Source organism: Aeromonas sp. Marseille-Q7275 (assembly GCF_965119515.1).
Genome location: NZ_CBCPLW010000005.1, coordinates 172327 through 229997, shown reverse-complemented (window position 1 = coordinate 229997; position 57671 = coordinate 172327). Strand labels below are relative to the sequence as shown.

Sequence of the window (57671 nt, the reverse complement as noted above, 5' to 3'; positions counted from 1 at the left end):
CGCTGGAGGCCGTGCCGAGCCAGCTGCTGACCTTGACCCTGCTCGACGGCGTGGCGCGGACCGTTTTCTGGCGCCGCCCCGGCGTGGTAGTGACGGCCCTGATCGAGATGGCCGACCCCGAAGCGGGCGAGCCCTATGCCCTGACCCTTAACCTGACCGAGGTAACTGCATGACAACCGGGATTTTATCAGGCGACATCAAACTGATGGCCAGCCAGCGGCTGACTGACACGCCCGATGGTGGTGGCAGGGTTACCGGTCACGAGATCGTGAGCGGGGAACATAACAGCGTCTTTCCCGACATTTCCGATCTGGATCGCGCCTATGGCGTGGTCAACCTGCGCAAGGTGTTTCTGGCGGTGCAGACCGACGACACAGCCACCTACTATGGCGCCAATGCCACCGTGCTGTTGCCGCCGGCCGATCCCAATGTCGGCCTGTGCCTGATGAGCAGCAAGGATCACCACGACACTCGCACCGAGGCCCGCGACCTGCTGGAGCGCTATCTGGCGCGGGGGCCAAAGTGGCGCGGATTCCTCTACGACACCCAGTTGCAGGGCCAGCGGGCGATCCGCTTCTTCCAGCGGGTCGAGGTGCGCCTGCCGGAGATCGGCGAGACCCTGGTACTGGTCGGCAACGAGGGCAAGGTGGGGGAGTTCGAGCAGTACGTCAGGGTGCTGGACGTAGGCCAGCAGTTGGCCAAGTTCCAGATCCCAGGGGTGCCGGAGTTCACCCGCAACGTGGTGACCTGCACCCTGGCCGATCCCCTGCGCTACACCTTCGAGGGGGAGCAGCCCACCCCCTATGACGTGGTGACCAACCCCAAGACCGCCCTGCGCGAGACGGTGGTGGCCGATGCGGCCAACTACTTCGCCACCACCAAGCTGGCCGAGGATGCCCACTTTGGCGCGCTCCAGGTGAAGGCCAAAACCATCTTTACCCAGCTGGTGCCGGCGGCCCGCTCTGAAACCCCGGCCGTGGATCTGACCGCTGCCGGCGAGCTGGCCAGCCTGGTGGATTCGGGCAAGGGGCAGGTGTCGTTCAGTACCGTGGCCAGCATCGCCCCCAGCCGGGGCCTGTTCCTCGGCACGGGCGCGCTACCCGGCACGGTGAGTATCACCATAGGCGCGGCGCTGATCACCGACCGGGGCGGCTCCCTGGTGGTGGGTGGGTCCGTGATAGGCGCCATCGACTACGGCCGGGGGCAGTGTGAGTTCAACGCCCAGTGCCCGAACTACGGCACCCAGAGCAAAACCGTCAGCTTCTGGCCGGCGGCCCGCCCGGCCCGCATCGCCGATACCGCCAGCATCGAGATCAAGGCCAACAACCGGGGCTATGCGTTCACCATCACCCTGCACCCGACCCCCGCGCCAGGCAGCTTGACCGTCAGCTTTATGGCGCAAGGCAAATGGTACGACTTGAAGGACAACGGCAAGGGCGAACTGCTGGGGCAAGACAGCGCCTATGGGACTGGTCTGCTGAACTTCGCCACCGGCTCGGTGCTGTTGACCCTGGGCGCCTTGCCGGACGTGGACACCAGCATCATGTTCAGCTGGGCCACCCCGGTGAGCTACACCAACCGGTCAGGCCAGCCGATCAGCATCGGCAAGAGTGCCTGGCAGCTGCCCCACACCGGCATCACGCCCAAGAGCCTGGTCCTGACCTGGGGGGTGGGCAAGACCGCCAACGACTCGGTGGGGGATGGCAAGATCCGGGGCGACATTACCGGCATCATCAACTATGCCGAGGGCATCATCGATCTGGAGCACATCACCCTGCCCGCCCTGGGCCAGGAGTACGTGGCCCAGTATCAGTACGGTAAGCCGGTGACCGAGCATCACGTCGAGCCGGGCCGCCTGAGTACGCCCGGCATGGTGGGGCACCTCTCCATCACGCTGGACGGCTTGGACGGCGGAGGAGCCCACAACCTCACCCCCGGCAGTCTGCGGGTGAAGTTCAACGCGCTCTATCACGCCTTTGATGTGGACGATCAGGAGCTGGTGATCCAGACCCGTGACCCCATCATCACCTTGCAGGATGACGGGCTGGGCAAGTTGCGCGATGCCAGCGGCAATGAGCTGGGGGCCATCGACTACGCCGCCGGCACCCTGCATTTCATGCCGGACGGCAGCGCCCCCTTGCCCAAGCCGACCTATGCCTGGGTCACCGTGGGCACCCGCTGGGAGGGCAACCAACAGCTCGCGGTGCAGCGCTGGACCATGACCGGGATCCAGTACCACAACACCGCCTACACCTTCCCCGATGGTCAGCAGGGGTGGGTGGATGTGACCTACCGCAACAACAACTCGGCCCAGGCGCAAAACGCCACCCTGACCGCCCAGGCGCTGCGCATCGACGTGACCCCCGGCTTTGCCGAGGCGATCCTGGAGGGCTCGCTGCGCTTCACCCTGGGGGGCAGCACCTACGTTGACCGCCAAGGCCTTATCTACCGCAACCCCGACCCGGAGACCGGCGCCGGCATTCAGGCGGGCACCATCGACTACTCCAACGGGGTGGCGGTGCTGGCCGACTGGTCGGCGGGGCAGACCGCCCAGCCGCAGCTGCACTCCCTGGCCACCTCGTTCAGCGCCCAGTCGGTGGATGCGGTGACGTTCAGGACGCCGGGCGCCCCGTTGGCCCCCGGCAGCCTCTACATCAGCGCCAACACCGCCAGCGGCCGCCGCATCGAGGCCACGGCCGACGGCGACGGCTACTTTACCACCCTCGACATGGACGGGCGGGTGGACTACCAGACCGGCATCGTCTCGGTGCGCTTTGGCCGCAAGGTCACGGCCGCCGGCAACGAGGCCCAACCCTGGTACGACGCCGAGCAGGTGGGGGAGGATGGCAAGATCTGGCGCCCTGTCAGCGTGGTGGCCGACACCATCCGCTTTAGTTGCGTGGTGTTCAGCTACCTGCCGCTGGATGCGGATCTCATCGGGCTGGATCCGGTGCGGCTGCCGTCTGACGGGCGGGTGCCGTTCATCCGCAAGGGCAACATCGTGGTGGTGCATAGCACCCAGCGCAGCGCCTTCCCGATGGGGGTCACTGCGGGGCAGCAGCTCAACACCACCCGCCAGCGGCTGGCGTATGCCCATGTGGAGGACAAGAACGGCAAGCAACTCGCCCCGGCGCTCTACAGCGTCAACCTGGACAGCGGGATCGTCACCTTGGCCAGCCCGCTGAACCTGACCGGTTACGTGGAGCCCTTGGTGGCGGTGCATCGCATCGAGGACATGAGCCTGGTCTCTGACGTGGAGATCTCGGGCCGCCTGGTGCTGGCGCGGCCGCTGTCTCATGAGTACGACGCCGCCGACACCCTGGTATCGAGCGCGCTGATCATGGGGGATCTGTGGGCGCGCTATACCGGGTTGTTCGATCAGAGGGTCTGGACCAACACCTGGTCTGATTTCCTCATCGGCGACCCCTGCACGGCGCAGTACAACGACACCGCTTACCCGCTGCTGGTGACCAACCGGGCCACCCTGCAAGAGCGCTGGGCCATCATCTTCCAGTCCAGCACCAGCTTTGTGCTGGTCGGGGAGCATGTGGGCCAGATTGCGGTGGGGGACATCAACAGCGACTTTGCGCCGCTCAACCCCAACAGCAACCAGCCCTACTTCTTCATCGACAAACGAGGCTGGGGGGCGGGCTGGTCCTCGGGCAACGTGCTGCGCTTCACCACTCAGGCGGCCAGTTACCCGGTATGGGCGATCCGGACCATCTTGCAGTCGGTGGCAGTGATGGAGTCGGACAGGTTCGAGCTGCAACTGCGCGGCAACGTCAACCGCTGATAGGTAGCAGTGCAGGAAAGTTACAGCGCAGAGGGCCTGCACCCCGTTGACGCGCCAGCCACTTAACCGGGTGGGGCAGATTGCCCCACCCAAACCGATCAGGAGAACACCATGACTTTTCCGGTGAAATGGTACGCGAGTCAGATGCAGGGGGCGCCGAGCCTGGGGGATACCACTGCCGGCGCGCTGACGGCGCTGCTCAAGGCGGTGCTGGTGACCGGCTTTGGCAACCTGACCATCAACGCCCTGGTGTGGGATGCGACCGAGGGCGCCGCCAAGGCCACCTTCTCGGGGGGCCATGCCTATCTGCCAGACTCGGTGATCGAGGTGACCGGCGTCAGCCCAGGCGGCTATAACGGCGAGCACCGCATCAAGAAGGTGAGCAGTACCGAGGTCTGGTTCGAGCTGGACGCCGGCAACCCCGGCATGGCTGGCAGCGGCGCGGCCATGACCATGAAGGTGGCCCCGCTCGGCTGGACCCTGACCCACGAGAGTGGGGACGGCATGGTGGCCATCTACCGGCCGACCAACGTCAGCGAGTCGGGAAACGTGAGCCTTCGCATCGACAACACGGCGTTTTCCGGTTGGACAGGGGCCACCATGATGGCTTGCCTGGCCAAAGTGGCCCTGGTTGAGGATGTAGTGGACATCAACACCTACACCCTGATCCAAGAGCATCGCTGGCCAGCGACCGGCCGTTATAGCGACAAGCGCTGGGACCTCATCGGCGATAGCCAGCTGTTCTACTTCCTGCCGGCCTATGCCGCAGCAAACTATCAGTCGCTGTTTGCCTTTGGCTATATCAAGTCGGTGCGGCCAGGGGATCGTTACCACGCTGTGTTAATGCACTATGGCGTGGTCTCTGCCGACGATACAAACCGCCGGTGGAACATTGGCGCCGGGGGCAGTTTTACCAACTACGGCACCCAAGCGTTGGCTTTCGACGACACCAGCTACCGTGCCCTGGCCCGCCCCTACAGCCAACTATTTGGTACTGCGACATGGTGGTTAAAGGGGGTCTTTGCCCGCTTTGGCACTGGGCTGAATGTGCCTAATGCGCCAGATAACGCTTTTTATATGAGCACCGACCCCATCATGCTCATGGAGGGCGGCAACCAACTGCGTGGTTACCTGCCGGGGCTCATCTGCCCCTTTGCCACTATCCCCTCTTGGTATCGAAAAAACTTTTCCAACATGCCCGCGCTCCCCAACAAAATCGTGCGTTTTATCGGGGCAACTTTCACCGAATCCACCGTGAACGGTGGACCCACCATGGCGGGCTTCGATCTGACCGGCCCCTGGAGGTAAGTCATGGCGACAGACCAAGCACTGAGGGATCTTATTCTGGCCAGCGCCCCGGTGGGTTACTACCCACTGGATACCCTCGCCAGTCTGGGCAATGACATATCCCCCTACGCCAACCATGGCAGCCAGAGTGGCACTTTCCGGCAGGCGGCTGCCGTCGTGGCCGGCATGGATATTTTGATGACCCAGGGCATCAGCTCGCCCCTCGTGGCCATCCCGGATCGGACCGAGTACAAGGGCCGTACCTTCACCCTGGAATGCATCATCAGCCATAGCGAGAATGCCAACCTGGTGATCGCCGAACGGGGCGGCGACAACAAGAACTGGTCGTTGCAGAGCATAGGGTTGGCGGATGGTGCTACACCCCCCTCATACCAGTTCATTCTTGGCGACCAAGCAATTGCCCCAAGCAATGGCCGAGCGGGTCCGAGCATGATGGGGCATATGATTTTCACCAGCGCCTTGGGCTTCACCAAGATCTATTTGAACGGTGTGCCGCTCAAGGAGTGGACCGTCGCCACCGGCAACGGCACACAAGCTAACCAGGGCACTCTGCCCATTCACCTGTTTTCCCGTGGGGGCAGCTACAACACATCGGCTGGGCTGGCTCATGTGGCGTTCTACAACCGTGAGTTGACGCTGGCCGAACGGCAGGCCAGGGCGGCCATGTTCGATAAGCCTTTTGAAATGAAGCCGCATCGACTTACCGCCACCCCTGCCAATCAGGAGCCCCGTAGCCAGTTCCAGCCGCAGGATGTGGCCTGGCGTGGTAGTCCCGGCTTTATCTACGCTGGCCCTGTGCTGGCTCAGGAGTTGATCCAGTTCCCGATGATCAAGGGGCGGGACTATTTCTGGCTGCGGGATGGGGTGCGCAATGTGGAGCAGGGCTACATCGAGAGCACGGTGACCATCGACGGCGAGGGGGTGGCCCGGCGGGTGCTCTGCTTCACCCAGTCCGGCGAGCTGGTAGCCGAGACCACGAGCCGCGCCAGCGATGGCAAGTACCGCTTCGATCTGCTGTGGCTGAACCGCCGTTACATGCTGGTCGCCCAGGACGATCCGGCGTTCGGCCCCGCCGATTACAACGCGGTGGCCGCCGACTTCCAGCTGCCCAAACCCTATGCCCCCGGCGAGGGGGTCGGCCTGACAGGAGCATGACATGCTGACATTTTCGGACCCCTTGCGCACCAGTCGCGTCCAGCTGTTGGCCACGGCCATCGACGCCGGCAACACCGGCCCGGCGACCCTCAAGATCTACGTTGGCCCCCGGCCTGCCCCAGGTGCTGCCATCACCGGCCCGTTGCTGGCGACCCTCCAGTTTGCCCACCCCTGCGCCCAGACCGTCACCGGGGGCATGCTGACGCTCAAACCCCTGGCCGAGCAGCTGGTTACCGGCAACGGGATCCCGAGCTGGGGGCGCATCAGCGACCGGGACGGCAGCTTTGTGGCGGATCTCGACGTGGGCCCGCCCGGCAGCGGCGCCGACATAGAGATCCCCGCCGATGAGTTGTTTACCGGTGCCATGCTGCGCATCAACAGCGCCACCATCACCGAGCCCTAATCCACCCCTGACCCACCGAGGCAAGCATGGCCAGAACCGATCCCGCCCTGGAGCTGCGCAAGGCCCGCCAGAACACCGGCGCGATGGAGCTGAACCCCAGCGCCATCCAGCGTTATGCGGCGGTGCTGCGCGGCACCAGCCTGCCGCCGGTGCTCGCCAGCTCGCCGGGGTTGGTGCTGCCTGCGGCGCTGCACCCGGTGTTGGCCAACCCGCAGGCCGAGGTGGTGGTGGGGCTCATCCACCAGGGCAGCCTTGCCAGCACCCCGGCGGCGCCGGTTGCCGACCTGGTGGCGACCGTCCTGATCGAGTGCGCCTGGTCCAGTACCGCTCAGCCGGTGAGCCATCACCTGCAAGCGGCCTATGACATCAACGTATTTCGGGGGCCGAGCCACACCAGCCAGGACGACTGGCAGCGCGCCGCCCTGCTCACCGAGGCCGTGGCCAGTGACTGGCAGACGCCCGCCGTGATGGCGGTGACGAGGGGGAACGACTGGCAGGAGGGGGCCGCGCTGACCGATGGGGTCACCGAGCACAGCGGCATCATGCCCAAGCGCTACCAGGTGCATCAGGGCCGCTTTGACGAGGGGCAGCCCCTCGGTGCCCAGGCTGGCCACTCGTTCGACAGCCTGCCCCCTGGCCATGCCGTGGTGGGCACCCTCTGGGTGGAGGCGGCCAAGGCCGACAGCTGGCACCTGTCGGGCTACCGCTACCCGCCGAGGCTGGACCGGGCATGGCAGGCCGACACCTGGCAGCAAGGCGCCCCGCTGGGCCAGGTGCTGGAAAGCGACTGGCAGCTCGGTGACCCGCTTCACAAGGGCTGGCGGGATGGCTGGGATGAGGCAATCCAACCACCGCCCGGCACCAGCCCCTACCCCGAGAAGCCGGTGGAGCCCGCCAAGCCGGAACGGCGCAAGCTCCAGCTGGCCTTTAACCGCCTGCGCGGTGACGCCAGCCTTGAGTTCGTTTGGTACGGGCAAGACGCCCAGATCGTGATTCCGACCCGGAGGGTTTACCTGGTGAGTAACACAGCAAGCATTGTACGGGTGCGCGATGGCCTCGACATTCCGGCCACCTCGTTAAGCATCGAGCTCGATACCGACTCCTGGGCCTGGCAGTTCAGTGCCCAGATCCCGCGCATCGCGGCCGCCGCCCTGACCGATGAGGAGGAGGTGAGCATCCACATCAATGGCCAGCAGTGGGAGTGCGTCTGCGATGGCTGGCAGTCGAGCCAGAGCTTTGCCCGCGAATCCGCCACCCTGTCAGGCCGCTCTCGCGCCGCCTACCTGTCGCCGACCCATGTCTTGCCACACGCGGTGAGCGAGAGTGCGGCGGCCACCATGGCCCAGCTGGCTGCGGCTCTACTGCCGTTTGGCTGGACACTGGACTGGCAGGCGCCGGATTGGCTGGTACCGGCCGGGTTTTTCAGCCTGGACAGCCAGACCCCGATTGAGGCGATCAAGTATCTGGCCGAGGCGGCAGGGGGCTTTGTGCTGCCGCACCAGCGCAGTCAGCACCTGGTCATCAAGCCGCGTTATCCGACCGTGCCCTGGCAGCTCGATACCGCCCTGGCCGATGTGGCCATCCCTCGGGCCATCATCACGACGCTGGGCAGCGACTTCCAACCGGGGCAGGCAGCCAACGGGATATGGGTCAGTGGTGGCCATCAGGGCATCAGTGCGCGGGTGCTGCGTCAGGGTACGGCGGGCGAGCGGCAGGCACCGACCATCACCCACCCGCTGGTGTGCGATGTGCTGGCGGCCCGTGCTCAAGGCGTGGTGGCCCTGGCCAAGACCCTGCCGAGGCGCACCCAGACCATCGAGCTGCCACTGTCGGCAGATGCGGGTCTCATCCTGCCGGGGGCACTGCTCGCGGTGGATGGCTGGAAGGGCTATAACCGGGGCGTCAGGGTCTCTGCTGCGCTGCAGAACAGGGCCATGACGGTACGCCAGCAACTGAGCGTGGAGCGTTTTGTATGAACCTGTTTAAGCGATTCATGGAGCTGGTGCCCGGCGCCGATCCATTGCTGGTCGGTACCGTCACGGCAACGAACGGCACTAGCACCACGTTGGAGGCGCTGGGTGGTGGCGTGGTGGTGGTGCGAGGGGGAGGGTGGCCATCGGCCAGAAGGCATTTTACCGGCCGGTGCTATCATAGGGCCCGCCCCTGATTTACCAACCTATGAAATCGAGGTTTAACCCTCTGTTAAACGTCTATCAAACTCGGTGATTCTGAATCCGCCAAGTTTGATAAATGTGACCTGAGCTCTGTTTGTCGTTTTACCCGGAATGGTTTTTCATTTTTCGCGGCGGGCTACACCTCGACCCCGGGCTTCGTGGCAGCGGTGAACCCGGATGTCGTCATCCACAGCGCCGGCGACAGGAACCAGTGGCAGTTTCCCCGCCCCGAGGTGGTGGCGAGATACGAGGGGGCCCGCCAATGGGTGACGGGGCAGGATGGTGCCATCCTGATCGAGGCGGGGGAGGCCGGGCTCGAGATCCGGGCCGAGCGCGAGCAGGGCCCCTGGTACAGGCGCAATGGCCACTGGTGGCGGCCCAGGCTATGGCGCCAGGGAGCCCATGTTTCCCTGTACAGGGAGGAAAAGAAGCCGGAAAGAGGCTAGGCGTGGGTGGACATCCGGGCTCTGGCCTTGGGAGTCAGCCGTCATTTCTCTTTGGGATGGGGCAACGCCCGATGGATGCCCAAGCGTTGGCCAGGGCAATAATCCGTCATTTCCCGTTAAGTAAGAGGGAGGGAGATGGCCAGGCGATGGCAACGCTTGGTGTAATCCTGCGCTTTGGCTAGAATACCCCGTCATTTCCCTTATTAACGGCTATTCATGCAACAAGAAACCTCACAAGAGAGCTGGCCCGTCTTCAAGCGCCTGCTCGGTTATGTCCGGGATCGCAAACTGGGGCTGGTGGGCGGCATCATCGGCATGCTGGGTTATGCGGCCGTGGATACCACCTTCGTCTACTCCATCAAGCCGCTCATCGATCAGGGCCTCAACGGCAACGACAGCAGCGTGCTCAAGTGGATGCCCTTCTTCGTGCTCGGCATCGTCGCCCTGCGCGGTTGCGCCGCCTTCCTCTCCAACTACTGCATGGCCTGGGTCGGCAACCATGTGGTGATGCGGCTGCAGCAGCAGGTGTTCAGCCACCTGATGGCCATGCCCATGAGCTTCTTCGACCGCCAGAATACCGGCAACCTGCTCTCCAAGGTGACCTATGACGCCGGTCAGGTGTCGTCCGCCGCGAGCTCCACCCTGGTCTCCCTGGTGCGGGAAGGGGCCACCGTCATCGGCCTGCTCGGCCTGATGTTCTGGCACTCCTGGCAGCTGTCGGTGATCTTCCTGGTGGTCGGCCCCGTGGTGGGCATACTGATCGGCCTCATCAGCCGTCGTTTCCGCAAGATCAGCCGCCACATCCAGCAGGCGGTGGGTGACATCACCACCTCCACCGAGCAGATGCTCAAGGGCCATAAAGAGGTGCTGATGTTCGGCGGCCAGCAGGTGGAGGACAAGCGCTTCTATCAGGTCAGCAACCGGATGCGTCAGCAGACCATGAAGATGGTGGCGGCCGATGCCATCGGCAGCCCCATAGTCCAGATGGTGGCCTCGGTCGCCCTGGCTGTCTTCCTCTATGTGGCGACCATAGACTCGGTCAAGGCAACCCTGACCGCGGGCACCTTCACCGTCATGGTCACCTCCATGATGATGCTGCTCAAGCCGCTGAAAAGTCTGACCGACGTGAACAACCAGTTCCAGCGCGGCATCACCGCCTGCCAGAGCCTGTTCGGTCTGCTGGACTCCACCCCGGAGCAGGACACCGGCACTCGCACCCTGGAGCGGGCCCGTGGGGAGATCGAGTTTCGCAACGTCACCTTCACCTACCCGACCAAGGATACCCCGGCGCTGCACAACATCAGCTTCAAGGTGGAGGCGGGCAAGTCCGTGGCCCTGGTGGGTCGCTCCGGCTCCGGCAAGAGCACCATCGCCAGCCTCTTGACCCGCTTCTATGACATAGAGCAGGGGGAGATCCTGCTGGACGGCGTCAACATCCGCGAATACAAGTTGAGCGAGCTGCGCAAGCAGTACGCCCTGGTCTCCCAGCATGTCCACCTGTTCAACGACTCCGTGGCCAACAACATCGCCTACGCGGCAGAAGACAAGTACAGCCGGGAAGAGATCCAGCATGCCGCCCGCATCGCCCATGCCGACGAGTTCGTGCGCAAGATGCCGGAGGGCTATGACACCGTCATCGGCGAGAATGGCGCCTCCTTGTCCGGTGGCCAGCGCCAGCGCATCGCCATCGCCCGCGCCCTGCTGCGGGACTCCCCGGTCCTGCTGCTGGACGAGGCCACCTCGGCCCTGGATACCGAGTCCGAGCGCCACATCCAGGCGGCCATCGACGAGCTGTGCAAGGCGCGCACCTCCCTGGTGATCGCCCACCGTCTCTCCACCATAGAGAAGGCGGACGAGATCCTGGTGATCGACGAGGGTCATATCGTCGAGCGCGGCAACCATGGCGAGCTGATGAGCCAGCAGGGCACCTATGCCCAGCTGCGCGCCATCCAGTTCGGCGGCACCGTGAGTCATTCGGCCTGATGCTGGAGCGTCTCTGGTACGGCAAGAGTGGCTGGCGCTGGTGGCTGGCCCCCTTGGCACTGCTGTTTGCCCTCGTCAGCGGCGGGCGCCGTTTCGCCTACCGGCGCGGCTGGTTCAGCGCCTATCGCGCCAGCCTGCCGGTGATAGTGGTGGGCAATATCTCGGTCGGTGGCAACGGCAAGACCCCTGTGGTGGTCTGGCTGGTGGAACAGCTTCAAGCCCGTGGCTATCGCCCCGGCGTGGTCAGCCGGGGTTACGGCGGCAAGGCACCCCATTACCCTTACCGACTCGATGCCACCAGCACCACGGCCCAGGCGGGGGATGAGCCTGTGCTCATCGCAAGGCGCTGCGGCTGCCCCGTGGTGGTGGCGCCCAGGCGCGCCGATGCGGTGCGTCTGCTGGAGCAAAGCGGCGAGGTGGACATCGTCATCACTGACGACGGTCTGCAGCACTACGCCCTGGACCGGGACATAGAGCTGGTGGTGGTGGATGGGGCCCGGCGCTTCGGCAATGGCTGCCTGCTCCCCATGGGGCCGCTGCGGGAACCCATGACCCGCCTCAAGCGGGTCGATGCCATCATCTGCAACGGCGGCACCCCGGCCCAGGGGGAATACCCCATGGCGCTGGTGGCGGCCGCGCCGCGCCGCGTGTGCGACGATGCGCCTCTCGAGGCTCCCCTTGCCGGACCTGTGGATGCACTGGCGGGCATCGGCCATCCTCCTCGCTTCTTTGCCACCCTGGCCGGACTCGGTTATGAGTTGGCAGAGCGTGTCGGTTATGCGGATCATCAGGCCTTTGATCGGGATGAGCTGCTCGCCCGCTTCGGCGAGCGCCCCCTGCTGATGACGGAGAAGGATGCGGTCAAGTGCCGGGCCTTCGCGCCAGCGCACTGGTGGTATCTGCCGGTGAGCGCCGAGTTGCCCGCCTCCCTGCTCGATACCCTGCTGCAGCGGTTGACCCCGCCGCAGGCGTCCGGCCCTGACCATGCACACTGAATGGTGCAAGATCATCGCCTGCACGGCATAGCCCGTGCGGCGCCGTTGCAAGGAGCCGGGTGCCGGCTCCGGCGATGGACCATTAAACTGCTCGGCAGCCTAGCCCGCCCGAGATCGTCGCTTGCTCGACATCGTTGAAGGAGTTTCGTTTTGGCACTGGATATCAAATTGCTCGACATCATCGCCTGCCCGGTTTGCAAGGGGAAGCTGCACTATCAACCGCAATCGGACAAGGCCGCCCATGAGCTCATCTGCCGCTTCGACAGACTGGCCTATCCGCTGGAGGAGGGGATCCCCGTCCTCCTGGAGAACCGGGCGCGTCATCTGCCCCTGGAAGAGCTGAAGCCATGAGTTTCGTCGTCGTCATTCCGGCCCGTTACGCCTCGACCCGCTTGCCGGGCAAGCCGCTGGCGGACATCCATGGCAAGCCCATGGTGCAGCACGTGGTGGAGAAGGCCCTGCAATCGGGCGCCGATCGGGTGATAGTCGCCACCGACGATGAGCGGGTGCAGCAGGCGCTGCAGGCAACCGGCGTCGAGGTGTGCATGACCTCACCGGATCACCAGTCCGGCACCGAGCGTCTGGCCGAGGTGTGCCGTCACTACGGCTTTGCCGCCGATACCATCATCGTCAACGTGCAGGGGGATGAGCCGCTCATTCCGCCCGCCATCATCCGTCAGGTGGCGGACAACCTGGCCGCTGCCACGGCGCCGATGGCGACCCTGTCGGTGCCGATCCAGGATGCTGAAGAGGCGTTCAACCCCAATGCGGTCAAGGTGGTGACAGACAAGGATGGTTACGCCCTCTACTTCAGCCGGGCCAGCATCCCCTGGGATCGGGACCGCTTTGCCAAGAGTCACGAGCAGATTGGCGATCACTACCAGCGCCACATCGGCATCTACGCCTATCGCGCCGGCTTCATTCAGCGTTACGTGGACTGGGCGCCGAGCGTGCTCGAGCAAGTAGAGGCGCTGGAGCAGTTGCGGGTGCTCTGGTACGGGGAGAAGATCCATGTGGCCCAGGCGCTGGAGGCCCCCCCGGTCGGGGTGGATACCCAGTCCGATCTGGACAAGGTGCGTGCCCTGCTGGCCAACTGAGGCTGGCGGCACGAAAGTTGACCGATACGGCGCCTTCAGGCGCCGTTTTTTCGTTGATTATTTATATAATAATTTGATTTAAAACGGCTTTTACGAGCACTTTCAAACTTTTCCCGGCCATGGTTTGCCAAATCATCGAGTTTGGTTATGATGCAAGACGCCGTGTTAACCCTAACTGGCATATAACGAGATAAAAAACGGGGTGTTTGGGTGATTAATGTATTCCTGGTCGATGATCATGAGTTGGTGCGTACAGGGATAAGACGCATTTTGGAAGATGTCCGCGGGATCAAGGTGGTGGGCGAGGCGCAGAGCGGGGAAACCGCCGTGGCCTTCTGTCGGCAGCATCACCCCGACGTGATTTTGATGGACATGAACATGCCGGGTATCGGCGGTCTGGAAGCGACCCGCAAGATCCTGCGGCTGCGCCCCGATGTGCGCATCATAGTGCTGACCATTCATTCCGAGAATCCGTTCCCCACCAAGGTGATGCAGGCGGGCGCCGCCGGATACCTCACCAAGGGGGCCGCGCCGGACGAGATGATCCACGCCATTCGCCTGGTGCACTCCGGCCAGCGTTACATCTCCCCCGAGATCGCCCAGCAGATGGCCCTGAGCCAGTTTGCCTCGGCGGACGAGAACCCCTTCAAGTCCCTCTCCGAGCGCGAGCTTCAGATCATGATGATGATCACCAAGGGACAGAAGGTGACCGACATCTCGGAGCAGCTCAACCTGAGCCCTAAGACGGTCAACAGCTATCGCTACCGCCTGTTCAGCAAGCTGGGGATCAATGGCGACGTGGAGCTGACCCATCTGGCCATTCGCTATGGCATGCTGGATGCCGACACCCTGTAAGGGATGCCTGTGCCCACCCAAGGCGGCGAGTGCCGCCTTTTTGCTTTTTGCAGGCCCGGCGCAGTATGCTCTCCCCGTCTTTTTGCATTCATCCGTTGAGTCGAGTTGCCGATGACCCTCTCTCCCGAGCCCCATTTTGACAGCAAGGCATTTTTGAGCGCCGTCACCCACCAGAGCGGCGTCTACCGCATGTATGACGGCGGCGGCACCGTCATCTATGTGGGTAAGGCCAAGGATCTGAAGAAGCGGCTCGCCTCCTACTTTCGCACCAATGTGGACAGCATCAAGACCCGCACCCTGGTGCGCCAGATCGCCGACATCCAGGTCACGGTCACCCACACAGAGACAGAGGCGCTGATCCTCGAGCACAACCTCATCAAGCAGTACCAGCCGCGCTACAACGTGCTGCTGCGGGATGACAAGTCCTACCCCTGGATCATCATCACCGCGCACCAGCACCCTCGCATCGGCGTGCATCGCGGCGCCCGCAAGGTGAAGGGGGAGTACTTCGGCCCTTACCCCTCCGGCGGCGCCGTGCGCGAGAGCCTGCACCTGATGCAGAAGATCTTCCCGGTGCGCCAGTGCGAGGACGCCGTCTATGCCAACCGCACCCGCCCGTGCCTGCTCTATCAGCTCAAGCGCTGCGCCGGCCCCTGCGTGGCCGGGCTGGTGAGCGAGGCCGAGTATGCCCAGCAGGTGGAGCTGGCCAAGCTGTTCCTGGCGGGCAAGAACCAGCAGGTGATAGGCGAGCTGGTGGGCAAGATGGAGTCCGCCAGTGGCGATCTGCGCTTTGAAGAGGCGGCCCGCTACCGGGATCAGATCCAGGCCCTGCGCCGGGTCACCGAGCAGCAGTCGGTGAGCGGCAACGTGCTGGACGAGCTGGACGTGGTGGGGGTGGCCTTCGATCAGGGGGCGGCCTGCATCCATGTGCTCTTCATCCGTCAGGGCAAGGTGCTGGGCTCGCGCAGCTACTTCCCGAAAGTGCCGGCCGATACCCAGCTCGACGAGGTGGTGCAATCCTTCCTGCTGCAGTTCTACCTGTCTGGGCAGGGGGGACGACAGATCCCGAGCGAGGTGCTGCTGGACGTGGCGCTGGAAGACGAGGCGGTGATCGCCGAGACCCTGAGCCAGACCGCCGGTTACAAGGTGCGGGTGCAGAGCCGCACCCGGGCCGAGCGGGCACGATTTATCAAGCTCGCCTCCATCAACGCCCAGACCGCGCTGCGCTCGCGGCTGGCCCACAAGAGCACCATTACCGCCCGCTACGACCAGCTGGAGGAGCTGCTGGAGCTGGAGCGCCCCATCGCCCGCATGGAGTGCTTCGACATCTCCCACACCATGGGGGAGCGCACCGTCGCCTCCTGTGTGGTGTTCAACCGGGAGGGGCCGCTCTCATCGGAATACAGGCGCTTCAACATCGACGGCATCACGGGGGGCGATGACTACGCCGCCATGGAGCAGGCGCTGGAGCGGCGCTTTGGCAAGCAGCAGGAGCCGGACAAGGTGCCGGACGTGCTCTTCATCGACGGCGGCCTCGGCCAGTTGCGCCGCGCTGAGGAGATCCTGGCCCGTCAGCTGGAGTTTCTGGGGGGCAAATACCCGCTGCTGGTGGGCATCGCCAAGGGGGTGACCCGCAAGGCCGGGCTGGAGACCCTGATCATGGGGGAGAGCCACGAAGAGCTGCACTTGCCGGCAGATATGCCCGCTTTGCACCTTATTCAGCACATTCGCGATGAATCTCACCGTTTTGCCATCACAGGCCACCGCGCGAGACGGGCGAAAGCCCGTACCACCAGTACCCTGGAGGACATCCCGGGGGTGGGGCCCAAGCGGCGGCAGGCCCTGCTCAAGTACCTGGGGGGCCTGCAGGAGGTGAAGAAGGCGGGGGTGGACGAGCTCGCCAAGGTGCCCGGTATCAGCCAGGAGCTGGCCCAGTCCATCCACGACGCCCTGCACTCGCTCTGACCCTGGATAAACGTTGCTGTTCTGGGGAGGCGATACCCAGGAGCCGGCTGGCTCACCCCATTCAGGGGCCTTGCATTCGTTCCCGCCTGGGTAGGCGTTGTTGTTCAGGACAGGGGATGCCTGGTATCCGTCAGGAGCGGGTCCGACCCAGGCCACCTTGAGTGGGGGGCATTTGATGTGGATCCCGCAAACCGGCCCCGGCAGCACAAGAGCCGTGACGCAGGGGGCCCGCAAATGCCATAATGGCATGCATCCTGAGGTTATTGATGGATTAATGGACCAAGGCGGGCGCCTGTCCGGTTGCAACGGTGATCGGCTTGGGGCTACCATCTAGCGGCATACAAGAAGTGGCTGAAAATAATGACAAATATTCCTAACCTGCTGACGTTTTTTCGGATTTTGCTCATCCCCGTCTTCGTCATCCTGTTCTACCTTCCCTATCAGTGGTCCTACCTGGCGGCTGCGCTTGTCTTCATCCTGGCGGCCGCGACCGACTGGTTTGATGGCTATCTCGCCCGCAAGCTGAACCAGTCCACCGCCTTCGGTGCCTTCCTCGATCCCGTTGCCGACAAGATCATGGTGGCGGCCGCCCTGGTGGTCATCGTCGAACACTACAACACCATCTGGGTCACCATACCGGCCATGACCATGATTGGCCGCGAGATCATCATCTCCGCCCTGCGGGAGTGGATGGCAGAGCTCGGCAAGCGCTCCTCGGTGGCGGTCAGCTGGATCGGCAAGTGGAAGACCATGATCCAGATGGTGTCGCTCACCGGCCTCATCTGGCAATACGACATCTGGATGGTGTGGCTCGCCTACGTGCTGCTCTATGTCGCCACAGTGCTCACCTTCTGGTCCATGTTCCAGTACATGAAGGCGGCCTGGGGCGATCTGACCTATCACTCCCGCTTCTAGTCCACCTATGGGCAAATGGCCGTTTCCTTGCCGTTGGCGCAGAGAAACGGCCATGAGTGGCAAAAGTGTGGGAGAAGGGCAAAAAATGCCCGAACGATCAGCGTATTAATTGTTTTTGGTTGACTGGACGAGGAACATCGCTAGAATGCGTTCTCGTAGTCAGGCAGTCAGCCAGACCGATGCGGGAATAGCTCAGTTGGTAGAGCACGACCTTGCCAAGGTCGGGGTCGCGAGTTCGAGTCTCGTTTCCCGCTCCAAATTCAGACAATCGAGAGCCAACTCTCTTTTGCATGGCGCGTTAGCAAAGCGGTTATGCAGCGGATTGCAAATCCGTTTAGTCCGGTTCGACTCCGGAACGTGCCTCCATATTGACAAGCCCGCGGCGCGGACTTGATACCGATTGCGGTGCCCGAGTGGTGAAATCGGTAGACACAAGGGATTTAAAATCCCTCGACGTTCGCGTCGTGCCGGTTCGATTCCGGCCTCGGGCACCATTAATACTTCCAAAGCATTCCGAAAAAGTTTAAAAAACCCAGTAGATTCAATGTCTCTGGGTTTTTTTACGTCCAGAGCATTCCGAGTCATTCCTAACACATCCGCTAGAAATTGGTATACGCTTAGGTATACATCGATTCGATAAAGGAGTCGTATACCAATGCCGCGAACTACCAAACCCCTGTCTGATACCGAGTGTCGCAATGCCCGCCCGCGAGAAAAAGACTATTCCCTGTTCGATGGGAATGGCTTGCACTTATTGGTCAAAAAGAACGGTACCCGTTCATGGCGCTTCAAGTTTACCAAGCCAGATGGTAAGGCAGGGCTGATGGCGTTTGGCGACTACCCAACCCTTTCTTTGACTGACGCGCGTAAAAGGCGCGAAGAGGTTCGAAACCAGTTAGCCAAAGGTATCGATCCTGTCGCTCATAAGCGGCAGTTGCGAAACGAGATCACCAGTAAACAGGCGAATAGTTTTGAGGCTGTTGCCCGTGAATGGCATTCAAGGAGTGCTGGCAAGTGGTCCCCGGATCATGCTTCACGCATCTTGACCCGGCTTGAAACAGATGTGTTTCCGTCGATTGGCCATTGCCCTGTGGATGAACTCAAGACCCGTGACCTGCTTGTTCCATTGCGCATGATAGAGCAGCGAGATGCGCTTGATTTGGCAGGACGAGTGCGGCAACACATCAACGGCATCATGCGTTATGCAGTGCAAACGGGCTTGATTGATAGCAATCCTGCCGCTGATTTGACGGGAGCATTGTCGGTTCGCAAAGGCAAGCACCATCCCGCGCTGCCGCTGCAGGATATTCCCGATCTGCAGTGTCGCCTTGAGAGTTATCCGGGGCGTCTGCTGACCAAGATGGCGGTGAAATTGAGCTTGTTAACCTTTGTCCGTTCGAGTGAATTACGCTTCATGCGTTGGGATGAACTCGATATCGAGCGAGCAAGCTGGACAATCCCGGCGTCCCGTGACCTCATTGAGGGGGTCAAATACTCGCATCGTGGTGCCAAGATGCGAGAACCGCATATTGTGCCGTTGTCACGCCAGGCACTGGCCATCATTGAGGCGATCCGCCCTTTGACCGGGCGCTTCGATCTGGTTTTTGCCGGTGACCATGATGTATCAAAACCCATGAGTGAAAACACCGTGAATAGTGCCTTGCGCCGACTGGGTTATGACACCAAGGTTGAGGTATGCGGTCATGGCTTCCGGGCTATGGCATGCAGCGCTCTGCTTGAATCAGGCCAATGGAGTGAGGATGCCATTGAACGGCAGATGAGCCATAAGGAGCGCAACGGTGTGCGGGCGGCTTACATTCATCGGGCCGAATTCATCACCCAGCGCCAGCAGATGATGCAATGGTGGGCTGACTGGCTGGACAGTTGCAAACATCACTATGTGCCACCCCATGAATTTACCGGGATGGAGAGCAATGTGATTCACTTGCCAAATAGTCTGTCTGCATAGGTGGATCGGGTTGTCAATCAGCGTCCAAAATTGACCAGGGTTAGCTGGCTGATTTCATCCTCTATTTGACGCGGTAGGAATCGTTTCCTGTCTCGATGATCTCGCAGTGATGGGTGATCCTATCCAGCATGGCCGTCGTCATCTTCTTATCCGTAAATACCTTGCTCCATTCACTGAAGGCCAGATTGGTGGTCAGGAGCAGGCTAGGCTGTGTTCTTAAAGTGATGAAGATATAATCTCACATCTTCTCAACAGCTTAAGACCTATGTAGTGTCCCGTCGCTATCAGTTAACCGATGCACAATGGGGGCTTATCGAGCCCCTGTTTCCACATCACCGCATAAGCGGACGCCCTACTCGTGAGCCACGCCAAGTGCTTGATGGCATTCTCTGGATACTTCACACCGGTGCACCTTGGCGAGATCTGCCAGAACGTTTCGGCCCATGGAACTCGGTCTACAACTCCTTTCGACGTTGGCAAAGCACAGGCCGCATCGATGCCATCCTTGCGGCACTGCAACTGCATCTCAATGAAGAAGGGCTTATCGACTTCGACCTGTGGTGCATTGACGGCTCCAATGTCAGGGCATCCAAAGATGCTGCCGGAGCGCGTAAAAAAACACTCCGGTGAATCAAGCTCTTGGTCGCTCTCGTGGTGGTTTTGGCAGCAAAATTCACTTGGTCACTGATGGTAATGGTTTACCGCTGGGGTTCTGCCTTTCGCCGGGGCAATCAGCGGAAATCAGATATGCGACAAGTGCGTTGGCCATGGCAAGGATCCCGACTTCATCAGGCCGTTATCGCACGCGGCCAACGCATCTTGCCGCAGATAAGGCCTATAGCAGCAGGGCTCTGCGGGCAGAACTCCGGCGCAGAAAGATAAAAGCGGTTATCCCGCAACGCAGCGACCAGCAACGGCACCATAAGGGACGTCCACTGGTGTTAGACAAAGCTCGTTATCGTAGGAGAAATGTGGTCGAACGGTGCTTCGGATGGCTGAAGAAGTTTCGCCGATTCTCAACGAGGTATGAAAAGCTGGCGGGAAGTTTTGCAGCCTTTATCAAGCTGGCTTTCTGCCTTCGTTACTTACGGGAACTATTGGTGGAGAGAAAACCAGCATTTTGAGAACACAGCCTAGTCTGGGAACCCTGGCCATCAATGCCGACACGAGCCTGGTGTACCGTTACACCGGCAGCCTGTGGGAGTCGATGCCGGATGCGGTGCTTGCGCGCCGTATGACTGCAATGTTTAAGCAGCAAGGCGCCAAATACTATAGTGCCCGGGTAATCAACACTGCTGTGGATACCATGAAACTGGGCCTTGATGAGATACCACGCCCGGCACTCAACCTGATTGGTTTTGCCAATGGGGTCTATGACCTAGTGCTCCGCACGTTTCGCCCGCATTCCCCCGGCGATGGCTTGCTGACTCACAATGAGATCGAGTACAGCGAGCCGCTGGCAGGGGAGTTGCTGGAGCAGGGTGCCCCTCACTTCATGAAGTGGCTGAGCTACGCGACAGACAGTGACATAGCCAAGATGGAGCGCATTAAGGCGGCGCTGTTCATGGTGCTGGCGAATCGCTACGACTGGCAACTGTTCCTGGAGGTAACGGGGGAAGGCGGCAGTGGCAAATTGGTCATGGCGGCACTGTGCGAACTGCTGGTTGGCCAAGAAAACGTGGGTAGTAGCTCGATGAAGCTGCTCGAGAGCAGCTTTGGTCTGGAGAACGTCTGGGACAAACGCCTGATCTTGTTGCCGGACCAACCTTCGTACGTTGGCGATGGCCACGTGCTCAAGGCGATCACTGGTGGCGATAAAGTATCGGTCAACCCTAAAGGTAAGGCGATTTTCAGCACCCGGATCCCAGCTGTGTTGCTGGCCACCAACAACGTACCGATGGTGTTTAACGAGCGCAACGGGGGGATCGCTCGTCGCCGGGTGATCTTCCACTTCGGACGAGTGGTGGCATCCGCTGATCGGGATGGGGCCCTTGGCGACAAGATTGCCGCTGAGTTACCGGTGATCATTCGCCATCTGCTGACCCGGTTTGCCGACCCTGACCAGGCCAAGCGTCTGCTGGAGGAGCAACGGGATGGTGCTGATGCGCTGGCTGAGCCGAAGGGGCTCTATATGGGGGGAAATGTCGCCTTGAAGGATGAGCCGAGGAAATTCCTTTATCACCTCTACCTGGCTTACCTGGAGTACCACGGCTTGAACCGCCCACTCTCGCTTAATTCATTCAGCAAAGCCGTCAGACAGGCTGCAAAGGAGCTGGGCGCGGAGTACAAGACGCGCAAGACCAATGGTCAAACTCAAACCAATGTTGCACTCACCGAGCAGGCAGAGGAGTACCTTCCGCGAGCCCTGTAGGCCGATATGACTTAATGAGACCAAACGGCGGTGACAAGAAGGCTCCTTGTGGGGCCTTTTTTTTCTAACTTGAGGGGAGGGGGCATACCCCATTTCATAGTCACTGAGTCACTTTACTGTGTGAATGCCTTGTCCTGCCCGGGTTGGGATGCAGTGACCAACATTGATTCATGGTCACTGTTTGTCACTGGGTCACTGCCCTGATGCTTCTTGATGGATGACAGATGGGAGATGACGCAATGAGTGGATCAGTGAAAGCAGTGCTCAAAAGAGTGATGTGAGTGACTCCCAGAGACCATGAAAAATCAAGGTCACTTGCTGCTAGCACAATGATGGCGGGATGTTTATCAAAACAGTGACCAAGTGACTATCACAGACAACTTCTTGCCACACACAGCTGCGTTTGCACTGACGGGACTCCCCCTGTAGGGCTGGATACCTACCTGCCTCCTCGTAAATACTGGTCGCCTATGATCTATTCCCCTATGCATTCAACAGATTCCCCAGACTGGCACGGTATCGAACTCGCGTACTGTGCTGGCCGCCAGAGTGTGCGCCAGATAGCGCTAGATCACGGCATTTCACATACCGCCATTAACAAGCGGGCCAAGACGCACAAATGGTCAAGAGTCACAACACCTGTTAACGCTGCCTCATCTTCAGGTATGCCTACGGCTCCTATCAGTGGAGCTGAACACGTGGATTCAACAACTCAAGTTATGATCCCAGTTGTCACTCCTCAGGTTTCCACAGTGGAAACCAATACGTCGAATCCCAAGACGGTAACAAGAGGCCGTCGGAGCGCATACACAAACGAGTTGGGGGAGGCCATATGTAGCGCCATTGCTGATGGGGTGAGTCTACGCGCAGTGTTGGCTCGTCCGGGTATGCCGTCCAAATCCATGGTGATGCGCTGGTTGGCTGATGAACGCTACGTAGAATTTAGGGACCAGTACGCGTGCGTGCGCGAGGATCTGGCCGACAAACTGGCCGACGAGATCCTCCAGATTGCCGATGACAGCAGCAATGACACCTTCCTCGACGCCAACGGGAACGTGAAAATTAACCATGATGTGATTGCTCGTGCCCGCCTGCAGATCGATGCTCGTAAATGGCTGGCCGCAAAGCTGGCTCCCAAGAAGTACGGCGATGGGGGGCAGCGAGAAAATTCGGGCGTAAACCACGGGAGTATGCAGGTGAAATCGACAGTCACGTTTGTGAATCCACCCAACAGGGATGAAGACTGCGAGGTATCTACAGATTACTGAATCGAATCGCCCACCGACAAGCGAGCCGAATAGCGTGTGAACTCTCATTCGTCGCAATAACACCGCTCCAAAAGCATCCATAACAGTTTATTGAATCCGAGCAAGGCGGTAGAATTGCCGCCAGCTTAAGCCATTAGCTACAAGTATCATCTGTGACCGGCGCTTGTGTTCATGCTTTATTCGGATGCCTTTTATGTTTGATCAAGTCTTCAAGAATATCGACTCTGCCTTGCACAACTGAGTCGAGATGCAGCTCTGCACTGGATTACACCGATCAGCATGTTCCTCAAATACTTCGATGCGCAGGATCAGGGCAAAGAGAGCGAACGCCTGTTGAAAGGCCTGACCGTATGTACGCCTGATGGACTGTTTGCCAAGTTGACCTCCAAAGCGCTGATGGCTGACCAGATGGAGATACATGAAGTTGGCGCTGAAGGCGCAGGGCCGGGATGGAGCTAAGCGGATCTGGCCATGGACGCAGTGGGTGCAGAGCGCAGGCCCAACAACCGCCCAACAACCGCACAAGGTAACGCTACCACCTCTTGTAATACCGAGCGGGAGCTGGCCGGGGGCGCGAGCCGGATAGGTTGCATCGTGAGATCCTGCAGGACTGCGAAAATTAACCTGTTAACCTAGGTCAATTTTGAAAGCTGCTCGCTGTTCATTTCGTTACTGATTGACAGAAACTCTTTATGTTAACATCGCCATCTCTTTGATTTGTCAGGTGATCCACTTTAACGCTTCAGGTACAAAATATTCTTGAACGCTAGAATGTGTAAGGGTTTCTCTTGAATCTTTTAGTGCAAAGGGCCCAGTCTGGGCGATACAACTGCAACTTATAGCAGTTCCGTCTAGTGGCACCGTTGAAAATCGATATAGGATCTTTGATGAATACCATCGCAAAAACAATCGCAGAACTACGGGTTCTGGTTGGCTACCTAGGGGAGCAGGGCCAAGCTAATTGGTGGGGCAGCCAATTCTTTGGCGCTACAGCGGCTGCTTTCTTGGCTCCAATATTCAACCGTTCTCTGTTTCTTGCCCAATACCAGGGGTCAACTGCGGCGGCAGCTAAGGTTCACGACGAAGTCATTGGTGTAGGCCGTATCTATCACCTTTTCCGCTTGCCGATCGGGCTAGAGCAAGCATCGGCAGATGCGCTTAGCGACGCTGCGTTTGTTCAAACAGTGCAAGCCAAATTGGCGAATCGTGAGTTGGCGCTGGCGCGTCTGGCTGAGCTGGCGGGAAAAGCAGAATCCGCATCGCCGGGCCCTGTGTCACTGGGGCAGATCAGTCAAGACATCAGTGCCGAATTACAACGTGCTGCGGGCTTTTATTGTGCCGCCTTCACCTCCGGAATTCAGACGTTCCCCTACGTTCGGGAGGTTGAGTGAGTCAGCACCGCTACTACACCACTCAGCTACAAGCCGGGCTGGGTCTCCTAGAAGAAACAAGGCAACTGCTCCAGGTTTATCAGCCTGGTATGGGTACGTCACAGCTCTATGAAGCGGCGCTGGCATCGGGTCGCTTCCCTTTGGTAACGGCAAGACGCCTACGCAATATTGTTGCCGAGTGCTTTGCCCCACGCTACATGCGCGATCCGCACCTTACCGCGCGCCTCAAGTCCCTGGTTGATCGTTTCACGACCGCCGAGCTCAATCAGCTGCTCTTTATCTATACGGCTCGCGCCAATCTTGTGTTGGCAGACTTTGTCCGAGAGGTTTACTGGGTGCGCTATTCAGCCGGGCGAAATGACCTTCAATTGGAAGACGCACGCACATTTGTTGCCAACAGCGTGCGCGAAGGAAAAACGCAAAAGCCATGGTCTGAGACCACGATCAAGCGTATCTCATCGTATTTAATGGGATGCTGTGCCGACTATGGATTGCTCATTACCACAGGCCGCAACCAGCGCTCGATTGCTGCATATCGCATCTTGCCAAAGGTCGCCGCCTATTTGGCCTACGACTTGAAGTTCAGTGGTCTTGGCGACAACCAAATTGTTTCAAGCGCCGACTGGAATCTATTTGGGTTGGAGCGTGCCGACGTCCGTGATCAATTCAAGCGTCTGTCATTACAAGGCCTGCTCATATTCCAGGCCGCCTCCGATGTCGTGCATATCGGGTGGACCTATAAAAGCATGGAGGAACTGATCGATGTCATCGCTCAAAGCTGAATTCAATGAGTTGATGGAGCGAATCAAGCAAGGTCGCGAGTTTGGCCATGCCAGCTTTGAGCCCATTTTCTACTTGGTTTTCCCGCCCAATCAGATCCTCAATGTAAAGCGTGAAACTCCCGCGTGGGTGCATAGGCTGCGCAATGAAGGTTGGGAAGTAGAGACCTTTTCGATCGCCGAACATGTTGCTGACATTATCGAGAAGGCTCCACTTCGCAAGATCTGGCTTGCGGCCGATCAGAAGGCACCATTGGCATGGAGTAAGACCAATGCGTCGCTCGCCAATGCCATCAGCAACGGCGCATTACAGGCACGCATCGAAGCCAAGCTGGCCACGCTTGAGGGAAAGCCTAAGGCCATTTTGCTAGTCACCGATCTTGAGGCGCTGCATCCCTACACGCGCATCGGTGTCATCGAAGGCAAGCTGCAAGGCAAGTTCCATGTTCCCACGGTGTTTTTCTACCCTGGTGTGCGCACCGGCAAGACCCGACTCAAATTTCTGGGGTTCTACCCCGACGATGGCAACTACCGCTCTGTCCACGTCGGCGGCTAATCATTGAGGTAAAACATGACGATCAAAAAACTCTTCGACCCCAGCAAGAACATCAATCGCAGCATTGAAAAGGTAATTACCTATGGCGTGTCACAAGAGGCGCGCCTGAAATCGGAAATCTCCGAATATGTGGTCACCGACAGCATCGACCAGCAGTTCGAGAATCTCCTGCTCAAAATGGAAGCCGCCATGGATATTGGTGGCGAAAATGAAGTCGGCGTCTGGGTGTCAGGCTTCTATGGCTCCGGTAAGAGCTCGTTTACCAAGTATCTGGGGTTGGCATTTGATGACAGCATCACTATTGATGGTGTTCCATTTATTCAGCATCTCCAAGATCGCCTGAAGCGTCAGCAAACCAAATCATTGCTGTCGAACGTAGCCAAGCGCTTTCCAGCTGCAGTGCTGATGTTGGACCTGGCCAGCGAACAGGTCGCTGGTGCGACCATGGAAGAGGTGTCAACGGTTCTGTTCTACAAGGTCCTGCAATGGGCGGGCTACTCGCGCAATCTAAAGGTTGCTGCGCTGGAACGCAGACTTAAGAAGGAAGGCCGCTACAACGAATTCCTTGACGCATTCAAAGAAGCTGCGGGCGGTGAAGACTGGAACAACTACCGCAATGACGAGTTGGTGGTCGATAGCCTCATCCCTGAGATCGCGCATAAGCTGTACCCCACGCTTTTCAAGACGCCCACCTCGTTCACCACCGAATCCAGTGAGATCGTCGTCTTCGAAAACGACCGTGTGCGTGAAATGCTGGAGATTGCCCGCGAGGCATCGGGCAAGGAATACATCATCTTCATCATCGATGAAGTCGGTCAGTACGTTGGCCCACGGCCCAACCTGATCCTGAACCTCGATGGTCTGGCGAAGAACCTGAAAAACATCGGTGACGGCAAGGTCTGGATCGTCGGTACGGCGCAGCAAACGCTCACGGCGGATGACGCGAAGGCCGCCCTCAATTCGCCGGAGCTCTTCAAGCTCAATGACCGTTTTCCAATTCAAATTGCTCTTGAATCCAACGACATCAAGGAAATTTGCTACACGCGACTGTTGGGCAAGTCGTCAGCAGCTGAAAGCCAATTGGGCGGGTTGTTTGATCAGTATGGCCAGCAGCTGCGCCAGAACACCAAGCTTGTCGATGCGCGCGTCTATGGCGTCGATTTCGATCGCAAGACCTTTGTCGATCTCTACCCCTTCCTGCCTGCGCACTTCGACATCCTGCTCCACTTGCTGGGCGCCCTGGCTAAGTCTACTGGCGGCATCGGCCTGCGCTCGGCGATCAAGGTGGTGCAAGATATTCTGATTGACGGCTCTGAAGGCAAGCCCGCTGTGGCAGAACAAGCCGTTGGATGGTTGGCGACCACGGTCACGCTGTTTGATGCGCTGGATAAAGACATCAAGCGAGCCTTCGCCTCTTTGCACGCATCGGTCGAGAAAGCCACCAAAATCCGCTTTTCGCATTCCGAGCTGCATCAAAACATCGCCAAGACCGTCGCTGTTCTGCAAATCTTGGGCAACCTGCCTATCACCCGGCAAAACGTCACCAGCCTTATGCATGCCAGTATTTCTGGGGCCTCTCAAACAGACGCTGTGGCCAAGGCGGTCGAAGACCTGATCAACGACCCCATCGTTCCCTTTGGCGAACAAGACGGCAACCTTTGCTTCTTCAGCGAAAAGCTTAACGACATTGAGCAAGAACGCAGCCAAGTTGCCCTTCGCGGTGTTGAGCTGCGGCGCATCGTCAATGAAGCATTAACCAGTGTTTATGCACCACTGCCGGCTACCCAGTTGCACGGCTCCTACGCCGTCTCTACCGGGCTCAAGGCGCAATCGGCTGGCAACGTGCCCGCATCGTTGGCGGGTGAGCGCAATCAGATCCAAACCATTGTAGAGCTGGTCGACCCCAAAGAAATCGACAACGCACGTACCCGTCTCACTGACGAATCGCGTCACAACTCGTCCAAGTTCAACATCTATCTGGTGGGTCGCACCACGCCGGAAATGGATGAACTGACGGCCGACATCCACCGCTGCCGAGAAATCGCCAACCGCTACCGCAGCGATCCGGATCAAGAGATCCGCGAATACTGCAACGGCCAAGCCGACCGGGCCGAGCACCTCAGCACCAAACTTCGGGCGCAGATCCAGCGCAGCCTGCTGCAAGGCTCTTTCATCTTCCGAGGCCAGGTGGTTGCGGTTGATACGCTGGCGACCGAATTGCTGGACGCCGCTCGTAAGCACCTAAGCGAAGTAGCCGAACAAGTGTTCGATCGCTACGCTGAAGCGCCTGTGCGTGCAGGAACCGAACTCGCTGAGAAATTCCTCCGGGTCGGCAATTTGTCGGGCATAACCAGCGCGCTCGATCCGCTAAACCTTGTGCAAACCCAAAGCGGGCGGCACAGCATTCGCACCGACCACCTGGCCATGGTCAGCATTCGTGACTACATTGACCGCAATGGCACCGTGGATGGCAAACGCCTGACCGACGTCTTTGCAGATGCGCCCTTTGGTTGGTCGGCAGACACCCTGCGCTATCTGGTGGCTGCCATGCTGCTGGCTGGTGAAATCAAGCTCAAGGTGGCGGGACGCGAAGTCACCGTCAACGGCCAGCAAGCCATCGACGCCATCAAGACCAACAACACGTTTAAGAGTATCGGCATTTCGCTTCGCGGCGGCGACCGTCCGTCAAACGACGTACTCGCACGTGCTGCAATCCGGTTGACCGAACTCACGGGCGACACCGTCGTGCCGTTGGAAGACGATATCAGCAAGGTCACCACCAAGCTCTTCCCACAACTGCAGCACCAATATGGCCCGCTCACCGAGAAGTTGCGCAGCCTCAACCTGCCAGGTGTAAATCGACTGCAAAACCTCACGCACGAGATTAACGACGTCCTGCTCACCGACGCGTCGGATGCGCCGCGCCGCTTGGGCAACGAGCAGTCCGAGCTGTTCGAAAGTCTCAAATGGGCGGCCGAAGTCAAACTCAAGTTGGAGCAAGGCCTGGAGCAAACGCTGCGCGATCTGCGTCAGCACTGCACGGTCATTGCCACCCTGCCGAACGTGGCCTTGCTGGCCAAGCTAAAAGAAGAGTTGGCGGAGGCGCTCAGCCTGATTGAGGAGCGCCTGCAGCAGGCCGATTTCTATCGTTTTGCTGCCGATTTCAGCACCAGCCTCACCACGATTCGGGCCCGCATTCGCGATACGGTGATTGCGATGCAAGACCTGCTCAAAACACGCATCAAAGAGGCCGAGGTTGACCTCAAGCGCGTGCCGGAATGGATCAAGCTCACCCAGCAAGAACAAACCGAACTGCTGGGCAACCTTGAGCGCCTGATTGTAGATGTGGCCCCCGACCTGGCGGGCCTCACCACCATGCTCAACAAGGACTATGAACTGCAGTCGCAGGTGCAATCGCTCAAGCACCGCATTGAACGCCTAGGGCAGCAGCGCATCAGGGAAGAGTTAGAAGCAGAAACGACACAGCCGGAAGAGGCGCATGAGCCAAAACCTATTGTGCAGCGTCAATTCAAAGCGAAGACAAAGATTACTTCATTGAATGATCTAGATGCCCTGATCTCGCAACTGCAACAACTGCGTGGTGAACTGAGATATGCCCATGAGTTTGCGCTCAAGCTCGAATTGCAGGAAGAGGGGGACGCATAAGCATGGCTTTTGATCAATCTACCCGTGGGCGTTTGCAAAAGCTGGTTAACAGTTGCCGCGCCCTGCTATCTGACGAATTCAGTATCCAGCTTCAGCAAACCTACGGCCTGGACCCGAAGACCGGTGAAGTGACGCCCATGGCCCGACTCAGCCATCTGGACGACCGCCAGCGCCACACGGCAGAAGTCCTACGCCAAACCCTGGCGCACTATCTGGGCGCGGATGCCGATGATGTCGATCACCGCATCGCGGTGCTCGACCGTATGGTGCGCGAGCAAGCCTTTACCGTGCTCAACCGACTGGCTGCGCTGTTGATGATGGAAGCGCGTGGACAGCTAATCGAGTCGATCAGCAAAGGCTACCAATCGCGTGGCTACCAGCTCTATAGTCGCATTGCCGGTACGGCGCTGGGTGAAACCGGTCAGTCATATCAGGTGTATCTGTTCAGCGTGTTCGATGAACTGGCGCAAGAGCTGCCCGCTCTATTTGATCGTTATGCCGCTAACGGTTTGCTGTTCCCACGCGAGACAGCCCTGCGTGCGCTGCTGGATGAGCTCAACCACTTTGAGATTGAACCGCTCTGGGCTGCAGACGAAACCATCGGCTGGATCTACCAGTATTTCAACTCCAAAGAAGAGCGCAAGGCCATGCGTAAAGCCAGTAAGGCTCCACGCGATAGCCGCGAATTAGCTGTGCGCAACCAGTTCTTTACCCCACGCTATGTAGTGGAGTATTTGATAGATAACACGCTCGGGCGTCTGTGGTTTAGAGCCACCGGTGGCCAGACAGAACTGCGCGACCGTTGCGAATATTTACTCGTTAAGCCAGATGAGCAACCGCACGCTTCAAGCAAGGTACGCGACCCGCGCACCCTAAAGCTGCTGGACCCAGCCTGCGGCTCCATGCACTTTGGTCTGTATGCATTCGATCTATTTCTTGAAATCTATCGCGAAGCCTGGGCTTGGGAGCATCAATACGGCCCGGGTTCTCTTGATGTGTCAACGCAGCCAAATGCTAGCTTAAAGCCGCTTTGCCAGACTTATTCTGACCAAGAAGCATTCTTGCGTGACGTGCCGCGTCTCATCATCGAATACAACATTTACGGCGTGGATATCGATCCGCGCGCAGCACAGATTGCCAGCCTTGCACTATGGCTTCGCGCTCAACGCGCATGGCACGAAAGTGGCGTAAAAGCCAAGGACCGGCCTCTGGTTGGTCGTGGGAACGTGGTGTCAGCCATCTCTCCCCCGGCCGAGCGAGAGCTTCGTCAACAGTTTGTGGATAGCCTCGACGAACTCGATGGGGAGCTGTTCGAGAAGACATTGCAATTACTAAAGGGGCTGCCTGAATTAGGTGTGCTCCTCCAGATCGAATGCGAGCTACCGAATCTTGTTCGTCAAGTCTACGCAGGGAAAGGCACTGGCCTGTTTGCTCAACAAGAACAAGAAACTTGGGGATTGGCTGAGGCTCGCCTTCGTGCTGCATTAATTGAATTTGGCAGTTCCGCTAATTCGACGTACCAAGGGCGACTATTTACCGATGATGCATTGGAGGGGATGCGACTGATAGATCTTTGTCGCGAAAAGTTTGATGTTGTAGTAATGAATCCACCATTCGGAGATCCGTCGCGTGGGGCAAAACAGTATATTGACAATAACTATCCATCTTCTAAAGGAAATTTACTAGCAAACTTCATCGAAAGAGCGGCAACGCTACTTGCAAGCGACGGAAAGCTGGGGGCAATTGTTAGCCGAACCTGTTTCTTCCTGAAGAGTTTTTCCGATTTTAGAAACGGTGTATTAAGAAATGAACTTCAAGTCGATACATTCGCCGACCTAGGGCACGGCGTCCTAGATGCCATGGTCGAGACCGCTGCCTTTGTTTGCACCAAATCATCAACCAATAACGATAAGTCAGTTTTCTTTCGCCACCTGGTTTCGAACCAGAAAAACATTGATTTAAAGGCATCTATTGATTCGTTGCGTGCAAATAATGTCGATGCACAAACTTTTGAGATTAATCCCAGACAATTCTCCTTATTTTCTGATTCTCCATATATTTATTGGATTGATGAGTCGGTTGCTGCCAAGCTTGCATCTCTGGTCAGCATTGAACCAGCGGCTTGTGAGATCAAGGTCGGATTGCAAACGGGTGATGATTTTAGATTTTTGAGACTTTGGTATGAGCTGGATAGCAAAAAAATAATATCGCCAGAAGGTGGTGTTGCTTATTCGAAAATTCAAAGCGAATCAATTGAGCAATCAAATGCCGATAAAAAGTGGGCGTGGTATTCAAAAACTGAATCTGCAGTACCTTTAATTTCGTCAATTCATCTCTGTGTTAATTGGGAGAGGAATGGGGCTGAGATAAAAGCATTCCATACTCAAAACGGCGACACGCCTTCGCGCTATGTGCGCAGCGAGGAAAAATATTTTCTTCCAGGCATCAGCTACATGCTTCGTTCCATTCGACTTGTACCTTACGTAGTTCCTGCAGGTGTAATTCCGACAGCAGGTCGGTCACAGGTGTATCCGAATGAAGGCGAAGGAGATTGGGTTCTGATGTTGCTTTCGTCTAATTTGGCCACATGCATATCAAGATTTCGTGGTGAAAATTTTTCGGGACCAAAATTTCAAAACTCAATGGTGGGGTCGATCCCATATGTTGGCGTGAGCAATGATTTACTTGATGTTGGGAAATCTCAACTGATGTCTCTTCGCACAGTTATGGCGAAAAATATTGTGTCAGACGATTCTGAAATATTATTCGCAGTCCCGTCTATTGATAGGTCAGATGCAGGAGTTACATCTTATAGCCGAGCAAGTTTGCTTGGAGATAATATTGAGCAATTGATCGCATCTCATTTCAGTCTTTCTAGTGCCGAATTTTCCCAGCTAACACGAGACCTTTTTGAGGCCCTTGGAGATGGGGCTGCACATACAGATCCTGATGAAGATGAGGTAGATGAAGCTAAGGATGAGGAGGTAGCTCCAACGTGTATTGACCCTGCTCTTGCATGGAAATCGTATGGTGTTGGCGTGGCCTTTGGTCGGTTTGACATTCGCTTGGCAACTGGGGAGCGACAAGCTCCACCGGCACAAGATCCCTTCGAGCCGTTGCCTATCCAAAGCCCTGGCATGTTGTCAAATGGGGCAACTCCCTTCCACGCTCACGTTGGCATTTTGGTTGACGACAAGGGGCATCCGCACGATTTGGCTCGCTTGGTTGAAGAAGTGCTTACCCGCGTAGATGTTGCTGTGCCGGACGATGTGCGCCGCTGGCTGCGCAAGGATTTCTTCGCCTTCCATTTGCAACGCTATTCCAAGAGTCGCCGCAAGGCGCCCATCTACTGGCCGCTGAGCACGGCGTCCGGCAGTTATACGCTGTGGGTCTATTACCCATCCTTGAATAATCAGACGCTGTTTACAGCGGTGAATGATTTCCTCGACGGCCCCAACGGCAAGCTGACACAAGTCAGCCGTGAGTGCGCAGAGTTGCGTATCAAGGGCAGCGGTCGTTCACGTGATGAGGAAAAGCAATTTGAGGCGCTGCAAACCTTTGAGCAAGAGCTCACCGACCTGCGCGACACCTTGCTCAAGCTCGCACCGACCTACCAACCCAACCACGACGACGGTGTGCAAATCACCGCTGCGCCGCTCTGGTCGCTATTCCGCCATAAGCCCTGGCAAAAAGTGTTGAAAGACACCTGGGCCAAGCTGGAGAAAGGCAACTACGACTGGGCGCACCAGGCCATGACCTACTGGCCAGATCGCGTGCGCGAGAAGTGCAAGACCGACAAATCCCTTGCCATCACCCATGGGCTGGAAGATCTGTACATCGAGCCAGAGAAGGCTCCCAAGAAAACGCGTGGAAAAAAGAAAGCGGGAGCTAACGCATGAGTATTGCTGAATTTATCCAGGACAAAATATTGCGGCCTCGGTTGCAGAAAGCCGGTAGCCTCGTTGTATATGACCCCGCAGGCTATTACCAAGGCGTCTGTAACGGTTTAGCCGACGAAAAGCTGCTGGTTGTAGATGCATCAAAGAGCAGTATTGAGAGTCGGGTTGCTGCCATGCAGGGTCTGCGTGAGGTGATCGATCGGCAGCTCGCAGGGATCTTGGTTTATGTGCCAGCAAAAGCGCCCGAAAGCGATGAAGAACGGCAAACTGATCCATTCGCTCCCATCGCTGCAGCGGGAGCAATTTTCCCTGAAGGGGATGGTGACAGCTTTCAAAGCCTTTGCCTGAAGGCGAAGCCAGATCACACCACGGCGATACGGGCTATCTTCGAGCAGGATGCTTCACCTAGTTTTGCAGTGGTGGATGCGATTGGCGGCGGCTTGGGCTGGCCCAACTTGCGTGCGCTACTGGCAGTCGAGTCCGCCCGGGACATTCTGTTTGCGCTGCTTGTGCCAAACGATGCGCAGCAGGCCGCATTGAAAGGCAGCGATAGCTGGGTGACAGAGGCGCGTGATTTGCTCCGCAATAGCATGGGGCTGACATTGAAGACCCGGGGCAAGACATGGGACTCTGTGGCCAATGAGTTGTGGCGTTTTGTCTTGTTCAGCGAGTTTGTATTTGATCTGCCTGGTAACTTGCCTGCCAACTTGAATGATGTGCCGCGAGCCGAGGTACATGCCAAACCTTTGATTGAAGACTTGTGCGAGCGGTTGCGTAATGATCGCCGTACCCAGACTACCTATATTGAACGCGCAGAGGAAATTGAGAGGGATTTCAATCTGGTCAGCCATTTTGATGGTTGGTCTGATTTGGGGAATCGAGATACGTTCCCGTTTGAAGAGCGCACATTTTTGAGCCGCGCTATCAACGGTATTTTACGCGATGACATTGACCTGGTAATGAGTATCTCAGAACACCGACAGCAGTCGGTGTGGACAGGCAAAGGCGAGAGCCGTGCCCAGTGGGATTTGATTCGATCTGCTGCTGAGTTGCTGCAAACCTGTGATGACATGGAGCGGCAACTTTCTGATAACGCTCGTAATCTTGATATGCTGGTGGCCTTCTATGTGAGCAACCTGCGTGAGGTTGATCGCTTACATCGCGAGTTCGAGCAGGCTGTGGGTGATTTCGACTGGCAAGATACGCAAAGCATCATGACGCCGGTCAAACAGCAAGTGCGCAAGCTGTATGGCAAACTGGCCGAGAAGGTGCAGCTGATCTTTACCCGGAATGTGCAGCAAAGCGGCTGGCCGCTAGCTGGACAGCTATCGAATGCTGATGTGTTCGACTGCATCGTCGCGCCCAAGTTGCAAAAGAACGGCCACAAGGTGGCGTACTTCATGATCGATGCGCTGCGCTACGAATTAGGTGTGGCGCTAGAGCGACAACTGTTGGAAGACGGACAAGTTGAAATTCAAGCTGCCATGGCGCAGCTACCGAGTATCACGCCTGTCGGCATGGCGAGTTTGTTGCCAGGTGCTGGGCAGCAACTTCGTATCAAGAACGATGAACATTGTCTGCTACCAATGTTGGGTGATCAGGCGGTGGGCACAGTCGCTCAGCGTATGGATGTGCTTAATAAAAAGTACGGCCAACGTTTCGAAGAGGGGCGCCTAGAAGACTTTGTTCGCGGACGTTTCGATATTTCCCCTGAAACCGACTTGCTAGTGTTGCGCGCGGTTGAGATAGATAGCCACTTTGAAAATCACCCCGACACTGCGCCTGCTGAGATTACCAATGCGCTGAAGCGTATTCGGGTCGCTATCCATAAGTTGAAAGAGCGAGGTTTTAACGAGGTAGTGATTGCGACCGATCACGGCTTCTTCATGAACACCCACGCGGGTGCGGGCGATGTTTGCAGCAAGCCAGCTGGCAACTGGATTGGCATTCATGACCGGTGCGCACTGGGTGACGGTGCTGGCGATGGGAACCACTTGGTTATCTCAGCTGAGAAGATGGGTATACGGGGCGATTTTGCCAAGTTAGCAGCGCCATATTCACTGGCGGCTTACCGTAGTAGCTTGCTCTATTATCACGGCGGTATTTCGCTTCAAGAGTGCGTTGTGCCAGTGATAACGATGCAGTTAAAAGCATCCAATCAGCCTGCTCTTCAGAAAGCCTCAGTAGCGATGAGCTACAAAAACGGTGCCAAGGCAATTACTACTCGTATGCCCGTCATCGATCTTGCAATTGAAACAACAGATATGTTTTCGATTGAAAACAATTTTGAAATTTTGCTGGAAGCCCACAATAAAAAGGGTGATGTAGTGGGCGAGGCTAAAGCGGGTGGCGTTGTCAACCCGGCCACAGGAACATTATCTTTGACGCCCGGTGACAAGGTTCAAGTCACACTCAGGATGCACATGGATTTCGAAGGTAAATTCAAGGTAAAGGCTTTGCATCCAACAACTTATGCAGTGTATTGCCAACTTGACCTAGAAACGGACTATGCGGTGTAAAAATGATGAATGAACTTGACCAAAAGCTGACTGATACCTTTGATGGCAAGGTGTTGCGCAAGGATCTACTCCATCGAATCAAGAAGGGAACTAACGTTCCGACATTTGTGTTGGAGTTCCTGCTTGCGCGCTTTTGTGCGAGTGACGATCAAGCAGAAATGGATGCAGGTATGGAGGCGGTACTAGCCAGCTTGCAAGAGAATTATGTAAAACCTGACGAGGCCAATGCCGCGCAGTCAAAGGTAGCAACCAAGGGCAAGCATCGCTTTATCGACAAGGTTCATGTGCGGTATGTCGAGAAAGAAAAGCGCCATTGGGCCTCATTGGAAAACTTCAACTCACAGCGTATCGCTATCGGTGATAAATTTTATCGAGACAATGACCGTTTGCTGGAAGGGGGGATTTGGGCTGAAGTAACGTTGGCACATAACGCCATCGAGGAAGACGACTACGCGTTTTACATTGAGGACTTACGTCCCATCCAGATCAGCCGCTTTGATTTTGACCGATATTGTGAAGGTCGAATGAAGTTCACCCGTGATGAATGGATCGCGGTGATCCTGCGTACCGTTGGCCTAGAGCCGACAAAGCTCTCAAAGCGCGTTTGCATGCACTTTATTGCGCGCCTAGCTGCACTCGTTGAGCCCAATTATAACTACATTGAGCTTGGGCCACGAGGCACTGGAAAGTCGTATTTCTTCAGTGAATTTTCCCCCTATGCCACGCTTATTTCTGGTGGACAGGCGACTAAGTCGGCACTGTTCTACAACAACGCACGTCGTAAGGTTGGGTTAGTAGGTTTCTGGGACACGGTAGCGTTTGATGAGGTTGGCGGCATCAAAGTCAAAGATCCAGACACTATTCAGATCATGAAGGATTTCATGGCGAATGGACGTTTTTCACGCGGCGCAGAAGTGATCGCTGATGCCAGTCTTAGCTTTGTCGGTAACTTCGACCTTTCTATCAGCCAAGTAGTTAACTCGGCCGAACATGATCTTTTCCAGCCATTACCTGCAGAGTTTGACCTCGCCATCATGGATCGATTTGCAGCCTATATACCTGGCTGGGAAATGCCCAAGAACAGTAGTGATTTTCTAACCAACAGCTACGGGTTTATTACCGACTACCTGGCGGAAGCATTCCACTACCAGTTCAAGCATACCAATCGATATGAAGAGGTCAGCAAGCGGATCCGCCTAGGCAAGAGTGTTGAAGGCCGTGATGAAAAAGGCATCAAAAAAACCGTCTGTGCCTTCCTGAAAATTCTGCACCCGATTGGTTCTCCGACCGATGAGGAATTCGAAGAATATGTTTCCTACGCGGTCGAGTGCCGTCGACGCGTGAAAGAACAGATGAATAAACGCAAACCTGATGATGAGTTTGCGCGCATCGATCTCTCATTCCTTAATGCGCAGGGGCAAGAGGTGATTATCTATTGCCCAGAGTCGAAAGATGCTTCAGCAACACAGCAGCCTTTGCGGCGGCAGCTCAACGACAAGAGTGCACATGAACGTAACGTGGCGACAGAGGTTAGACAAGAGTTACCTGCAATCCAAGATGAACCAATATCCTCTGTCGTTGTGCCAGATGAATTGATCGAACGCCATTTCACAATCATGTATGGGGATATTGGATACAGTTATGAGTCGATCATTGGCCCTTATCTACAAGGGGCTAAGGCTGTCGTCATTGAAGAACCCTATGTTCGGCTTCAGCACCAGATCCAGAATTTCGTTCGCTTTTGTGAATGTATTTTGAAAGCTGGGACAGTGAAGAAAATCAACCTTGTTACCGGATACGATGACAATACGCAGCTGGTCGATATCCAACAAAAACTCGACGAATTGAAGCAGAGCCTTTTGGAGCTTGATGTGGAGCTAGAAGTGAAACTCAATCCGAACATGCACGATCGGGAGATCCGCATCGACAATGGGTGGGTCATCAAGATTGGTCGAGGTCTGGATTTTTTCCAGAAACCAGGTGGTTGGTTTGAAGTGGGTTCACATGATTTGAGTTTACGCAAGTGCTTAGAAACGAAGGTGGATATTTTCAGGGCTTGATTTCTCGGTAGTCTACGAAGCAACTGCCCCCTTGACTGTTGAACACTGTTTCAGGAAATGAGAGGTAAAGTGTTCAGGTTGAGCTGGAATGAGCGTTCACGTTGAACCGGAATCGGTGTTTATGATCGGCCGGAATATGCAGCAGGGCGGTGGTACTAAAATATTATTGGTATACGGATAGGTATACGATGAAATTTTTATAAGGCGCATTCGTTGATTTTAGAGGCTTTGGTGCGTCATCTTCGATTCTGGCCTCGGCACCATTAAGATTAAAGAAAGCAATCAAAGAGTTACCAAGGCCACTAGCGATAGTGGCCTTTTTGTTTTTCCTCCGTGTCCACCCTTGATCCAGATGGCGCTGTTGCGCCCCCTTCCTGGGTCACTGTGCCCGTGGTCGGCGGGCAGGGCATTACCGATTGGCGAGACGAAAAGCGCCGGCGGGCTGCCGGCGCTGTCTGGTCTTGTCGTATTCGACGTTGGGGCTTGGCTGAGCCTCGGCTTGCAGGAGATGGCCCGGCTAATAGGTCAGGTAGCTGCTGCCACCTCCGCTCTTGCCGCCGGCGTTGCTGCCCTCGTCCCCGGTCGGGGGAGGCCCTGCACCGTTGGAGGAGGCGCAGGCAACCAGCATGAGCTGCGCTGCTATCAGGCAGATTTTCCATATTTTCATGATGTTGTCCTTTACTGCTTCGCCTGTCCCGCGGCCGCTCTGAAGGCGTCGGTCAAACCGGACACGCAAGCATGAGTTTAGGCTGTGTTCTCAAAATGCTGGTTTTCTCTCCACCAATAGTTCCCGTAAGTAACGAAGGCAGAAAGCCAGCTTGATAAAGGCTGCAAAACTTCCCGCCAGCTTTTCATACCTCGTTGAGAATCGGCGAAACTTCTTCAGCCATCCGAAGCACCGTTCGACCACATTTCTCCTACGATAACGAGCTTTGTCTAACACCAGTGGACGTCCCTTATGGTGCCGTTGCTGGTCGCTGCGTTGCGGGATAACCGCTTTTATCTTTCTGCGCCGGAGTTCTGCCCGCAGAGCCCTGCTGCTATAGGCCTTATCTGCGGCAAGATGCGTTGGCCGCGTGCGATAACGGCCTGATGAAGTCGGGATCCTTGCCATGGCCAACGCACTTGTCGCATATCTGATTTCCGCTGATTGCCCCGGCGAAAGGCAGAACCCCAGCGGTAAACCATTACCATCAGTGACCAAGTGAATTTTGCTGCCAAAACCACCACGAGAGCGACCAAGAGCTTGATTCACCGGAGTGTTTTTTTACGCGCTCCGGCAGCATCTTTGGATGCCCTGACATTGGAGCCGTCAATGCACCACAGGTCGAAGTCGATAAGCCCTTCTTCATTGAGATGCAGTTGCAGTGCCGCAAGGATGGCATCGATGCGGCCTGTGCTTTGCCAACGTCGAAAGGAGTTGTAGACCGAGTTCCATGGGCCGAAACGTTCTGGCAGATCTCGCCAAGGTGCACCGGTGTGAAGTATCCAGAGAATGCCATCAAGCACTTGGCGTGGCTCACGAGTAGGGCGTCCGCTTATGCGGTGATGTGGAAACAGGGGCTCGATAAGCCCCCATTGTGCATCGGTTAACTGATAGCGACGGGACACTACATAGGTCTTAAGCTGTTGAGAAGATGTGAGATTATATCTTCATCACTTTAAGAACACAGCCTAGTCCACCGCCTCTTTTTCATTTGTGGCTCACCCCTCTCGTGCCAGGTTCCCGTGCGGCCCTATTAGTTAGTTACACGGGTTAGTTCCATGGGGCTGCCGTGGTCATGGCTCTGCCCCTTGACCGGCGCCGTACCCCTGATGGAAGCTGGGCCCTTCTCACACAAGGACGAAGATATGGTACGGATCCTGGGCAAGGCGTCGTCAATCAATGTGCGCAAGGTGCTGTGGAGCTGCATCGAGCTGGATCTCCCGTTCGAGCGGGAGGAGTGGGGGAGCGGTATTCAGTCCACCCGGAGCGCCGAGTTTCTGGCGTTGAATCCCAACGGGATGGTGCCGGTCATGAGGGATGGGGACTTCACCCTGTGGGAGTCCAACAGCATCATCCGATATCTGGCGACGCGCTATGGTGACGGCTCGCTCTATCCCGCCGAGGCACGGGCGAGGGCCAGGGTCGATCAATGGATGGATTGGCAGTCGTCGGACTTGAATCGCGCCTGGAACTACGCCTTCATGTCGCTGGTGAGGCTCTCCCCCGTCCATCAGGACAGTCAGGCGATGGCGGCGAGTTGTGCCGAGTGGTCCAGATACATGCAGATCCTGGACAGGCAGCTCGAGGCCACCGGCGGCTATGTGGCCGGGAGCCGCTTCTCGCTGGCGGACATTCCCGTCGGCCTGTCGGTGAATCGCTGGTTCCATACGCCCTTCGAGCGCCCGCCACTCGCGGCGGTGAGCGACTACTACGCGCGCTTGAGCGAGCGCCCCGGTTTCTGTCTGCATGGCAATAACGGAATGCCATAGGCGGCAGTGCGAGATCGGCCGCAGTGCCGCAGCTGCCGACCTCGATTGGTCAGCGCCTCGCACCAGAACCCCGGCGCCTGGCAGGGCGACTTGCCCTGTTAGCGGGCGCCTGGGCGAAAGGCGCGGCTCGCCCATAAAAAAATCCGAAACCCAAGGTTTCGGATCCTGGCCCGGGGGCATACACAGAGAGTGCTGAAAGAAGCGGGCTCAGCCGCTCAGCTGCGGATCTTGTTGTAGACAAACAGCACTATCAAGGCACCCACGGTGGCGATAAGGATGCTCGGCAGGTTGAAGCCGGTGACTGTCCCCATGCCCAGCAGGGTGCCGATGTAACCACCCACCATGGCGCCTATGACCCCCAGGATCACCGTCATGAAGAAACCGCCCCCATCCTTGCCCGGCATTATCCATTTGGCCAGGATGCCGACGATCAATCCCAATACAACCCAGGTAAGAAATCCCATCATCTAGTCCTCATTTGTGTGCACAGACACAGAGTATATGCAGGGTTCGGCGTTGCATCCTGCTCGGGGAGGGGGACAGACATTGTCATATGAGCATCCCTTATCCCCGAGGGGGAGCGTCACTCGGGGAGGGGACGGCTCTCGAGTCGCTGGCCTTGCTGGGAGCAGCTCAGCACGGACCCTTGCTCGAACCAGTCTCCCAGCACGATGCGCCGCGCCGGCTTGCCGTCCAGCATGAAGTCATGGACGGCGGGCCTGTGGGTGTGACCATGGATAAGCAGCTGGCAGCCATGCTGGCGCAGCAGCGCATCGACCGCCGCCGGGGTCACATCCATGATGGTCTGTGGCTTGCCGGCATTCTCCATCTGGCTCTGGCCCCTCATCTTGCAGGCGATGGCCTGGCGGCGGGCCAGCGGCAGGCGCAGGAAGAGCCAGCGCAGCCACTTCTGCTGGGTGATGCGGCGAAACTTCTGATAGCCCTCATCCAGGGTGCAGAGCAGGTCCCCGTGGCTCAGCAGCACCCGCTCCCCGTAGAGATCGATGACGCAAGGGTCGCCAAGCAGCGTCATGCCCGCCCGTTTGGCGAAGGCCTTGCCCAGCAGGAAGTCGCGGTTGCCGTGGATAAAGTAGATGGGCACGTCCTGCCGGCTCAGGGCGAGGAAGGCCTCGGCCACCTGGTGGTGGAGCGGGTTGGGATCGTCGTCGCCAATCCAGAATTCGAACAGATCTCCCAGCACATAGAGAGCATCGGCCTTGGGGGCGTCGCGCTCGAGAAAACGCACCAGTGCGGCTGTCATGTCGGGCCGCTGGGCGCACAGGTGAATGTCACTGATAAAAAGGGTGCTCATGATGTGGGATGAGTGCTCTTGATGGGTTCCGGGCAAAGGAGGGCAGGGGAGTCTGCCGGCGTGGACGAGTCGCACTGGGACGGTGCCTGCCAGTGGAGCGCGGCAAGGTCGCGCCCCTCCAGGGTCAGCAGGGCGGCGTAAGGATCGCCGCCAAGGCCAAGCAGACGGCAGATGGCCGCCTCTCCCTTGAGTCCTGACTCGAGGCGAAGGCGCAGCACGGCCTGATAGAAGTCGTGGCCAAAGTGCCCCAGCAGGGCAGCCATCAGGCTGAGGTGACGCCAGCCGTTGAGCGTCTCAAGCGGGGCTTGGGTGACATAAAGCTCCACCGGCCAGCGCGCCTGGTCCGGCCCTGTCAGGGTCTGCTCCATCAGCCACACCTGGTGCCCCTTGTCGCTGGCTGTCCAGCCCTGCTCGCGCAAGAGGGCGGCGAGGCGCGCGGGCTCAGGGTGCTGGCAGAGCACATCGAGATCGCTGCCAGGCCGATCGAGCCCGATGGCAACCGTGCTCACCAGGGCCAGGTCCTGGCACAGGCGCTCAAGTGCATCCCACACACCACTGCTTAGCAGGGCGTGGGCGGAGCGCTGACGGGGATTGCCCCGGGCCAGGTAGTCGAGGCGGCGCCAGTTGACCGGGGTGACCTGCGCAGATGGAAAAACTGCGGCCGGGGCCGCAGTTGTGTCAGTGCCGAGGAGGCGACAATCACTCAGCAAGGGTCACCTTGGTGATCACTACGTCTTCGGTCGGCACGTCCTGATGCATGCGGCCGTAGTTGCCGGTCTTGACGCCCTTGATCTTGTTGACCACGTCCATGCCGGCGGTGACTTCACCGAACACGCAGTAGCCGAAGCCCTGGGTGGTGGGGGACTTGAAGTCCAGGAAGTCGTTGTTGTTCACGTTGATGAAGAACTGGGCGCTGGCGGAGTGCGGCTCGCTGGTGCGGGCCATGGCGATGGTGCCAATCTTGTTGGACAGGCCGTTGGCCGCCTCGTTCTTGATGGAGGCACGGGTCTCTTTCTCTTCAAAGCCAGGAGCATAGCCGCCGCCCTGGATCATGAAGCCGTCGATGACGCGGTGGAAGATGGTGTTGTCGTAGTGACCGTCACGGCAGTATTGCAGGAAGTTGGCCACGGTCTCGGGGGCTTTTTCCGCGTTCAGGGTCAGGGTGATGTCGCCGTGGTTGGTGTGCAGAGTAACCATGATATGTCCTTTCAAATGTTGCGCGAGCACGAAGCCGCTCGCGGCTGTTGCATGGGCTATGGCCTAAAGTGGTGGCAATTCTAGCCCATCGAGGGGCTGCGGCATAGATGGCATGGGGGATCCGGCGCTTTTTCTGCCTCGTTTTCTCCACCGGATGCGGTTAGAATGTCAGGCCATTTTACTCACAGGCAGTGGTCATAAGATGCTGAAGATATACAACACACTCACTCGTCAAAAAGAAGAATTCAAACCTATCCACCCGGGCAAGGTGGGCATGTATGTGTGTGGCGTCACCATCTACGATCACTGTCATATCGGCCACGGCCGCACCTTCGTCTCCTTCGACGTGGTGGCCCGTTACCTGCGTTACGCCGGTTACGATCTCACCTATGTGCGCAACATCACCGACGTGGATGACAAGATCATCAAGCGCGCCGCCGAGACCCGGGTGACCTGTGACGACCTCACCGAGCGCCTGATCGGGGACATGCACCAGGACTTCGACGCCCTCGGCATGCTGCGCCCTGACATCGAGCCCCGCGCCACCCAGCACATTGGTGAAATCATCGCCCTGGTCGAAACCCTGCTGGAAAAAGAGCACGCCTACGTGGCGGACAACGGCGACGTCATGTTCATCGTCGAGTCCTTCGCCGACTACGGCAAGCTCTCCGGTCAGGATCTGGAGCAGCTGCAGGCCGGCGCCCGGGTCGACGTGGTCGAAGCCAAGCGCAACCCGCTGGACTTCGTGCTGTGGAAGATGTCCAAGCCCGGCGAGCCGACCTGGGACAGCCCCTGGGGCCCGGGTCGCCCCGGCTGGCACATCGAGTGCTCCGCCATGAACTCCAAGCACCTTGGCAACCACTTCGACATCCACGGCGGCGGCTCGGATCTGCAGTTCCCCCACCACGAGAACGAGATCGCCCAGTCCTGCTGCGCACACGGTGGCGACTACGTCAACACCTGGATGCACAGCGGCATGGTGATGGTGGACAAGGAGAAGATGTCCAAGTCCCTTGGCAACTTCTTCACCATCCGCGACGTCCTGGCCCATTTTGACGCCGAAACCGTGCGCTACTTCCTGATGTCCGGCCACTACCGCAGCCAGCTCAACTACTCGGAAGAGAACCTGAAGCAGGCCCGCGCAGCCCTGGAGCGGATGTACACCGCCCTGCGCGATCTGCCGGTGGCTGCCGCCGCCGGTGGCGACGAGCAGGTGGCCCGCTTTGTCGATGCCATGGACGACGACTTCAACACCCCGGAAGCCTACTCCGCCCTGTTCGACCTGGTGCGCGAGATCAACCGCCAGAAGGCCGAAGACATCGCTGTCGCCGCTGGCCTGGGTGCCCGCCTGCGGGAACTGGGCGCCGTGCTCGGCATCCTGCAACAAGACCCGGACGCCTTCCTCAAGGGCAATGAAGCGGACGACGAAGTGGCCGAGATCGAGCAACTGGTCGCCCAGCGCAATCAGGCCCGTGCCGACAAGAACTGGGCCGCCGCCGACGCCGCTAGAGCCCGTCTCACCGAGATGGGAATCGTGCTGGAAGACAGCGCCGGCAAGACCAGCTGGCGCCGTGCCTAAGGCCGGTGGCGCTGCTCGCGCCAACAGGTTGACCCAATAAAAAAACCGCAGCCCTTGGGCTGCGGTTTTTGTTTGTGGCTTTTCCTTCGACACCTCTTGAGCCTCGGTGGCCTGGGCTCTGATCCCTCGCCCCTTGGGGGAGAGGGCGAGGGTGAGGGGAGCTAACGTCATTCCCTAGCGGAATGTCATCCAACGCCTACATGGCATGGCTTCGCCATGCAGGACGCGAGGGCGCTGCCCTCGAAGGGGTTTCGCCCGCCCTTCGGGCTGGGGCGAGTGACTTTGGAAAGACCCGCTCTCTTTGGCAAATAACACCAAAGGTCTTCTCCCCTGGCAAACCACCCGCTTCGCGGGTTCCCTCGTCTCGTCCAACGGGTCGGACGGAGCGCCGCAGACGGCACTTTGGCCTACGCCATCCATGGCTTTGGCCAAAGCCCGCTTCGAACCTCCCTGTTCTTGCGCCAAATCGGGGTCGAGCAGTGCTCGCCCTGATCCGCTTTGGCCCCTATGCCGACTGCGGCTGCGCCATCATCCCTGATGGCGCTCCTGACCCGTTGAACTCGACTCGGCGGTTTGCAGGGGGAACCAATACCGTGCCTGCCCGTGGCTTTGGTTAATATCATTCACACCTATTTCACCTCCGACGAGCAGTAACGTAAGGGGCATGCAGAATGGGGTGCTGTTTAGGTAAAATAAATAAAACCCCAGTTCAGGGTTATGGTTTTTCTTTCATTGGTTGTGTTATTTGCTCTTCATTATTGTTAATGCCACTTGATGTTTTTTGATACCAATCGCTTTGGCCAATATTGACTCCAAGTGAAAAGATGCTAATAACGACGCCTAAGATAGCGCTCCATTGTCCCAGCGTGACGTGACACAACAACCATCTTACAGTGATTTTATCTATGTCATCTTTAGATATTACCTCTGCTGAGGAAGAATGTACTTGAATTTTGCTTTTAAAATTCAAACAGTATTTGATTTTATTATTGAGGATTGTTTTAAGTGGATTGGAGAGTGGTTCAATATAAATAAATGGAACGCCAAAGCACTCTATTTTATTTTTATTACATTCATAAGTACTGTGATGAGATGTCACAGCAATAATTGCCAATGGGTGATTGTATATTTTATTTTTAAATAACATGTCAATAAGTTCGACTCCTGCGCCATCTACTGGTACCTCACCTAATATCTTGGGCAAAACAATATCTACTATTAAAATATCGCACGCTCTTGTTTTTAAATATGACAATGCATCTTTGACATTATTTCTTTGCTCCAGCTTGACGTATTCAAGACCATTAATTTCGGCCCCAACAAGAGATATTTTATCATAGTTATCATCTATTATTAAAATGTTCACGTCACTCATTTAAATATGCTCTATTAAGTAGGTTTGCCAAATTAATCTCCCACTCTTTATCTGCGGAACTATAATAGATAGCACCCAAATAAAAATCGGCATAAGTTTCTTTTAAGTAACTATCAATACTATGTAAATCTACTTGGCCTTCTTCAAAGGTCTGATATTGCGTAATAATTACAACTGGAATATTTTCCCCTCTAAGCTTCATCTGGGCCAAGAATTCTTTACCTGCAAAACTTTCTGGTGTGCCTCCAAGCGGGTCATCTGAACTCGGATCAAAATTGGGCATGCTCATGTCGAGGAAAATTAAGTCATAAGTATTTGATATTAATGAACGTAGACCACCTCTTAAAGATTGAAATACAGCAACACTTTCAATTATTGGAAAAAAGGAACGGCAAAACAGCTCAATTTCTTTGCTCTTTTCTATCTGGTCTTCAACGATCAAGATTTTTCATATTATATTTTATCCATATTGAAAAGTTAATGATACTGAAAACATATTATTTTCCTTATATCCAAAAGCTAATCATGTTTGATATTTAGGTCTCTCATCATAATTTTCCATATTTTGAAGAAACCTGTACCACCTTCACCTTGAATTGCATCCCGAGTTAATTCCTCATCGCCGTAAGCATTGCGATAAAAATCGAGATTAAAGTTCTCTATTTCATATTTCTCAATAGGTTTAGTTTTGTTTGATACTGTTATTGTCACCAAATCATTGATCTTTTCTATATCTACAAGCAAGACATCATTTTCTCTAAATGTGACTTGAATATAGCATTTTCAAAAGAATGAAAGAATACGTCAACCCAATATGAAACATTTTTTTGCTGAATTTGAATTTCAAATTTTTCTGACAATATTAAAGGAATACTCAATGACCTTTTTGCTATCTCTATTGCAGTGGATAGTTCAAACTGACCATCACCTTCGGAGTCCACCATGTTCAAACCATGAGCACACAAAGAGCAAGGTCACTTTGCAAGTTATTTTTAGCTCTTCTAATAGCATTAGTAAAACTTGCTTTTGCTCCTCTGGATATTTCAGCGCTCTAGTTTCCTTTGTATATGTTTCAAATATTGAATTTAAGTGTGTAGTAAATTTATCTCGTATACAACCTTTTCATGATCAAAATAAAATCAGTTCTAAACCATAGCCGTCCACTTAATAACCCTCAAGAAATCATCGTATGTAGGAGATAATGGAAGTTCTTGTTGGATTGCATATGTTTAAAGGTGATACTGAGTAGTTAAACATAGCCTCATCTTTATTTTTATTTTCCAGCTCCGCCTTCTAATGTGTTAATTTGTAGTTTTTATCATTAAAAAGTGAAATTTCATTTTCAAGGTTTTCGTAAATGATTTAGCTATTTTCCATAAGCTTTCAATATCACTTTCAGTTACTGTTAAATTCGCTTTAGCAAGTAAGCTCTCCAACATAATCTTCTATTCTAGACTGCTCTGGGGTATATATGCCCTCTGTAAGCGAAGATTTCCGGATAGCTGTTGGTAAAACGCCATGGCGAATTCTTGTGCTGAGATAATTATTTATTCCCTTCTCACCAAATGTGAACTCAGCCCTCATTAACTTTGCTAAACTCAAGAAGGTTGCATTTTTTGGTGATAACTTGGTATCAGGAAGATAAATAATTGACAAGCTTTTCCAATACTCTTTTGGTTATTCTTATTAAGGGAAAAAACTTGATAAATATCATTGTATTGTGCTTCATCAGACGTATTTGCTGATTTGGGAGTAGCTCTAGATATCTATCAAACAAAGAACGATATGGAGTAGATTTCTTCCTTTAAAGACAGCGGCATCTACATATATGCGACTGTTCTCAACTTGTTTTACTGCTTTTCTTACGATTAGGTTTTTATTTATTTGCTTAATTTCCAAATTGCAGGTCATCGTTATCTTCTTTATCAGTAATGTTGCAATTTCTAATCACCACGTTCTTATATCTGTCTAGCCGTATCGAAATTTAAATAAAGCTTCATAACTTCTGTAGTGCAAACCCAACGGAGAAAGTAATGTAATTTATCTTTTCCAAAGTTGATTCCTTACCAAATAGTTCTGTCGGAAATATAAAATTATTTAGTGTTAAAAAGTTCTCGAAAAACTTCAAACTAAGTCGTAGATTCATCTACAAACTGTGAATGTAAAGCGTATGCAATTGGGAGTTCGATTGTGCTTATATCTTGTACAGAGCTTCAATTGCTGAAAAGTATCTCTAGTATCAAAAATTGAAAACAACTTATCATTAAATAATGAGGACTCAACAAATATAGAAAGGGCTTTCAGATGTGATCTGGAAAGAATATATAATTTTGTCAGCTCCCTTATAACCTCAATTTTTAATAACCTATCACTGTCAGAAATTAAAGAAGAAGATACAACTTCTGCATCAAGATAATTTCTATTGTTCATCATCTTTATAGCTTGGAATTTTTCGAATCTATTTATGTGAATACTGCTTTTGAATTCATCCTCCTTTATAATGAAGTAATCATATTCTTGACTAAGCATTAGATTAAGCGATAGTGGACTCTCATAGTTAGAGCTTAAAATTTGAAAGTATCGATCCTTTACATTGTCTTTATATAAAATATGCTTTTTGAAGCGTGTTCACACATGAAAATAAGTGAATTCCTTTTTCAAAGTTAAGCCTTTCTCTTGATGATGTATTAGGTGATTCCTTTCTGCAAAATGACGGAGCTGTTTGAACCAATCCATTGTTCTCAGGGAGTTAGAAATACAGGCCAAAATTCCTAGAGACTTTTCATAATCCTTATTTCTCTCTAGAACATTAGACATGTGCTTTACTATTTTTGACATAAATTCATTATCTAGTTCAGTGTCAACTCTTGAATATGATTTTGAAACGATTTCGATTAGGCAAAAGTCAGAAAATGATTTTTTAGATACGTTGAATAATTCAATTACTCGTTGATAATCGCCCGCTGTGTATAAATCAACTATCGAGATATAAGAATCTTCGATTTTAGGCTCTTTATCTCTACCGAAAAAGCCTGTTGCGATTACAGACTGTGTCATACCCAACTAACTCAAGCATTTTCAATACATGCTTTATCTCATAGTCAAAGGTATCGCTGAATTCTTTCCCAGTTACAACAAAATACTCTAAAGTAGATATTATAAGTTGAAAGATATCTACTATTGATGAGTTTTTTCAATGTCCAAATATAACATCCAAAATAGTATCATCGTTCATTTTCACATCAAAGAAACGGTATAAATAAAAATCCTTAACTGATGGGTGAGCGGATCTTTTTATATCATTTCTATGCGTGTCTTTTGATGTGAAATAAATCTCATCATCATTGAAGTACCCATTAATGTAAAACAATACATACTTTAGAAAGTTGTTGTTCTCAAGTCTCCCGAACTTTTCAGAACAGTCTGTCTGTTCTGGTTGCTCTTTTAAGTTGTTTAGGGATGAATGAGTTATAATAGACCAAATAGATAAACCACAATGATCATCTATTTCGTTAACTAATCGTAGTGCATGCTCTATATCACTAGACAAAATATTTTCTGAAATTTCATTTTTCTTTTTTAAGTAGAATTTTATTTTATCTGCGTGGTGTTCAATTAAGGCTATACACCATGCTAGATTTTTACTAACATTTGCTCTTGGTGATTTCCTTATGTACATCTCGTTTATTGGCCTGTTACATGTCAGACCAATAGCATTGGAAAAATGATGGCTTTGACTAATTTCACGGAAGTTTTGATATATTTCTTTAGGTGTTAACTCTTCAAATATTTGTTGTTTAATAACATAGCTATTACGCCCTGACTTTAGAGTTTTAGTTAAAATAGATTTTCCTTTTTGTTTTCTGCTGTGGGCTCTATTCATAGTGATTCCTGAGGGCTATATTGTATTGTTCGTTTGCTGGTATAAATCCAGGGTGGATGTGGCAACTTGTATATTGGTGAAAGAATCTTGAGGCATTATTAATATGACTATTTAATGCTGCGTGCTTGGTGTCAAATATAATACACCCTTCAGTTTATACCTGAGTTATTAAACTTACTGTAAAATCTCATTGATGAAGTGATTTGTACTAACCATGTTGTTGTATCGGCGCGATAATTTGCCTCAGCCTTGTCGGCGGCAGGACCGGAAAAAGGGAGTAACTCCCCCTCCAATTCATTTCACACCTTGCCAAGCTGAGCTTCACCTCTGGGCTGCTGGCTGGGTTTAGCCCCCTTTTGTTCGCCGAGGCGAGCCCGTTTGTCCAGGCCGCGAGGCAGGACGCCGAGCGAGCGCCGCTGGGCCAGGGGCCAAACCGGAATTGGACGAGCAAGGCTCGGCCCGGTTTGGCGCAAGGACAAGGATGTCCGCAGCGGACTTTGACCGACGCCAGGGATGGCGAAGGTCAAAGCCCATCGGCGCGTGCCGTGGGACAAACGAGTGAACCGAGGGAACCCGACGCAGGAGGGCGAACAAGTGGGGGTGGCCTTTCTTTTGGTGACTTTTCTTTGGCCACGCAACGAAAAGTCACTCGCCCAAGCCCGAAGGGCGGGCGAAACCCTGTCGAGGGCAGCGCCCTCGTGTCCTGCATGGCGAAGCCTTGCCGATGCTACGGCCAACGACATCCCTCAAGGTAATGACGTTACTCTACCCCTCACCCTAGCCCTCTCCCGCAAGGGGAGAGGGGATGGTTACCGCGGACGATTACGCTTCGCTAATCGACCCTACTCGACCCTGCTTGTCCCGGGGCCGTCGGAAACCCCATCGAGGATGGAATCCTCGCCCCTTGCCGAGGCGCGGGATGCCGGGCTGGCATCCGCCGAGAACCGGGAAGCCGGCCAAATTCCGTCGCTGCCGCCCCTGGCTGTCGCTACCACAATGCGCCGCTGACCCTGGCTTAGGAAAAGGGGCCAACGGGCACCCACTCCCATCCTACGGAGCCGAGGGGGCCCGATCCATGGATATTGCTGACTCAAGTGTCAGAATCGACAGGTTTTTTGCGCTGGTTCAAAGTTATGGCCCCACGCCCGGGGTGGGGTGGGGCCATAGGCCCTGGCGGGGGCGCGCCAAAGTGTGAACGGGGTGGTATTTCCCCGGCCTACCCCTTTCTCGCACTTGTCTGGCGTGCCCCGAGTTGGCTAAGGTGGTCGCCCATCACATGCAGGTAGTGGAGAGCGGCATGGACAAGATATTGCAGACCCTGTCGGAGCGGGTCACCCAGGCGCGGGATCTGGAGAGCCTGACCCGGCCCCTGCTGGAGATGCTGGAGGCGGTGACCGGGCTGGAGTCGACCTATCTCACCGAGATCGATGAGGGGCAGAGTACCCAGCATATTCGCTATGCCCGCAACGTGGCCGAGCTGCAGATCCCGGAGGGGGCGGCGGTGGACTGGAGCGATACCCTGTGCCGGCGGGCCATCAATGAGGGGCGCCTGTTTACCGACAACGTGGCCGAGTGCTGGGGCGATTCGGATGCGGCCAGGATCATGGGCATTCGCACCTATCTGAGCAGCCCGGTGCGCACCTCGTCCGGCTCCCTCTATGGCACTCTGTGCGCCGCCAGCGCCGAGCGCAAGCCCATGGTGGCGGGCTCTGAGCAGCTCATCGGCTTCTTCGCCCGGCTGATCGCCGAGCATGTGGAGCGGGAGCAGTTGCTGCAGCAGTTGCAGCGGGCCAACGACGAACTGTCGCGCCAGGCTCTCTGCGACCCCCTGACCGGGTTGCCGAACCGCCGGGCCCTGATGCAGGAGCTGACCCGGTTGTTCTCCCTCTCGGATCGGGCCGGGCACCCTGTGCTCATCGCCTTTATCGATCTCGATGGCTTCAAGCAGATTAACGACATCCACGGTCACGAGGCGGGGGATCGGCTGCTCACCACCATGGCGCGTCAACTGGGCTCGGCCCTGCGCAGTGGCGACATGTTGGCGCGGATGGGGGGCGATGAGTTCGTCGCCGTGGGCATGGGCCCTATCCCGGGGGAGGAGACGGTCGAGGGGGCGGTGCGGTGCTTCGCGCGTCGGCTGTTCGAGCACAGCGTGCTGCAGTTGCCGATCCAGTCCCGGGTGCTGCACTACCCAGGGGCCAGCGTGGGAGTGGTGGCGGTCGACCCTGCGCACACCAGCGTCGACGAGGCCCTGCGCCAGGCCGATGCGCGCATGTATGATGTCAAGCGCCAGCGCCGCGCGCTGGGATGAGGGGCACCTGGCATCCAGGGCGCCCCGATTTATGGGAATGAGGCCAGGCACCGCGCCCTTGATGCCGCGCATTGTTGCCCCCGCGCCCGGGATGTTAGGATGCGTCTCCCTCAACACAGGCACTCTCTACCATGGCAAACCCTGTTATCGGCCATTACCGCGCCCTGGCGGCGAAAGTGGCCACCCTCTTTGCGGAGATCTGTGAGTTTCAGCAGCGCATCTGGGTGGTCAGCATCATCAAGGATGCCTACACCGACACCTTCATCGTCAACGAAGGCAGTTTCGAGGAGCCCATGCAGTGGATGCACCGCAAGGGCTACAGCGCCGAGATGCTGGCCCGGGTCGATGCCATGGCCCGCTCCCAGGTTGTCCAGCTGGAGCTCGGTGGGCAGCGCCACCGCCTGATGCGGGTCAAATAGCGGACCAAAGTCCCGATTTTGGCCCGAATGGCCAGAGCCACAAGGTTCGAGCCACTCACCCCGCTGCCTGATAGCCACCCCTGGCGGGGTTGCCCGGGTCATGACTTCTCGGTGGTGCGCTCCGGTTTCAATGCCCCCGAGTAGACGCAGATGGCGGAGTTGTAACTGTTGTAGGCGACGGCGTAGTTGAAGTCGCAGAAATAGGCCGGGTGCTTGGTGGCAACCGTGTCGCCCGCCTTGCATTTGTCCTGCATCCCCTCCACCAGAGAGTCATTGTTGGCGCCAAGACAGGCCTTGCCCGTGGTCTTGTCGCCGCCGCACGCCATCAGCAGGGCGCAAACCGAGATACTCATCAACCACTTCACTGTGCCTTGCATGTTCAATCCTGAGCTGTTCAAACGCGATGCCGGTGCCATGGACGCTGGGGTGCTGGGAGAGAGCGCCTGGGGAAGGGGGGCCGGCGGCCTGCCGTGGTGCGCGCCGCAACCCCTTGTCCGATAAGAGGGCCAACAGACTCCCGGCGCCATTTTACGGGCACGGGACGCTCCACGTCACCCCTTGTGGTGACAAGTACCTGATATTCAATGGTGTTTGTGAGGGAGTTCAAGCGGCTGGCGGGCAAGGGAGGGGCTGAGCAAGGGGAGCCGGGCCCAGAAAGCGAGAGGCCCATAACGGGCCTCTCTGCTGGCATCGATGGGCACTAGGGCGCCGGGAAGTACTTGTGCTGGATCCGCTGGAACTCGCTGCTGGCCAGCACCTGGGTCAGGCCGTGCTGGAACTCCTTGACCAGGGCATCGTCTACCGGATGGCTGAAGGCGAAGCAGAACTGCTCCGAACTCAGCACCCAGCGCACCTCGAACAGGGCGGGATCCAGCTGCTGGGCCTGGATGAGATCCATCAGGGTGGCCTTGTTGCTGGAGATGAGGTCGACCCGGCCCGAGGTAAGCATCCGCAGGGCCTGGGAGAGGCGGTTGGCTGTCATTATCTTCTGCTCGTCGAAGCCGCTGTTGAGCAGCAGCTGCTCCCCCACGTCGGCGCGTACGGCCCCTATGGTGTGCTGCTGGGCATCCTCCAGCCGGGTGAGCTTGAGGGGATGGCTGGCCAGCCCCATCAGCACGATTTCGGCATAGCCGATGGGGCAGGCCCACTTGAACAGGGGATCCCGCGCCTCGGTGCGGGCGGTGGTGAAGAGCACCACGTTGGGCTTCTGGGTCAGCAGGTAGTAGCCCCGGGCCCAGGGGAGGATGCTGATCGCCTGGGGCGGGGTGCCGGTCTTCTGCCACACCTGGTGCAGCAGCTCGATGGCAAAGCCGCTGGGGGTGCCATCTTCCCCGGTGAAGTTATAGGGCTTGTACTCTTCGGTGAGGTAGTGAAGCTTGCCAAGGGCCGGGCTGGCGCTGGCCTGCCCCATCTCCCCCGGCCCGCCCCAGAGTGTGGCTAAAAGTGTGGCCAAGAGGGCTCTCCTGCCCTTGATCCTTCCTATCCCTGTTCTCATCCTGACCGTCCTGCTGCCGAGTGCCCAGCTTCAAGTGTTGCCAAGCCACGGGGTTTCGCCAGCCGAAGGGGCGGACAATCGCCGTTGTCGTGCCAGGGCTTGGCGCAGCAGGGGGAGTGACAGCGCGCGCCATCACCAGGCCGGACGGGTATGGCCTATGGGCTTGAGGGCCTGATCGCGCAGGCCGACCAGCAGGGTTGCGCCGTCCGGTTGCAGCCTGAATTCACCATAGCGCGCCTGCTCGTACTGGGCGGCCGTCCCCTCCTCGAAGAAGAAGGCATCCGGCCCAATCCACCACTGCCCCTGCTGCCAGCGAGCCTGCAGCAGGCGCTGGTCCGGGGCCAGGGCGTCGGGGGCGCCTCCCTCAACGCGCTGCGCCACCTGCTGTTCATCGAGGCGGATGACCAGGGTCTGGGTGGCGGCGCCCTCCTGGTGCGGGCTCCCCAGCTGGCGGGCGAGGGCGTAGCTCAGGCGCATGTAATCCCCCTGCATCAGGGAGCGGGGGTCGACCGGGGCCAGCTCCAGCAGCACGGTTTCGCCGCTGCTTATGGCGTGCTCGAAGCGCCAGACGGTGACATTGAGGCCCACCAGGATGGCGAGGCCGGTCAGCAAGAGGCCAAGACGTCTCATAAGGGGATACTCCCATGCTGATGTTTGAGCCCTTGGTTGTCGCCGAATAACAGGGGGCCGGAGCCCGGCTGTGTGGCGAGGGCGGTCAGCAAGAGGGCAAGATGTCTCATAAGGGGATGCTCCCATGCTGGTGTTTGAGCCATTGGCCATCGCGCTGCGACAGGGGGCCGGAGTCCGGCTGTGTGGCGAGGACTGCCAGCAAGAGTCCAAGACGGCTCATGAGGCGATCTCCTTGCCGAGGATTTTCAACAGCTGGCGGGTGCCGAGCAGCAGGGCACCCGAGCCCAGCAGCAGCCAGGATTTGGTCATCAGGGTCAGCCCGAGATCGTAGTAGTAGAGGGAGCCAAAGCCGAGCAGCAGCAGGCCGGCCAGGGTCATGAGCCCGAGACTGCCGGCATAGAAGCCGAGCACCAGCACCAGGGCGCCGGCCCCCATGCCGGGGATGATGGCGCTGATCACCACCAGGGGCAGGCCATAGAGCAACGGCAGTTTCAGTTTCACCATGACGGCGAGCAGCAGGGCGGCGCAGAGCAGGGGATTGAGCCAGAGTGGCAAGCGTGAGAGCCCGAGCTCGTCGAGTGCGCTGGTGCCGCCGTCCCAGAGGGGATGGTGCAGTCGCCCCAGCACCAGCAGGGAGAGCGCCAGCCCCAGGGTGAGGGATTCATAGAGCGAATGGCGTTCTGGGTCGCGCTCGGCCTGCAGCCAGCAGAAGGTGAGGGCGGCCATCACCAGCGGCAGGGCCAGCAGTTGCAGGCCAAGGCAGGCGAGCCCCATGGTCAGCAGGATGGCGGCGGCGAAGCTGTGGAAGAGGCGAACCAGCCAGTGCTCGAACAGGGCGGCGATGGCCAGCGACAGCAGGGCCAGTCCCAGCCAGAGCGGGGCCGAGTGGGGGTCAATCTGGTCGATGAGGCCATAGAGCAGCCAGGCATCGGCCGCGAGCGCGAGCGCCAGCACGAACTGATCCCAGAGATCGCTGCGCCGGGCCAGGCGGTTGAGGCCGAGGGCGGCGGCCATCAGCAGGGTGCCCATGACGAGGGCGTGGTTTGGCTCGCGGACCAGGCTCTCGAAGGCCATGAACAGGAAGAACAGCAGGAAGAGGGCGGCCAGCCAGCCCACCATGCCGAGCAGGAAACGGCTCGACCAGTGCGGTTGCTCGTCCCGGGGGGCATCGCCCTCCACCAGATGGGCGGCCCGCAGCCTCTCCCAAGGGTTCAGATCAGACATGCTGCCTCCGTTGCTGTTGCAGCCAGCCGTTGGTGAGGACCGAGAGACCGGTGGCGACAGGGGCCTCGGCTGGCAGGTGCTGCCAAGGGCTCAGATCAGACATGCTGCCTCCGTTGCTGTTGCAGCCAGCCGTTGGTGAGGATCGAGAGACCGGTGGCGACAGGGGCCTCGGCTGGCAGGTGCTGCCAGGGGATCAGATCAGACATGCTGCCTCCGTTGTTGTTGCAGCCAGCGGCTGGCCATCACGGAGAGACCTATGGCGATGAGGGATAGCAGCAAAAAGCCGTTCATGTCCGGCTCCATCCACTTGCCCAGCGCCGCAAGGGTGACGGCGATAAGGCTCAGGCACCCCATGGCGAGCCCGGCGATGAATCTGTGGTGCCAGCGCAGATAGGCGGCGCCCAGCCAGGCGAGCCAGGCGGGCCAGACCCAGGGGGAGGCGGCATCGAACAGCGCCAGCAGGGCCAGCAGGGTAACCCCGAGCCCGGCGGCCAGCCCCGGGAGCCAGGAGGGCATGAGCGCGAGCCGGGCTGGGGCCAGGATGAGCGCCCCCCAGAGGGCGGCGTTGAGCAGGGTCAGGCACCAGCCGAGGGCTTCCTCATCGAAGGAGAAGAAGAGGTCGATGAGGCCGAGGCGCCAGTAGAGCACCAGCGCCAGCTGGCCGAGCAGCCAGGCGAGGGTCCAGAGCAGGGGGCTCCTGCCGAGCGCCGCCAGGGGCAGCAGCAACAGGGCCCAGGTGGCGAAGAGCTGCCAGGGATCGGCACCTGTCTGGTAGGTCTGACCCACCAGGGCCAGCAGGGCGCCTATGTTGAGGGCCAGGGCCAGCAGCAGGGCCTGGCGCGGGGTGTCGGCCAGGGGCTTGCGCCAGAGCACCAGCAGCATGGCGAGCAGGGGCAGCTCCAGCAGGGCGAGGCGGGAGAGACGGCCCAGGGCCTGCCAGTTGAAGGCGACGAAGAACACCAGGCCCGCCCCCAGGCAGAGGCAGCCGAGCCAGAGCAGCAGCCTGTCGAACAGCCACTGCCAGCGCACCGAGGTCGGGGGGAGATCGCACAGGGCGAGGGCGGCGGGCAATGACTCCCGGGGGAGACGACCGCGTCTGACCCAGTCGAGCAGGGTCTGTCTTGAGGTGAGGTGCATGGCGAGGCTCCTGAAGCCGTCGTGCCTGAGAGATAAGGCATTATGGCACGGCGCCGCGTCCCGGGGCAGACCCCGGTGGCGCTGATGCGACAGGGGCAGGGCATGAGTAACAAAAAAGCCCCGACCGGGAGGAGGGGGCTCTGATGACGGGCAGACGGGGATATGGATGGGTGCTCACGCCCATCCCGTCCCCTCGTTGCTGGTGGGTCAGACGAAGATCAGGGTGCTGGCGCCCAGGCCCACGAAGAGGATGGCGCAGGCGATGCGGATCCCCTGGAGGGGCAGCTTGTCGGCTCCCAGCTTGCCAAGCAGCACCACGGGCACGTTGGCCAGCATCATGCCGAGGGTGGTGCCGGCGATGACCTGGGTCAGGGAGTCGTACTTGGCCGCCAGCAGCACTGTGGCTATCTGGGTCTTGTCGCCGATTTCGGCGATGAAGAAGAGCACGAAGGTGGCCATGAAGGGGCCGTATTTGTCGAGCGAGCTCTCTTCATCTTCCATCTTGTCCGGCACCAGGATCCAGACCGCCATGGCGATGAAGGCGCCGGCGACCAGCCAGGTCATCACCTTGGGATCCATCCAGCGACTGATGAACTCCCCTATCCAGGCGGCCCCCGCATGGTTGAGCAGGGTGGCGACCAGCATGCCGGCGATGATGGGCCAGGGTTTGCGAAAACGACAGATGAGCAGCAACGCCAGGAGCTGGGTCTTGTCGCCGATCTCGGCGATGGCCACGCTCAGGGTTGAGGTTAACAAGGCTTCCATAAAAATGACCGGGGGACGGAATTGTTATAAACCAGAGACAAGCCTGCGCCATCCGTCCCCGGTATTGGCACTGGCCCGTCAAAGGTCTTGTCAAATCCGGCATTGCCCGGATCACCCTGACCATGGTGAGTTGGCACCAAGTATGTTGATCAGGATCGCGCACCGGGTTGGCACCCGTGGCGAGACTACTCCCCCTCGATGGGAGCCGGCATTCTAGGGAAAAACGTCCTCCGAAGCAAGGCGTGTGGCAGGGGGATCAGCCGCCCACCAGCTTGACCTGAAAGCCGGCCTTCTCCAGCTCG

Annotated in this window: 47 protein-coding genes, 3 tRNA genes and 2 pseudogenes (2 of these 52 only partly in view); 33 read left to right on the top strand and 19 right to left on the bottom strand. The window is 57.0% G+C overall.

Annotation, left to right across the window (positions count from 1 at the left end; genetic code table 11):
* The 18 genes and pseudogenes from ACWPWQ_RS07330 to ACWPWQ_RS07245 form a co-directional block, all read left to right on the top strand.
* Positions 1-173: the end of a hypothetical protein gene (locus ACWPWQ_RS07330; RefSeq protein WP_241343185.1), read on the top strand. 196 nt of this gene lie to the left of the window's left edge; 173 of the gene's 369 nt are visible here — the last part of the coding sequence; its start codon lies beyond the left edge, outside the window; it ends in the stop codon at positions 171-173.
* On the top strand, positions 170-3793 hold the full coding sequence (locus ACWPWQ_RS07325; protein ID WP_454009425.1) for a curculin (mannose-binding) lectin protein: 3624 nt from the start codon (positions 170-172) through the stop codon (positions 3791-3793). Before ACWPWQ_RS07330 ends, ACWPWQ_RS07325 begins: the two co-directional genes overlap by 4 nt.
* Before the next feature lie 111 nt (positions 3794-3904).
* Entirely contained in the window at positions 3905-5101 is a 1197-nt protein-coding gene (locus ACWPWQ_RS07320; RefSeq protein ID WP_454009424.1) for a hypothetical protein, read from the top strand.
* Between the two features lie 3 nt (positions 5102-5104).
* Positions 5105-6256: a hypothetical protein gene (locus ACWPWQ_RS07315; RefSeq protein WP_454009423.1), complete on the top strand. Its 1152-nt coding sequence runs from the start codon at positions 5105-5107 to the stop codon at positions 6254-6256.
* Position 6257: 1 nt separating this feature from the next.
* Positions 6258-6659: a hypothetical protein gene (locus tag ACWPWQ_RS07310; RefSeq protein ID WP_454009422.1), complete on the top strand. Its 402-nt coding sequence runs from the start codon at positions 6258-6260 to the stop codon at positions 6657-6659.
* Positions 6660-6685: 26 nt separating this feature from the next.
* Positions 6686-8635, top strand: coding sequence for a hypothetical protein (locus ACWPWQ_RS07305; protein ID WP_454009421.1), 1950 nt, complete (start codon positions 6686-6688; stop codon positions 8633-8635).
* Between the two features lie 338 nt (positions 8636-8973).
* Positions 8974-9279: pseudogene (locus ACWPWQ_RS07300) on the top strand (hypothetical protein); the annotation flags it as partial.
* A 216-nt stretch (positions 9280-9495) separates the two neighbouring features.
* Positions 9496-11262 carry a lipid A ABC transporter ATP-binding protein/permease MsbA gene (gene msbA, locus ACWPWQ_RS07295; RefSeq protein WP_454009420.1) on the top strand — a complete coding sequence of 589 codons (1767 nt, stop codon included), beginning with the start codon at positions 9496-9498 and terminating at the stop codon, positions 11260-11262.
* Positions 11262-12257 (top strand): tetraacyldisaccharide 4'-kinase, encoded by a 996-nt coding sequence (gene lpxK, locus ACWPWQ_RS07290; RefSeq protein WP_454009419.1) that lies wholly within the window; start codon positions 11262-11264, stop codon positions 12255-12257. Before msbA ends, lpxK begins: the two co-directional genes overlap by 1 nt.
* A gap of 150 nt (positions 12258-12407) precedes the next feature.
* Positions 12408-12608, top strand: a complete 201-nt coding sequence (locus tag ACWPWQ_RS07285; protein WP_005331987.1) for a Trm112 family protein — start codon at positions 12408-12410, stop codon at positions 12606-12608.
* On the top strand, positions 12605-13354 hold the full coding sequence (kdsB, locus tag ACWPWQ_RS07280) for a 3-deoxy-manno-octulosonate cytidylyltransferase (protein WP_454009418.1): 750 nt from the start codon (positions 12605-12607) through the stop codon (positions 13352-13354). Before ACWPWQ_RS07285 ends, kdsB begins: the two co-directional genes overlap by 4 nt.
* 210 nt (positions 13355-13564) lie before the next feature.
* Complete coding sequence (gene uvrY, locus ACWPWQ_RS07275) at positions 13565-14209, top strand: UvrY/SirA/GacA family response regulator transcription factor (protein WP_025327477.1); 645 nt, start codon at positions 13565-13567, stop codon at positions 14207-14209.
* A gap of 111 nt (positions 14210-14320) precedes the next feature.
* Positions 14321-16174: an excinuclease ABC subunit UvrC gene (uvrC, locus tag ACWPWQ_RS07270; protein ID WP_454009417.1), complete on the top strand. Its 1854-nt coding sequence runs from the start codon at positions 14321-14323 to the stop codon at positions 16172-16174.
* 360 nt (positions 16175-16534) lie between these two features.
* Positions 16535-17089: a CDP-diacylglycerol--glycerol-3-phosphate 3-phosphatidyltransferase gene (gene pgsA, locus ACWPWQ_RS07265; RefSeq protein WP_139436951.1), complete on the top strand. Its 555-nt coding sequence runs from the start codon at positions 16535-16537 to the stop codon at positions 17087-17089.
* A gap of 181 nt (positions 17090-17270) precedes the next feature.
* Positions 17271-17346, top strand: a tRNA-Gly gene (locus tag ACWPWQ_RS07260).
* A gap of 35 nt (positions 17347-17381) precedes the next feature.
* Positions 17382-17455, top strand: a tRNA-Cys gene (locus ACWPWQ_RS07255).
* Positions 17456-17496: 41 nt separating this feature from the next.
* Positions 17497-17583: transfer RNA gene (locus tag ACWPWQ_RS07250), tRNA-Leu, on the top strand.
* Positions 17584-17744: 161 nt separating this feature from the next.
* Positions 17745-19058, top strand: a complete 1314-nt coding sequence (locus ACWPWQ_RS07245) for a tyrosine-type recombinase/integrase (RefSeq protein ID WP_454009416.1) — start codon at positions 17745-17747, stop codon at positions 19056-19058.
* Between the two features lie 61 nt (positions 19059-19119).
* Here the strand turns inward: ACWPWQ_RS07245 and ACWPWQ_RS07240 are convergent.
* Positions 19120-19263: pseudogene (locus ACWPWQ_RS07240) on the bottom strand (ATP-binding protein); the annotation flags it as partial.
* Positions 19264-19328: 65 nt separating this feature from the next.
* Here ACWPWQ_RS07240 and ACWPWQ_RS07235 point away from each other — a divergent pair.
* The 11 genes from ACWPWQ_RS07235 (at position 19329) to brxL (ending at position 37567) form a co-directional block, all read left to right on the top strand.
* A protein-coding gene (locus ACWPWQ_RS07235; protein WP_454008829.1) for an IS5 family transposase occupies positions 19329-20182 on the top strand; the annotation gives its coding sequence in 2 pieces (ribosomal slippage) (positions 19329-19671 and positions 19671-20182; 855 coding nt in all).
* 50 nt (positions 20183-20232) lie between these two features.
* Complete coding sequence (locus ACWPWQ_RS07230; protein WP_454009415.1) at positions 20233-21429, top strand: DNA primase family protein; 1197 nt, start codon at positions 20233-20235, stop codon at positions 21427-21429.
* Between the two features lie 698 nt (positions 21430-22127).
* The gene (locus ACWPWQ_RS07225; protein ID WP_454009414.1) at positions 22128-22697 is read left to right on the top strand and encodes a terminase small subunit-like protein; all 570 of its coding nucleotides are present in this window, start codon (positions 22128-22130) and stop codon (positions 22695-22697) included.
* 279 nt (positions 22698-22976) lie between these two features.
* Complete coding sequence (locus ACWPWQ_RS07220) at positions 22977-23156, top strand: hypothetical protein (protein WP_454009413.1); 180 nt, start codon at positions 22977-22979, stop codon at positions 23154-23156.
* Between the two features lie 428 nt (positions 23157-23584).
* Positions 23585-24088, top strand: coding sequence for a BrxE family protein (locus tag ACWPWQ_RS07215; RefSeq protein ID WP_454009412.1), 504 nt, complete (start codon positions 23585-23587; stop codon positions 24086-24088).
* Complete coding sequence (locus ACWPWQ_RS07210) at positions 24085-24870, top strand: BrxA family protein (protein ID WP_454009411.1); 786 nt, start codon at positions 24085-24087, stop codon at positions 24868-24870. The genes ACWPWQ_RS07215 and ACWPWQ_RS07210 overlap by 4 nt, the downstream gene beginning before the upstream one ends.
* On the top strand, positions 24851-25423 hold the full coding sequence (locus ACWPWQ_RS07205; RefSeq protein ID WP_373352583.1) for a BREX protein BrxB domain-containing protein: 573 nt from the start codon (positions 24851-24853) through the stop codon (positions 25421-25423). The genes ACWPWQ_RS07210 and ACWPWQ_RS07205 overlap by 20 nt, the downstream gene beginning before the upstream one ends.
* Before the next feature lie 15 nt (positions 25424-25438).
* A complete protein-coding gene (gene brxC / locus ACWPWQ_RS07200) occupies positions 25439-29089 on the top strand; it encodes a BREX system P-loop protein BrxC (protein WP_454009410.1) in 3651 nt (1216 codons plus the stop codon).
* Between the two features lie 2 nt (positions 29090-29091).
* Positions 29092-32988, top strand: a complete 3897-nt coding sequence (gene pglX, locus ACWPWQ_RS07195; protein ID WP_454009409.1) for a BREX-1 system adenine-specific DNA-methyltransferase PglX — start codon at positions 29092-29094, stop codon at positions 32986-32988.
* Complete coding sequence (locus tag ACWPWQ_RS07190; protein ID WP_454009408.1) at positions 32985-35507, top strand: PglZ domain-containing protein; 2523 nt, start codon at positions 32985-32987, stop codon at positions 35505-35507. The genes pglX and ACWPWQ_RS07190 overlap by 4 nt, the downstream gene beginning before the upstream one ends.
* 2 nt (positions 35508-35509) lie before the next feature.
* Positions 35510-37567 (top strand): BREX system Lon protease-like protein BrxL, encoded by a 2058-nt coding sequence (gene brxL / locus ACWPWQ_RS07185; RefSeq protein ID WP_454009407.1) that lies wholly within the window; start codon positions 35510-35512, stop codon positions 37565-37567.
* Positions 37568-38084: 517 nt separating this feature from the next.
* Here the strand turns inward: brxL and ACWPWQ_RS07180 are convergent.
* Together ACWPWQ_RS07180 and ACWPWQ_RS07175 are read right to left on the bottom strand one after the other, a co-directional pair.
* Positions 38085-38234, bottom strand: a complete 150-nt coding sequence (locus ACWPWQ_RS07180) for a hypothetical protein (RefSeq protein WP_454009406.1) — start codon at positions 38232-38234, stop codon at positions 38085-38087.
* Positions 38235-38324: 90 nt separating this feature from the next.
* A protein-coding gene (locus tag ACWPWQ_RS07175) for an IS5 family transposase (RefSeq protein ID WP_454008829.1) occupies positions 38325-39178 on the bottom strand; the annotation gives its coding sequence in 2 pieces (ribosomal slippage) (positions 38325-38836 and positions 38836-39178; 855 coding nt in all).
* Positions 39179-39418: 240 nt separating this feature from the next.
* Here ACWPWQ_RS07175 and ACWPWQ_RS07170 point away from each other — a divergent pair.
* Positions 39419-40042, top strand: a complete 624-nt coding sequence (locus ACWPWQ_RS07170) for a glutathione S-transferase family protein (RefSeq protein WP_454009405.1) — start codon at positions 39419-39421, stop codon at positions 40040-40042.
* A 215-nt stretch (positions 40043-40257) separates the two neighbouring features.
* Here ACWPWQ_RS07170 and ACWPWQ_RS07165 read toward each other — a convergent pair whose 3' ends face one another.
* From ACWPWQ_RS07165 to ACWPWQ_RS07150, 4 genes are all read right to left on the bottom strand, one after another.
* On the bottom strand, positions 40258-40506 hold the full coding sequence (locus tag ACWPWQ_RS07165) for a GlsB/YeaQ/YmgE family stress response membrane protein (RefSeq protein WP_454009432.1): 249 nt from the start codon (positions 40504-40506) through the stop codon (positions 40258-40260).
* Positions 40507-40625: 119 nt separating this feature from the next.
* Entirely contained in the window at positions 40626-41354 is a 729-nt protein-coding gene (gene lpxH / locus ACWPWQ_RS07160; protein ID WP_454009404.1) for a UDP-2,3-diacylglucosamine diphosphatase, read from the bottom strand.
* On the bottom strand, positions 41351-42064 hold the full coding sequence (locus ACWPWQ_RS07155) for a DUF4269 domain-containing protein (protein WP_454009403.1): 714 nt from the start codon (positions 42062-42064) through the stop codon (positions 41351-41353). Before ACWPWQ_RS07155 ends, lpxH begins: the two co-directional genes overlap by 4 nt.
* On the bottom strand, positions 42054-42551 hold the full coding sequence (locus ACWPWQ_RS07150; RefSeq protein ID WP_025327420.1) for a peptidylprolyl isomerase: 498 nt from the start codon (positions 42549-42551) through the stop codon (positions 42054-42056). The genes ACWPWQ_RS07155 and ACWPWQ_RS07150 overlap by 11 nt, the downstream gene beginning before the upstream one ends.
* A gap of 202 nt (positions 42552-42753) precedes the next feature.
* On the opposite strand from ACWPWQ_RS07150, the gene cysS reads away from it, so the two are divergent.
* Positions 42754-44130: a cysteine--tRNA ligase gene (cysS, locus tag ACWPWQ_RS07145; RefSeq protein WP_454009402.1), complete on the top strand. Its 1377-nt coding sequence runs from the start codon at positions 42754-42756 to the stop codon at positions 44128-44130.
* Positions 44131-44845: 715 nt separating this feature from the next.
* Here cysS and ACWPWQ_RS07140 read toward each other — a convergent pair.
* From ACWPWQ_RS07140 to ACWPWQ_RS07120, 5 genes are all read right to left on the bottom strand, one after another.
* Positions 44846-45505, bottom strand: coding sequence for a response regulator (locus ACWPWQ_RS07140; RefSeq protein WP_454009401.1), 660 nt, complete (start codon positions 45503-45505; stop codon positions 44846-44848).
* Positions 45498-45947, bottom strand: coding sequence for a response regulator (locus ACWPWQ_RS07135; protein ID WP_454009400.1), 450 nt, complete (start codon positions 45945-45947; stop codon positions 45498-45500). The genes ACWPWQ_RS07140 and ACWPWQ_RS07135 overlap by 8 nt, the downstream gene beginning before the upstream one ends.
* A 77-nt stretch (positions 45948-46024) precedes the next feature.
* Positions 46025-46249, bottom strand: a complete 225-nt coding sequence (locus ACWPWQ_RS07130; RefSeq protein ID WP_454009399.1) for a hypothetical protein — start codon at positions 46247-46249, stop codon at positions 46025-46027.
* 1884 nt (positions 46250-48133) lie between these two features.
* On the bottom strand, positions 48134-48562 hold the full coding sequence (locus ACWPWQ_RS07125; RefSeq protein ID WP_454009398.1) for a hypothetical protein: 429 nt from the start codon (positions 48560-48562) through the stop codon (positions 48134-48136).
* Between the two features lie 136 nt (positions 48563-48698).
* Positions 48699-49388, bottom strand: coding sequence for a hypothetical protein (locus ACWPWQ_RS07120; protein WP_454009397.1), 690 nt, complete (start codon positions 49386-49388; stop codon positions 48699-48701).
* A gap of 1297 nt (positions 49389-50685) precedes the next feature.
* Here ACWPWQ_RS07120 and ACWPWQ_RS07115 point away from each other — a divergent pair.
* Positions 50686-51699 (top strand): sensor domain-containing diguanylate cyclase, encoded by a 1014-nt coding sequence (locus ACWPWQ_RS07115; RefSeq protein WP_454009396.1) that lies wholly within the window; start codon positions 50686-50688, stop codon positions 51697-51699.
* A gap of 131 nt (positions 51700-51830) precedes the next feature.
* A complete protein-coding gene (locus ACWPWQ_RS07110; RefSeq protein ID WP_265437572.1) occupies positions 51831-52118 on the top strand; it encodes a hypothetical protein in 288 nt (95 codons plus the stop codon).
* A gap of 98 nt (positions 52119-52216) precedes the next feature.
* On the opposite strand, the gene ACWPWQ_RS07105 is transcribed toward ACWPWQ_RS07110, so the two are convergent.
* The 7 genes from ACWPWQ_RS07105 to ACWPWQ_RS07075 all read right to left on the bottom strand — a co-directional run.
* Entirely contained in the window at positions 52217-52471 is a 255-nt protein-coding gene (locus tag ACWPWQ_RS07105; RefSeq protein ID WP_041204490.1) for a hypothetical protein, read from the bottom strand.
* A gap of 347 nt (positions 52472-52818) precedes the next feature.
* Positions 52819-53529 (bottom strand): substrate-binding periplasmic protein, encoded by a 711-nt coding sequence (locus ACWPWQ_RS07100; RefSeq protein ID WP_265437570.1) that lies wholly within the window; start codon positions 53527-53529, stop codon positions 52819-52821.
* A gap of 216 nt (positions 53530-53745) precedes the next feature.
* Entirely contained in the window at positions 53746-54243 is a 498-nt protein-coding gene (locus ACWPWQ_RS07095) for a GDYXXLXY domain-containing protein (protein ID WP_454009395.1), read from the bottom strand.
* A gap of 216 nt (positions 54244-54459) precedes the next feature.
* Positions 54460-55467 (bottom strand): DUF4401 domain-containing protein, encoded by a 1008-nt coding sequence (locus tag ACWPWQ_RS07090; RefSeq protein WP_454009394.1) that lies wholly within the window; start codon positions 55465-55467, stop codon positions 54460-54462.
* A 198-nt stretch (positions 55468-55665) separates the two neighbouring features.
* The gene (locus ACWPWQ_RS07085) at positions 55666-56604 is read right to left on the bottom strand and encodes a DUF2157 domain-containing protein (RefSeq protein ID WP_454009393.1); all 939 of its coding nucleotides are present in this window, start codon (positions 56602-56604) and stop codon (positions 55666-55668) included.
* A 207-nt stretch (positions 56605-56811) separates the two neighbouring features.
* Positions 56812-57369 (bottom strand): TMEM165/GDT1 family protein, encoded by a 558-nt coding sequence (locus tag ACWPWQ_RS07080; protein ID WP_247626520.1) that lies wholly within the window; start codon positions 57367-57369, stop codon positions 56812-56814.
* Between the two features lie 256 nt (positions 57370-57625).
* Positions 57626-57671 carry the end of a stress response translation initiation inhibitor YciH gene (locus tag ACWPWQ_RS07075; RefSeq protein WP_454009392.1) on the bottom strand. The gene runs 284 nt beyond the window's last position, so the window shows 46 of its 330 coding nt (coding positions 285-330); its start codon lies off the right edge, out of view; its stop codon occupies positions 57626-57628.

Excerpts from the sequence above, each read along its gene's own strand:
- ACWPWQ_RS07245 (WP_454009416.1), top strand. The coding sequence starts at position 17,745 with ATGCCGCGAACTACCAAACCCCTGTCTGATACCGAGTGTCGCAATGCC.
- ACWPWQ_RS07120 (WP_454009397.1), bottom strand. The coding sequence starts at position 49,388 with ATGAATAGAGCCCACAGCAGAAAACAAAAAGGAAAATCTATTTTAACT.
- cysS (WP_454009402.1), top strand. The coding sequence starts at position 42,754 with ATGCTGAAGATATACAACACACTCACTCGTCAAAAAGAAGAATTCAAA.
- brxC (WP_454009410.1), top strand. The coding sequence starts at position 25,439 with ATGACGATCAAAAAACTCTTCGACCCCAGCAAGAACATCAATCGCAGC.
- ACWPWQ_RS07090 (WP_454009394.1), bottom strand. The coding sequence starts at position 55,467 with ATGTCTGATCTGAACCCTTGGGAGAGGCTGCGGGCCGCCCATCTGGTG.
- ACWPWQ_RS07100 (WP_265437570.1), bottom strand. The coding sequence starts at position 53,529 with ATGGGGCAGGCCAGCGCCAGCCCGGCCCTTGGCAAGCTTCACTACCTC.
- ACWPWQ_RS07190 (WP_454009408.1), top strand. The coding sequence starts at position 32,985 with ATGAGTATTGCTGAATTTATCCAGGACAAAATATTGCGGCCTCGGTTG.
- ACWPWQ_RS07110 (WP_265437572.1), top strand. The coding sequence starts at position 51,831 with ATGGCAAACCCTGTTATCGGCCATTACCGCGCCCTGGCGGCGAAAGTG.
- uvrC (WP_454009417.1), top strand. The coding sequence starts at position 14,321 with ATGACCCTCTCTCCCGAGCCCCATTTTGACAGCAAGGCATTTTTGAGC.
- ACWPWQ_RS07180 (WP_454009406.1), bottom strand. The coding sequence starts at position 38,234 with ATGAAAATATGGAAAATCTGCCTGATAGCAGCGCAGCTCATGCTGGTT.
- brxL (WP_454009407.1), top strand. The coding sequence starts at position 35,510 with ATGATGAATGAACTTGACCAAAAGCTGACTGATACCTTTGATGGCAAG.
- ACWPWQ_RS07125 (WP_454009398.1), bottom strand. The coding sequence starts at position 48,562 with ATGACACAGTCTGTAATCGCAACAGGCTTTTTCGGTAGAGATAAAGAG.
- ACWPWQ_RS07205 (WP_373352583.1), top strand. The coding sequence starts at position 24,851 with ATGTCATCGCTCAAAGCTGAATTCAATGAGTTGATGGAGCGAATCAAG.
- ACWPWQ_RS07220 (WP_454009413.1), top strand. The coding sequence starts at position 22,977 with ATGTTCCTCAAATACTTCGATGCGCAGGATCAGGGCAAAGAGAGCGAA.
- pgsA (WP_139436951.1), top strand. The coding sequence starts at position 16,535 with ATGACAAATATTCCTAACCTGCTGACGTTTTTTCGGATTTTGCTCATC.
- ACWPWQ_RS07150 (WP_025327420.1), bottom strand. The coding sequence starts at position 42,551 with ATGGTTACTCTGCACACCAACCACGGCGACATCACCCTGACCCTGAAC.
- ACWPWQ_RS07140 (WP_454009401.1), bottom strand. The coding sequence starts at position 45,505 with ATGAGTGACGTGAACATTTTAATAATAGATGATAACTATGATAAAATA.
- ACWPWQ_RS07085 (WP_454009393.1), bottom strand. The coding sequence starts at position 56,604 with ATGCACCTCACCTCAAGACAGACCCTGCTCGACTGGGTCAGACGCGGT.
- ACWPWQ_RS07310 (WP_454009422.1), top strand. The coding sequence starts at position 6,258 with ATGCTGACATTTTCGGACCCCTTGCGCACCAGTCGCGTCCAGCTGTTG.
- ACWPWQ_RS07325 (WP_454009425.1), top strand. The coding sequence starts at position 170 with ATGACAACCGGGATTTTATCAGGCGACATCAAACTGATGGCCAGCCAG.
- ACWPWQ_RS07170 (WP_454009405.1), top strand. The coding sequence starts at position 39,419 with ATGGTACGGATCCTGGGCAAGGCGTCGTCAATCAATGTGCGCAAGGTG.
- msbA (WP_454009420.1), top strand. The coding sequence starts at position 9,496 with ATGCAACAAGAAACCTCACAAGAGAGCTGGCCCGTCTTCAAGCGCCTG.
- ACWPWQ_RS07105 (WP_041204490.1), bottom strand. The coding sequence starts at position 52,471 with ATGAGTATCTCGGTTTGCGCCCTGCTGATGGCGTGCGGCGGCGACAAG.
- lpxH (WP_454009404.1), bottom strand. The coding sequence starts at position 41,354 with ATGAGCACCCTTTTTATCAGTGACATTCACCTGTGCGCCCAGCGGCCC.
- ACWPWQ_RS07305 (WP_454009421.1), top strand. The coding sequence starts at position 6,686 with ATGGCCAGAACCGATCCCGCCCTGGAGCTGCGCAAGGCCCGCCAGAAC.
- ACWPWQ_RS07095 (WP_454009395.1), bottom strand. The coding sequence starts at position 54,243 with ATGAGACGTCTTGGCCTCTTGCTGACCGGCCTCGCCATCCTGGTGGGC.
- ACWPWQ_RS07320 (WP_454009424.1), top strand. The coding sequence starts at position 3,905 with ATGACTTTTCCGGTGAAATGGTACGCGAGTCAGATGCAGGGGGCGCCG.
- ACWPWQ_RS07165 (WP_454009432.1), bottom strand. The coding sequence starts at position 40,506 with ATGGGATTTCTTACCTGGGTTGTATTGGGATTGATCGTCGGCATCCTG.
- pglX (WP_454009409.1), top strand. The coding sequence starts at position 29,092 with ATGGCTTTTGATCAATCTACCCGTGGGCGTTTGCAAAAGCTGGTTAAC.
- lpxK (WP_454009419.1), top strand. The coding sequence starts at position 11,262 with ATGCTGGAGCGTCTCTGGTACGGCAAGAGTGGCTGGCGCTGGTGGCTG.
- ACWPWQ_RS07215 (WP_454009412.1), top strand. The coding sequence starts at position 23,585 with ATGAATACCATCGCAAAAACAATCGCAGAACTACGGGTTCTGGTTGGC.
- ACWPWQ_RS07115 (WP_454009396.1), top strand. The coding sequence starts at position 50,686 with ATGGACAAGATATTGCAGACCCTGTCGGAGCGGGTCACCCAGGCGCGG.
- ACWPWQ_RS07080 (WP_247626520.1), bottom strand. The coding sequence starts at position 57,369 with ATGGAAGCCTTGTTAACCTCAACCCTGAGCGTGGCCATCGCCGAGATC.
- ACWPWQ_RS07315 (WP_454009423.1), top strand. The coding sequence starts at position 5,105 with ATGGCGACAGACCAAGCACTGAGGGATCTTATTCTGGCCAGCGCCCCG.
- kdsB (WP_454009418.1), top strand. The coding sequence starts at position 12,605 with ATGAGTTTCGTCGTCGTCATTCCGGCCCGTTACGCCTCGACCCGCTTG.